The sequence below is a fragment of the Methylobacterium sp. 22177 genome, from assembly GCF_052045615.1.
GTDB classification, from domain to species: domain Bacteria; phylum Pseudomonadota; class Alphaproteobacteria; order Rhizobiales; family Beijerinckiaceae; genus Methylobacterium; species Methylobacterium radiotolerans.
In genome coordinates this window covers 154,598-211,627 of record NZ_JBQEPK010000002.1, presented here as the reverse complement: position 1 = coordinate 211,627, position 57,030 = coordinate 154,598, and the positions used below count along the sequence as shown (strand labels likewise).

45 protein-coding genes and 1 tRNA gene (1 of these 46 running past the window's edge) are annotated in these 57,030 nt (G+C 72.9%); 32 read left to right on the top strand and 14 right to left on the bottom strand.

Features of this window, described 5'->3' with window-relative positions; genetic code table 11:
- Window positions 1-525, top strand: partial view of a sugar O-acetyltransferase gene (locus tag ACTJK8_RS03320; RefSeq protein ID WP_041372302.1) — the 3' portion only. The gene continues 24 nt to the left of window position 1, outside the view; only the last 525 of its 549 coding nucleotides appear in the window; its start codon lies off the left edge, out of view; it ends in the stop codon at window positions 523-525.
- Between the two features lie 318 nt (window positions 526-843).
- Here ACTJK8_RS03320 and ACTJK8_RS03315 read toward each other — a convergent pair whose 3' ends face one another.
- The gene (locus tag ACTJK8_RS03315) at window positions 844-2,592 is read right to left on the bottom strand and encodes an outer membrane beta-barrel protein (RefSeq protein WP_245297874.1); all 1,749 of its coding nucleotides are present in this window, start codon (window positions 2,590-2,592) and stop codon (window positions 844-846) included.
- Window positions 2,593-3,142: 550 nt separating this feature from the next.
- Here ACTJK8_RS03315 and ACTJK8_RS03310 point away from each other — a divergent pair.
- A complete protein-coding gene (locus ACTJK8_RS03310; protein ID WP_012318753.1) occupies window positions 3,143-3,421 on the top strand; it encodes a hypothetical protein in 279 nt (92 codons plus the stop codon).
- 175 nt (window positions 3,422-3,596) lie between these two features.
- Complete coding sequence (locus ACTJK8_RS03305; RefSeq protein ID WP_012318754.1) at window positions 3,597-3,914, top strand: hypothetical protein; 318 nt, start codon at window positions 3,597-3,599, stop codon at window positions 3,912-3,914.
- A gap of 52 nt (window positions 3,915-3,966) precedes the next feature.
- On the opposite strand, the gene ACTJK8_RS03300 is transcribed toward ACTJK8_RS03305, so the two are convergent.
- Window positions 3,967-6,708: an MGH1-like glycoside hydrolase domain-containing protein gene (locus ACTJK8_RS03300; protein WP_440761515.1), complete on the bottom strand. Its 2,742-nt coding sequence runs from the start codon at window positions 6,706-6,708 to the stop codon at window positions 3,967-3,969.
- A 351-nt stretch (window positions 6,709-7,059) separates the two neighbouring features.
- Between ACTJK8_RS03300 and ACTJK8_RS03295 the strand changes: the two genes are divergently transcribed.
- From ACTJK8_RS03295 to ACTJK8_RS03270, 6 genes are all read left to right on the top strand, one after another.
- Window positions 7,060-8,193 carry a branched-chain amino acid ABC transporter substrate-binding protein gene (locus tag ACTJK8_RS03295; protein ID WP_440761514.1) on the top strand — a complete coding sequence of 378 codons (1,134 nt, stop codon included), beginning with the start codon at window positions 7,060-7,062 and terminating at the stop codon, window positions 8,191-8,193.
- A 121-nt stretch (window positions 8,194-8,314) separates the two neighbouring features.
- Window positions 8,315-9,205: a LysR family transcriptional regulator gene (locus ACTJK8_RS03290; RefSeq protein WP_012318757.1), complete on the top strand. Its 891-nt coding sequence runs from the start codon at window positions 8,315-8,317 to the stop codon at window positions 9,203-9,205.
- 136 nt (window positions 9,206-9,341) lie between these two features.
- The gene (locus ACTJK8_RS03285; RefSeq protein ID WP_440761513.1) at window positions 9,342-10,106 is read left to right on the top strand and encodes an HpcH/HpaI aldolase family protein; all 765 of its coding nucleotides are present in this window, start codon (window positions 9,342-9,344) and stop codon (window positions 10,104-10,106) included.
- Window positions 10,107-10,130: 24 nt separating this feature from the next.
- Window positions 10,131-11,018: a 2-hydroxy-3-oxopropionate reductase gene (locus ACTJK8_RS03280; protein ID WP_012318759.1), complete on the top strand. Its 888-nt coding sequence runs from the start codon at window positions 10,131-10,133 to the stop codon at window positions 11,016-11,018.
- A 44-nt stretch (window positions 11,019-11,062) separates the two neighbouring features.
- Window positions 11,063-12,667, top strand: a complete 1,605-nt coding sequence (gene garD / locus ACTJK8_RS03275; protein ID WP_440761512.1) for a galactarate dehydratase — start codon at window positions 11,063-11,065, stop codon at window positions 12,665-12,667.
- A 76-nt stretch (window positions 12,668-12,743) separates the two neighbouring features.
- The gene (locus ACTJK8_RS03270; RefSeq protein WP_440761511.1) at window positions 12,744-13,931 is read left to right on the top strand and encodes a PepSY-associated TM helix domain-containing protein; all 1,188 of its coding nucleotides are present in this window, start codon (window positions 12,744-12,746) and stop codon (window positions 13,929-13,931) included.
- Between the two features lie 107 nt (window positions 13,932-14,038).
- On the opposite strand, the gene ACTJK8_RS03265 is transcribed toward ACTJK8_RS03270, so the two are convergent.
- The 6 genes from ACTJK8_RS03265 to ACTJK8_RS03240 form a co-directional block, all read right to left on the bottom strand.
- Window positions 14,039-16,222: a TonB-dependent siderophore receptor gene (locus ACTJK8_RS03265; RefSeq protein ID WP_440761510.1), complete on the bottom strand. Its 2,184-nt coding sequence runs from the start codon at window positions 16,220-16,222 to the stop codon at window positions 14,039-14,041.
- Between the two features lie 426 nt (window positions 16,223-16,648).
- Window positions 16,649-16,915, bottom strand: a complete 267-nt coding sequence (locus tag ACTJK8_RS03260) for a hypothetical protein (RefSeq protein WP_440761509.1) — start codon at window positions 16,913-16,915, stop codon at window positions 16,649-16,651.
- Between the two features lie 130 nt (window positions 16,916-17,045).
- A complete protein-coding gene (locus ACTJK8_RS03255) occupies window positions 17,046-17,345 on the bottom strand; it encodes a hypothetical protein (RefSeq protein WP_440761508.1) in 300 nt (99 codons plus the stop codon).
- A gap of 393 nt (window positions 17,346-17,738) precedes the next feature.
- Window positions 17,739-19,589 (bottom strand): NADPH-dependent assimilatory sulfite reductase hemoprotein subunit, encoded by a 1,851-nt coding sequence (locus ACTJK8_RS03250; RefSeq protein WP_440761507.1) that lies wholly within the window; start codon window positions 19,587-19,589, stop codon window positions 17,739-17,741.
- A gap of 237 nt (window positions 19,590-19,826) precedes the next feature.
- Window positions 19,827-21,596, bottom strand: coding sequence for a diflavin oxidoreductase (locus ACTJK8_RS03245; RefSeq protein ID WP_024830361.1), 1,770 nt, complete (start codon window positions 21,594-21,596; stop codon window positions 19,827-19,829).
- A 111-nt stretch (window positions 21,597-21,707) separates the two neighbouring features.
- A complete protein-coding gene (locus ACTJK8_RS03240) occupies window positions 21,708-22,223 on the bottom strand; it encodes an Lrp/AsnC family transcriptional regulator (protein WP_010686224.1) in 516 nt (171 codons plus the stop codon).
- A 265-nt stretch (window positions 22,224-22,488) separates the two neighbouring features.
- Between ACTJK8_RS03240 and ACTJK8_RS03235 the strand changes: the two genes are divergently transcribed.
- From ACTJK8_RS03235 to cysN, 3 genes are read left to right on the top strand one after another with little or no spacing between them, the layout of a single operon-like run.
- Window positions 22,489-23,316: a phosphoadenylyl-sulfate reductase gene (locus tag ACTJK8_RS03235; protein WP_012318767.1), complete on the top strand. Its 828-nt coding sequence runs from the start codon at window positions 22,489-22,491 to the stop codon at window positions 23,314-23,316.
- Window positions 23,313-24,272 (top strand): sulfate adenylyltransferase subunit CysD, encoded by a 960-nt coding sequence (gene cysD, locus ACTJK8_RS03230; protein ID WP_012318768.1) that lies wholly within the window; start codon window positions 23,313-23,315, stop codon window positions 24,270-24,272. Before ACTJK8_RS03235 ends, cysD begins: the two co-directional genes overlap by 4 nt.
- Window positions 24,272-25,714, top strand: coding sequence for a sulfate adenylyltransferase subunit CysN (cysN, locus tag ACTJK8_RS03225; RefSeq protein WP_440761506.1), 1,443 nt, complete (start codon window positions 24,272-24,274; stop codon window positions 25,712-25,714). The genes cysD and cysN overlap by 1 nt, the downstream gene beginning before the upstream one ends.
- A gap of 113 nt (window positions 25,715-25,827) precedes the next feature.
- Here the strand turns inward: cysN and ACTJK8_RS03220 are convergent, their stop codons facing one another.
- Window positions 25,828-26,856 (bottom strand): fumarylacetoacetate hydrolase family protein, encoded by a 1,029-nt coding sequence (locus ACTJK8_RS03220; RefSeq protein WP_024830357.1) that lies wholly within the window; start codon window positions 26,854-26,856, stop codon window positions 25,828-25,830.
- 107 nt (window positions 26,857-26,963) lie between these two features.
- Window positions 26,964-27,989: an LLM class flavin-dependent oxidoreductase gene (locus ACTJK8_RS03215; RefSeq protein ID WP_024830356.1), complete on the bottom strand. Its 1,026-nt coding sequence runs from the start codon at window positions 27,987-27,989 to the stop codon at window positions 26,964-26,966.
- A 201-nt stretch (window positions 27,990-28,190) separates the two neighbouring features.
- On the opposite strand from ACTJK8_RS03215, the gene ACTJK8_RS03210 reads away from it, so the two are divergent.
- From ACTJK8_RS03210 to ACTJK8_RS03195, 4 genes are all read left to right on the top strand, one after another.
- Window positions 28,191-29,393, top strand: coding sequence for a pyridoxal phosphate-dependent aminotransferase (locus ACTJK8_RS03210; RefSeq protein WP_012318772.1), 1,203 nt, complete (start codon window positions 28,191-28,193; stop codon window positions 29,391-29,393).
- 25 nt (window positions 29,394-29,418) lie between these two features.
- Window positions 29,419-30,261, top strand: coding sequence for a DUF1932 domain-containing protein (locus ACTJK8_RS03205; protein ID WP_012318775.1), 843 nt, complete (start codon window positions 29,419-29,421; stop codon window positions 30,259-30,261).
- A 427-nt stretch (window positions 30,262-30,688) separates the two neighbouring features.
- The gene (locus ACTJK8_RS03200; RefSeq protein WP_012318776.1) at window positions 30,689-31,069 is read left to right on the top strand and encodes a hypothetical protein; all 381 of its coding nucleotides are present in this window, start codon (window positions 30,689-30,691) and stop codon (window positions 31,067-31,069) included.
- A gap of 114 nt (window positions 31,070-31,183) precedes the next feature.
- Entirely contained in the window at window positions 31,184-32,137 is a 954-nt protein-coding gene (locus ACTJK8_RS03195; RefSeq protein WP_012318777.1) for a DMT family transporter, read from the top strand.
- 30 nt (window positions 32,138-32,167) lie between these two features.
- Here the strand turns inward: ACTJK8_RS03195 and ACTJK8_RS03190 are convergent, their stop codons facing one another.
- On the bottom strand, window positions 32,168-32,437 hold the full coding sequence (locus ACTJK8_RS03190; protein ID WP_012318778.1) for a hypothetical protein: 270 nt from the start codon (window positions 32,435-32,437) through the stop codon (window positions 32,168-32,170).
- Between the two features lie 336 nt (window positions 32,438-32,773).
- Here ACTJK8_RS03190 and ileS point away from each other — a divergent pair, with 336 nt between their 5' ends.
- From ileS to ACTJK8_RS03155, 7 genes are all read left to right on the top strand, one after another.
- On the top strand, window positions 32,774-35,740 hold the full coding sequence (gene ileS, locus ACTJK8_RS03185; RefSeq protein WP_127991160.1) for an isoleucine--tRNA ligase: 2,967 nt from the start codon (window positions 32,774-32,776) through the stop codon (window positions 35,738-35,740).
- A gap of 85 nt (window positions 35,741-35,825) precedes the next feature.
- On the top strand, window positions 35,826-36,341 hold the full coding sequence (gene lspA, locus ACTJK8_RS03180; RefSeq protein WP_012318780.1) for a signal peptidase II: 516 nt from the start codon (window positions 35,826-35,828) through the stop codon (window positions 36,339-36,341).
- Window positions 36,342-36,501: 160 nt separating this feature from the next.
- The gene (locus ACTJK8_RS03175) at window positions 36,502-37,164 is read left to right on the top strand and encodes a hypothetical protein (RefSeq protein ID WP_029360955.1); all 663 of its coding nucleotides are present in this window, start codon (window positions 36,502-36,504) and stop codon (window positions 37,162-37,164) included.
- 159 nt (window positions 37,165-37,323) lie between these two features.
- Window positions 37,324-38,733: a M16 family metallopeptidase gene (locus ACTJK8_RS03170; RefSeq protein ID WP_012318782.1), complete on the top strand. Its 1,410-nt coding sequence runs from the start codon at window positions 37,324-37,326 to the stop codon at window positions 38,731-38,733.
- 106 nt (window positions 38,734-38,839) lie between these two features.
- Window positions 38,840-40,135, top strand: coding sequence for a M16 family metallopeptidase (locus ACTJK8_RS03165; protein WP_012318783.1), 1,296 nt, complete (start codon window positions 38,840-38,842; stop codon window positions 40,133-40,135).
- Window positions 40,136-40,381: 246 nt separating this feature from the next.
- Window positions 40,382-41,332, top strand: a complete 951-nt coding sequence (locus ACTJK8_RS03160) for a ring-cleaving dioxygenase (RefSeq protein ID WP_012318784.1) — start codon at window positions 40,382-40,384, stop codon at window positions 41,330-41,332.
- Between the two features lie 316 nt (window positions 41,333-41,648).
- A complete protein-coding gene (locus ACTJK8_RS03155) occupies window positions 41,649-42,422 on the top strand; it encodes a ferredoxin--NADP reductase (RefSeq protein WP_012318785.1) in 774 nt (257 codons plus the stop codon).
- Window positions 42,423-42,447: 25 nt separating this feature from the next.
- Here ACTJK8_RS03155 and ACTJK8_RS03150 read toward each other — a convergent pair whose 3' ends face one another.
- Entirely contained in the window at window positions 42,448-42,741 is a 294-nt protein-coding gene (locus ACTJK8_RS03150; RefSeq protein WP_012318786.1) for a helix-turn-helix domain-containing protein, read from the bottom strand.
- A gap of 603 nt (window positions 42,742-43,344) precedes the next feature.
- Between ACTJK8_RS03150 and ACTJK8_RS03145 the strand changes: the two genes are divergently transcribed.
- A tRNA-OTHER gene (locus ACTJK8_RS03145) sits at window positions 43,345-43,411 on the top strand.
- Between the two features lie 356 nt (window positions 43,412-43,767).
- The gene (locus tag ACTJK8_RS03140; RefSeq protein ID WP_440761505.1) at window positions 43,768-45,255 is read left to right on the top strand and encodes a TROVE domain-containing protein; all 1,488 of its coding nucleotides are present in this window, start codon (window positions 43,768-43,770) and stop codon (window positions 45,253-45,255) included.
- A 33-nt stretch (window positions 45,256-45,288) separates the two neighbouring features.
- Here the strand turns inward: ACTJK8_RS03140 and ACTJK8_RS03135 are convergent, their stop codons facing one another.
- Window positions 45,289-48,738 (bottom strand): YhdP family protein, encoded by a 3,450-nt coding sequence (locus ACTJK8_RS03135; RefSeq protein ID WP_043374392.1) that lies wholly within the window; start codon window positions 48,736-48,738, stop codon window positions 45,289-45,291.
- A 184-nt stretch (window positions 48,739-48,922) separates the two neighbouring features.
- Between ACTJK8_RS03135 and ACTJK8_RS03130 the strand changes: the two genes are divergently transcribed.
- The 6 genes from ACTJK8_RS03130 (at window position 48,923) to ACTJK8_RS03105 (ending at window position 54,907) form a co-directional block, all read left to right on the top strand.
- Entirely contained in the window at window positions 48,923-49,390 is a 468-nt protein-coding gene (locus ACTJK8_RS03130; RefSeq protein WP_012318789.1) for a peroxiredoxin, read from the top strand.
- Between the two features lie 101 nt (window positions 49,391-49,491).
- Window positions 49,492-50,736: a M23 family metallopeptidase gene (locus ACTJK8_RS03125; RefSeq protein WP_059409956.1), complete on the top strand. Its 1,245-nt coding sequence runs from the start codon at window positions 49,492-49,494 to the stop codon at window positions 50,734-50,736.
- A gap of 128 nt (window positions 50,737-50,864) precedes the next feature.
- Window positions 50,865-51,428: a Uma2 family endonuclease gene (locus tag ACTJK8_RS03120; protein ID WP_029360950.1), complete on the top strand. Its 564-nt coding sequence runs from the start codon at window positions 50,865-50,867 to the stop codon at window positions 51,426-51,428.
- Window positions 51,429-51,475: 47 nt separating this feature from the next.
- Window positions 51,476-51,817, top strand: a complete 342-nt coding sequence (locus tag ACTJK8_RS03115; RefSeq protein WP_012318792.1) for a hypothetical protein — start codon at window positions 51,476-51,478, stop codon at window positions 51,815-51,817.
- A 133-nt stretch (window positions 51,818-51,950) separates the two neighbouring features.
- Entirely contained in the window at window positions 51,951-52,802 is an 852-nt protein-coding gene (locus ACTJK8_RS03110; protein WP_012318793.1) for a DUF1206 domain-containing protein, read from the top strand.
- A 92-nt stretch (window positions 52,803-52,894) separates the two neighbouring features.
- The gene (locus ACTJK8_RS03105) at window positions 52,895-54,907 is read left to right on the top strand and encodes an SDR family NAD(P)-dependent oxidoreductase (RefSeq protein WP_053621725.1); all 2,013 of its coding nucleotides are present in this window, start codon (window positions 52,895-52,897) and stop codon (window positions 54,905-54,907) included.
- Between the two features lie 40 nt (window positions 54,908-54,947).
- Here ACTJK8_RS03105 and ACTJK8_RS03100 read toward each other — a convergent pair whose 3' ends face one another.
- A complete protein-coding gene (locus ACTJK8_RS03100; RefSeq protein ID WP_440761504.1) occupies window positions 54,948-55,973 on the bottom strand; it encodes a cyclase family protein in 1,026 nt (341 codons plus the stop codon).
- 325 nt (window positions 55,974-56,298) lie between these two features.
- Here ACTJK8_RS03100 and ACTJK8_RS03095 point away from each other — a divergent pair.
- On the top strand, window positions 56,299-57,030 hold a 732-nt coding region (locus ACTJK8_RS03095; RefSeq protein ID WP_440761503.1), incomplete at its 3' end, for an ABC transporter substrate-binding protein.

The following is a 57,030-nucleotide window of genomic DNA, read 5'->3' as shown; positions in this document are numbered from 1 at the left end:
CTGGCCGGCGAGCTGTACTGCGCCGACGACCCGGAGCTGGCCGCCGACAACCGGCGCATCTCGGAATGGATGGACCGGTATAACGCCACGCAGACGCGGAGCCAGCCCGAGCGGCAGGCACTCCTGGAGGAGGCCTTCGCGCGCGTCGGTCCGGGCTGCAACATCCGGCCGCCGTTCCACTGCGACTACGGCTACAACATCAGCCTGGGCCGCGGCGTGTTCCTGAACTTCGGGTGCGCGATCCTCGACGTGATGTCGGTCACGATCGGCGACCTGACGCAGATCGGCACGGCCGTGCAGATCCTGACACCCGATCATCCGCGCGACCCGGCGCAGCGGCGGCAGATGCTGGAATTCGCCCGCCCGGTGGTGATCGGCGCCAATGTCTGGATCGGCAGCGGCGCGATCATCCTCCCCGGGGTCACGATCGGCGACGACGCGATCGTCGGGGCGGGCAGCGTGGTCACGCGCGACGTCCCGGCCGGCGTCACCGTGGTGGGGAACCCGGCGCGGCCGCGGCCCTGAGGGGATGAGGGGGCGCGGGGCGCGCGCTGCGTGGGGGAGCGGTCCGGCCGCGTCGGCCCTCCGCCGAGCCTGCCGGAGCTCCCGTCCGGGCCGGAGCTCCCGTCCGGGCCGGACCTGCCGGGGACGCCGACGACCGGTCGCGGCCGGTTCACACGGCCGCGCGGCCAAGCTGAGCGGCCCCGCGGCGTCGCTGCCGCGGGCCGGGTCGGGCCGATGCCGGGATCGCGGCACCGGGATCGCGGCACCGGGATCGAACGGCCGGCGCGGCCCGTCCCCTGACCGGCCGCGCCGGCGTTCGGGCGCGGGGTGGCGGCTGGATCAGTCCTTGCGGATCGGGGCCGCCGGAGCGCCTGTCTCGCCGAAGCCGAAATCGGCCAGCCGGTAGGAGAGCTGCGCGAACCCGCCGTAGCGACCGGTCTCGAACTTCATCGGGCTGGGCGGCGAGAACGGGAAGGCCGTCGTGTGCGCCTTGTCGGCCTGAAGCTGCCAGTAGCGGCCGCCGACGCCGACGCTGACGGACGGCGTCAGGTCGTACGAGATGATCCCCTCCAGGAAGTAGCCGTCGCCGCGGCCGCCTTCCGGCCCCGGGTTGATGTCGGGCCGCAGCCAGTGCCGGTCGACGCCGCTCAGGCTCACGACCGGCAGGTAGGCGCCTTCCAGGCTCAGCCGGACCCGGTCGAACCGCGCTTCGCCGATCACGCCGACGCGCAGCGCGTTCCACTGCATGCTCTCGCCCAGCGTCTTCATGCTGGTCGGGTAGGGTCTGGCGCAGGGAGTCCCGCCCGCCACCTGACGGCAGCCGTAGCCGTTATACAGTTCGGACGCGAACTGGTAGCCGAGGAAGCCGCCGAGCTTGTACCCGTCCCGGCGCAGCACGTCGTAGCCGAGATCGATCACGCCGTAGCCGATGTCGCCGTCCTTGATCGGCGACAGCGTCTTCGAATAGCGGCGCAGGGCGGGCGGGAAGTCCTCGTCGGCGAGGCGGCCGCCGGTGACGCCGCCCGAGCCGAGGAAGCCCTTGGCGAACAGGCCGGTGGGGTTGTGCTCGAGCCGGGCGAAGCTCTCGCCGGCATGCGCCTGGGCGTTGGCGTAGGTCAGGCGGGAGTTGAGCTGGCCCGGCGCGTCGGGGTCGCCGAGCTTCTCGCGCGGGGTCCCGGCGCTGAAGAAGTAGCGCAGGCCGCCCTCGAAATCCCAGGTCGCCGGGCCGGCCAGCGCGACCGGCGGCAGGTCGGGCAGCCCGGCTCCGAACCGGTAATTGAGGCCGACGCGGGCCAGGAAGCCGTCCGTCGCGACCCGCGTGCCGGCGTGGTAGCCGGTCAGCACGGGGTACGACGGAGCCGGGAGGACCGCCCGGGAGCCGAGATCGTAGTAGAGACCCTCGACCTTGGCGGAGAGGTGCTCGCTGAAGGCGTGCTCGATGCCGGCACCGGCCACGTAGCCCAGGCGCACCGCGCCCTGGCGCCCGTCGAACAGCGGGAAACCGGCCAGCGACAGGTTGTTGTCGGTCCGGACCGTGCCCGCGGCGAGGCCGCCCGTGGCGTAGACGAGGGTGCGATCGACGGCGAAGCCGATCCTGCCGCGCAGGGTGGCGAGCTCGTCCAGCCTCTGGCCGGAATGGGCGACGCTGCGGCGATAGAAGCCGCCGCCCGCGGCCGGAAAGGCGCCTTCGCGGCGATCGTAGCCCCACAGCCGGGTGAATTGGTAATCCGCGGCGGCGCCGGCGACGAAGCCGGAATTCACCTGCCAATCGTAGCCGACCTCGGCGCCGCCGACGAAGCTCCCGTCCGAGGCCCGCTTCGATGGAATGACCGGGCAGTTCCGGGCTCCGGGCTGCCCGTCCGGACCTGTGCAGACGAACTGCGTGGCCCGATCGAGGGTCCCGTAACCGGCGAACAGGCCGGCATGCGCTCCGGTCCAGGAGAAGATCGGCACGGCCGTCACCGCCGGCGGAAGGGCCCTCCGCGGGAGGTCCGCCGCCATCGCGGTCTGCGACAGCAGGCACAGGAGAAGTCCGGAACTCGAGATGCGATACATGTAGTGTCCCCCGCCGCGCGTCGTCGAAGGCATGAGCGTCAAGGTCTCTTCGTCGGTCAGGATTCGGATGCCGAAGTGGAGCTTCTGCTGATCTCGCGCGGTTCGCATAATGCGTTCTTATGACTAGGTCATGATGTCTCGATTTTGAAGCGCGAAGTTTTGATCTGTCTCATCAAATTTCACTCGCTCCGCAATCGTCGATGCGAGAAGTGTATTTTATTGATGTCGTGTATCTTCGAGACTTAGTATGTTGAGGGTGTATTGGAGTCATTGTCAGCGGAGATTTTGCTCTGATCTTCGGTCGCGCCGCGGCTTGGTTCCGTTCGCTTTTGCGGCCGGGTGATGCGTTCGTGCATCACCTGCGCCCTGCCCGGTCCAATCCAGGGCGGCCACGGGGCCGGGCCGCCGGCCCGACGCGATGCCCGTCGCGACACCGCTCCGGCGCGTTCGTGGCGGGGCGGCCCGGTCCGGGGAACCATCCGGGCAGCCCGAGCCTTCCTGGGCGGGATTGCGGGCGGACCCGGCCGCGAGTCCCCTGGAAACGCCCGCCCGTCTTGCCGGGCGGCGAGAGAGGAAACCTCACGTGCGTTCAACGATCATTGCCGCCGCCCTGCTGGCGGCCCTCGGCTCCGCCGTCGCGATCCCGGCCTCCGCCGCGCCGATCGGACCCGGCACGGGCGTGTCGGCGCCCGCCGGCATGGTCTCGACGGTCCAGATGGATCCCGTCGAGCGCCACATGATGCGCCGTCGCATGGAGCGCCGGATGATGCGCCACCGGATGGAGCGCCACATGATGCATCGGGAGATGCGCCGCGAGATGCGCCACCGCGAGATGCGTCGCGAGATGATGCGTCGCATGTGACGCGCATCCGCGCCGGGGCGGCGTCCGACCCGGCGCGGGCCGGGGCAGCGCCGCGAGGCGGGCTTCCCGCATCGCGGGGGCTGGGCTCGATTTGGCCGGGGGTGCCACGTCCGAGGCGATCGAACCATCCGCGCCCCGACGCGTTTCTGGCCACCGACAAGGGAGGATTGGTACGATGAAGGCGATTCTGGCAGCGGCCGCGGTGAGCCTCGGCATTCTGGGCGTGGTCGGCCCGGTCTCCGCGCAGCCGCGCCCCGACTACGACGATTACGGCGGGCGCGGTTACCGCGACCGCGGCGATTACGATTACCGGGACCGCGGCTACCGCGACCGGGACGATTACCGCGGCCGCGCCAATTACGGGTTCGACGAGCGCGAGTACCTGCGCTGCAACCCGGATGTCCGGCGCGCCGTGGCCAACGGCCAGATGGAATCGGGGGCTGCCCATTACCGGGTGTTCGGGCGCCGCGAGGGCCGGCGGCTGAGCTGCTGACCGGCTTCTGACCGGCTGCTGGCCGGATCGGCCGGTTCCCGACCGGGCGCGCCTACCGGGCGCGCGCCCGGTCGCGCAGCAGGTTGATGATCAGGGCCGTCCAGCCGGTCTGGTGCGCGGCGCCGAGGCCCCGCCCCGTATCCCCGTCGAAGAACTCGTGGAACAGCAGCGGCTCCTCGGCGCCCGGTGCCGGGGCGATCGGCGGACGGGTGCCGAAGGCCGGCCGGCGGCCTGTTTCGTCCTTGGCGAACAGGGCGATCAGGCGATCCTCCAGGGCGTCCGCGATGGCGCTGAGCGTGAGCAGCGCGCCCGAGCCCGTCGGGTATTCCACCCGGAAGTCGTCGCCGTAATAGGTGTGGAACCGCCGCAGCGCCTCGACGATGAGGAAGTTCATCGGCATCCAGACCGGGCCGCGCCAGTTCGAGTTGCCGCCGAACATGTTCGAGGTGGAATCGGCCGGGTCGTACCGGACCGTGAAGGAGGCGCCGAGCTCGTTGAGCACGTAGGGCGCGTCGCGGTGCACCTTCGACAGGGAGCGCACGCCGTAGGGCGAGAGGAACTCGGCCTCGTCGAGCATCCGGCGCAGCAGCGCCTTCATCCGGTGGCCGCGCAGCAGCGACAGCAGCTTGCGGTCCTTCACGCCGCCCTCGGTCCAGCGGGAGACCAGCCGGGCGAGGTGGGGCCGGTTCTCCAGCACCCAGTTCAGGCGCCGGGCGAAGTCCGGCAGCCGGTGGAGCACCGAGGGCTCGATCACCTCGACGGCGAAGAGCGGGACCAGCCCGACCATGGAGCGGACCCGCAACGGCAGCATCCCGCCGCCGGGGATGTCGACCTCGTCGTAGTAGAACTCGTCGATCTCGTCCCACAGGCCGAACCCGCCGCCCTCCCCGCCCCCTGACCCGCCCCCTGACCCGCCCCCTGACCCGCCCATGTCGGTCATGGCCTCGGCGATGAGCAGGAAGTGCTCGAAGAACTTGGAGGCGGTGCTCTCGTAGACGTCGTTGTGGAGGGCGAGCTCCAGGGCGATGCGCATCATGTTGAGCGCGTACATCGCCATCCAGGCGGTGCCGTCGGCCTGGTGCACCACCCCGAAGCCCGGGGGCGGGCGCGAGCGGTCGAACACGCCGACATTGTCGAGTCCCAGGAAGCCGCCCTGGAAGACGTTGCGCCCCTGCGCGTCCTTGCGGTTCACCCACCAGGAGAAGTTGATCAGGAGCTTGTGGAACACGCCTTCCAGGAAGGCGAGGTCGCCCCGCCCGCCCCGCCGGTCCCGGTCGATCTCGAACACCCGGTAGGTGGCCCAGGCGTGGACCGGCGGGTTGGCGTCGCCGAACTCCCACTCGTAGGCCGGGAGCTGGCCGTTCGGGTGCATGTACCATTCGCGGGTCAGCAGCAGGAGCTGCTTCTTGGCGAAGTCCGGGTCCAGCAGGGCGAGCGGCAGGCAGTGGAAAGCGAGGTCCCAGGCGGCGAACCAGGGATATTCCCAGGTGTCGGGCATCGACAGCACGTCGGCCGCCGCGAAGTGGCGCCACTGGCCGTTGCGGCCGCCCGCGCGCGCCCGGAGCGGCGGCGGCTGGAGCGGGTCGCCCTCCAGCCAGCGCCGCACGTCGTAGCAGTAGAGCTGCTTCGACCAGATCAGGCCGGCGGCGGCCTGGCGGAAGATCGCGCGGGACTCCGGGCTCGCGATGCCGTCCTGCAATTCCTCGTAGAACGCGTCGGCCTCGGCGACCCGGCGGCGGACCAGGGAGCCGTCGTCGACGGCCCGGGCGCGCAGGCCCGCCGACAGCCGCAGGCGGACCCGGGCGGTCTCCCCGGGCGCCAGCCGCAGCGCGTAGTGCAGGCCGAGCTTGGTGCCCGCGTCCCGGCGCACCGCAGCGGGATCGCCGTCGACGATCGCCGCGTGGAGCCCGTCCTTGAACGGCCCGGGGGCGTCCGGCTGCCCGCCGTGCCGCCGCAGGTTGGTGTCGTTCTCGCAGAACAGGAGGTCCGGCGCCCCGTCGAAGGCGAGCCGGTACGGCCCGAGCCGGTCGTGGGTGCAGATCGCGCCCCCGTCGGGCGCGCGGGCGATCCGCGGGCGCGCCTGCCCGGCCGGCCCCGCCTGCCACGACCACGTGTTGCGGAACCAGAGCTGCGGGACGAGGTGGAGGTCGGCGGGCTCGGGCCCCCGGTTCAGCGCGGTGATCACCGCGTGGACGTCGTCGGCGTCGGCCTTGGCGTACTCCACGGTGACGTCGAAGAACCGGTCCCCGTCGAAGACGCCCGTCTCCTCGATCTCGTACTCGGGCTGCTCCCGCCCGCGCCGCCCGTTCTCGGCGACGAGGTCCGCGTAGGGAAAGGCCGCCTGCGGGTAGCGGTAGAGCATCTTCAGGTAGGCGTGGCTCGGGACCGCGTCGAGGTAGTGGTAGACCTCCTTCACGTCCTCGCCGTGGTTGCCCTCCTGGTTGGTCAGGCCGAACAGCCGCTCCTTGAGGATGCGGTCGCGCCCGTTCCAGAGGGCGAGAGAAAGGCAGAGGCCGCCGCGCTCGTCGCAGATCCCCGCCAGCCCGTCCTCGCCCCAGCGATAGGCGCGCGAGCGGGCGTCCTCGTGCGTCAGGGCGGCCCAGGCGTTGCCGCAGGGGCTGTAATCCTCCCGCACGGTCCCCCATTGCCGCTCGCTGAGGTAGGGACCCCAGAGCGACCACGCCCGCTCGCCCCGGCCCTGCTCGGCGATCCGGCGGCGCTCGGCCCAGTCTACCGACGCGTCCCGACCCTCGCCCCGATCCCCGTCCCGATCCTCGTCCGCGCGCGGCCCCATCAGCCGCGTCCCGGACGCGGGCTCGGTCGGCTGGGGCTGGGGGCGCGGCGGGGACAGGAGGCGGCCATCGGTCACGGCGGGTTGCTGCGGATGCGCCGGCCCGATGCATCATTGACGCCAGCCCGGCCCGGCCTGCCGCGCGGCCGCCACACAGCTCCGCGAGGGCGAGCCCTCCGGCCCCGCGGCCCGCCCGTCCCCGGGCCGTCCGGCCCGCCCCGAAACCTTGACCCCGGTGAAGGTGAGCGACAGGATCGCGCCGGCTGGTCTGCGACTCGACGCGCGGCGATCCGCGTTGATCTGTCCGAATTCAGCGTTCGTCGGCGATCTGTCCGGCCACATCTTGGGGGAAAGATGACGCGATTACTGATGGCCGGCCTGGCCGGGCTGCTGTTCATGACCGCGGCGCGAGGTCAGGAGGGCGGCGCGCCGGTGAAGATCGGCGTCGCCGCGCCCATGACCGGGCCGAACGCCGCCTTCGGCGCCCAGATCCGGAACGGCGTGAGCCAGGCGGTCGAGGACCTGAACAGGGCCGGGACGCTGAAGGGCACGACGCTGACCGTCACGGTCGGCGACGACGCCTCCGACCCGAAGCAGGGCGTCTCGGTCGCCAACAAGTTCGCCAGCGACGGCGTGAAGATGGTCGTCGGCGACTACAACTCGGGCGTCTCGATCCCGGCCTCCGACGTCTACCTCGACGCCGGCATCATCCAGGTCACGCCGGCCTCCACGAGCGTGAAGTTCACCGAGCGCGGCATGTGGAACACGTTCCGCACCTGCAGCCGCGACGACCAGCAGGGCGCGGTGGCGGGCAGCTACCTGGCCGCGCACTTCCCGGGCAAGAAGATCGCCTTCGTCCACGACAAGACCCCCTACGGCAAGGGTCTGGCCGACGAGACGCTGAAGACCTTTCGGGCCAAGGGCGGCAGGGAGGTGCTGTTCGAGGGCATCAACCCGGGCGAGAAGGATTATTCCGCCCTCGTCTCCAAGATGAAGTCGGCCAACGTCGACGTCGTCTATTTCGGCGGCGTGCACACCGAGGCCGGGCTGATCATCCGGCAGATGCGTGACCAGGGCCTGACCGCCCGCATGATGAGCGGCGACGCCATCCCCGACAAGGAATTCGTCCAGATTGCCGGCCCGGGCGCGGCCGGGACTCTGATGACCTTCGCGCCGGACGCCCGCAAGAACCCGAACGCCAGGGGCGTGGTGGCGGCGTTCAACGCCCGGGGCATCGATCCCGAGGCCTACACGCTCTACGCCTACGCGGCCGTGCAGGTCCTGGCGAAGGCGATGGCCGAGACGGGCTCCAGCGACGGCCGGGCGCTCGCGGACTGGCTGCACCAGGGCAAGCCGGTGGACACGGTGGTCGGGCCGATCGCCTACGACAGGAAGGGCGACCTGACCCGGCCCGACTACGTGATCTACGAGTGGACGAAGGGCCCGGACGGCCGGATCGACTACGCCGGGCACGAAGTGGCGCCGTAGGCCGGGCGGGCCGGGCCGGCCGCCGCCTCACCTAATTGGATGAGGGCGGCTGCCTGAACGTGGCGGCCGCGCAGGGCTTATGCTTCCCCCGACTGCGCCGCCATCCGCAGAGGGAGCCTTCATGTTCGACTTCAGCCAGCTCCGGTGCTTCGCCGCCGTGGCGGAGGAGCTGCATTTCGGGCGTGCGGCCGCCCGGCTGAACATGACGCAGCCGCCGCTGTCGCGGCAGATCCAGGTTCTGGAGCGCGTCCTCGACGTGCAGCTCCTGGAGCGCACCAGCCGCACCGTCCGGCTGACCGCCGCCGGCCGCAGCTTCCTGCCCGAGGCCCAGCGCATCCTGCGGCTCGCCGAGACCGCGACCCACGTCACCCGGCAGGTGGCGGCGGGGCGGGCGGGCGTCCTCAAGTTCGGCTTCACGGCCGCCTCGGCCTACGACTTCCTGCCGCGCCTCGTCACCGCGTTCCGGCGGGCGCTGCCGGACGTGACCCTCGCGCTGCGCGAGATGGTCAGCAAGGACCAGATCGAGGAGCTGCTCGCCGGCCGGATCGACGCCGCGCTGGTGCGCCCGCCGGTGACGCACCCGGACCTGATCGCCGTCCGGGCGCTGGCCGAGCCCCTGGTGGTGGCCCTGCCGGCCGGGAACCCCCTGGCCCTGCGCGACGGGCTCACCCCCGCCGATCTCGGGCGCGAGCCGCTCATCGGCTACGCGCCCAACGAGGCGCGCTACTTCCACGACCTCGTCCTGGGCCTGCTCGCCGAGGCCGAGATCCGGCCCCCTATGGTCCAGCAGCTGACGCAGATCCACTCGATCCTGGCCCTGGTCCGGGCGTCGCTCGGCATCGCCCTGGTGCCGGCCGCCGCCGAGCGCCTGCGCTTCGAGGGCGTGGTGTTCCGGCCCCTCGCCCTGCCGGCGCCGCGCCCGGTGGAGCTCCTCCTCGCGTGGCGGCGCGACGCGGACGACCCGCTCATCGCCCAGCTGGTCTCGATCGTGGCCGAGATGCCGCCCGCGTGAGCCGGCGCGGCCGATCGATGCTCGATCCGCATCGATCGATCCAGTGTTTGGCTTTGACCTCGCGGCGGAAGGCTGCGCGTGATGGGGCGGACGGCGCGCAGACGCCGCGACGCGCCCGCGCGCAGGGAGGATCGTGATGGACAGCCTCACCAACCGCTTCAAGGCGGCCCTCGCCGAGGGGCGCCAGCAGATCGGCCTGTGGTGCAGCCTCGCCAGTCCCATCTCCACCGAGGTGGTCGCCGGGGCCGGGTTCGACTGGCTGCTCCTCGACATGGAGCACTCGGCCAACGACCTCCGGGACATCTACGCCCAGCTCCAGGCGATGATGGAGGGCGACACGCACCCGATGGTGCGGGTGCCGAGCGACGACCCGATCACCATCAAGCGCGTCCTCGACGCCGGCGCGCAGTCGCTGATGATCCCCAACATCGACGATGCCGCGCAGGCCGCCCGGGTGGTCGCGGCGACGCGCTACGCGCCCCGCGGCATCCGCGGCTTCTCGCAGGCGCCCCGCGCCGCCCGGTTCGGCCGGATCAAGGACTACCACACCCGCTGCGAGGCCGAGATCTTCGTGGCGGTGCAGGTCGAGTCCCGCCGCGCCCTCGACAATCTGGACGCGATCGCCGCCGTGGAGGGCGTGGACGGCGTGTTCATCGGGCCCGGCGACCTGTCGACCAGCCTCGGCTATCTCGGCCAGCAGGGCCATCCGGAGGTGGTCTCCACTATCGAGGCGGCGATCGCCCGGATCGTCAAGGCCGGCAAGCAGGCCGGCATCCTCACGCCGAGCGAGGAGCTGGCCCGCCGCTACATCGCGGCCGGCACCCGCTTCACCGCGGTGGGCTCCGACATGGGGCTCCTCGCCCGCAACGCCGAGGCGCTCGCCGCCCGCTTCCGCGCCTGAGTTCCGCAACCGGGATCGCTACGCATGAACATCGGATTCATCGGCCTCGGCATCATGGGCGCGCCCATGGCCGGACACCTGATCGCGGCGGGCCACAGCCTGTTCCTCAAGTCCCGGCGCGGCGTGCCCGAGGCCCTGCTCGCGGCGGGCGGCACCGCCTGCGCCACCGCAGCCGAGGTGGCCGAGCGCGCCGACACGATCATCCTGATGCTGCCCGACACCCCGGACGTGGAGCAGGTCCTGTTCGGGGCGGACGGGGTCGCCGGGGGGCTCAGCCCGGGCAAGACCGTGATCGACATGAGCTCGATCGCGCCGCTGGCCACCAAGGATTTCGCCGCCCGGATCGCCGAGCGGGGCGGCGCCTATCTCGACGCGCCGGTCTCCGGCGGCGAGGTCGGGGCCAAGAACGCCGCGCTCTCGATCATGGTCGGCGGCGAGGCCGAGACCTTCGCGCGCGCCGAGCCCCTGTTCGCCGCCATGGGCAAGACGGTCACGCATGTCGGCCCGGTCGGGTCCGGGCAGGTCGCCAAGGTCGCCAACCAGATCATCGTCGCCCTGACCATCGAGGCGGTGGCCGAGGGGCTGCTCTTCGCCTCGAAGGCCGGCGCCGACCCGGCCAAGGTGCGGCAGGCGATCACCGGCGGGCTGGCCACCTCGCGGATCCTGGAGCTGCACGGCGCGCGGATGATCGAGCGGACCTTCGATCCCGGCTTCCGCATCGGCCTGCACCAGAAGGACCTGAACCTCGCCCTGGACAACGCCCGGACGCTCGGCCTCAGCCTGCCCGCCACGGCGCTGGCGCAGCAGCTGTTCTCGGCCTGCGTGGCGCAGGGCGGCGCGGCCTGGGACCACTCCGCCCTGGTGAAGGCGCTCGAGGCCCTGGCGAACCACGCGGTCGGCGACGCCGCCTGATCCCGACAGGAGCCCGGACGGGCGCGAGACGGAAGGAGCATCCGATGCGGGCCGAGATCGAAGCCCCGACCCGCCCGCACCCGGCCGGCGCGGGGGCCGGCGGAGGGGCCGCAGGGGCCGCCGGAGACGTGCCGCGCACGATCCGCCTGAGCGCGCGCGACAACGTCGCGATCGTGGTCAACGCCTTCGGGCTGCCGGCCGGCACGGTGTTCCCGGACGGGCTGGAACTCGTCGAGTTCGTGCCGCAGGGCCACAAGGTCGCCCTCACCGACATCCCGGAGGGCGGCGAGGTCCGCCGCTACGGCGAGGTGGTGGGCATCGCGACGCAACCGATCCCGCGGGGCGCCTGGGTGGAGGAATCCCGCGTCGCCACGCCGGTCGCCCCGGCCCTCGACGCCCTGGAGATGGCCACCCGCGTGCCGGCCCCCCTGCCCCCGCTCGCGGGCTACACCTTCGAGGGCTACCGCAACCCGGACGGGTCGGTGGGCACCAAGAACATCCTGGCGATCTCGATCAGCGTCCAGTGCGTCGCCGGCACCCTCGACGTGGCGATCCGGCGGATCAAGCAGGAGCTGCTGCCGCGCTTCCCCAACGTCGACGACGTGGTCGGCCTGACCCACGCCTACGGCTGCGGCGTCGCCATCAACGCCCCCGAGGCGGTGGTGCCGATCCGGACGCTCCAGAGCCTCGCGCGGAACCCGAATTTCGGCGGCGAGGTCATGGTCGTCGGACTCGGCTGCGAGAAGCTCGTCTCGGAGCGCCTGCTGCCGGATGCGGGCGCGGCCGGCGACGGGGTGGTGCGCCTGCAGGACGAGCGCCACCACGGCTTCTCGGCCATGATCGACAGCATCCTGACCATGGCCGAGGCGCGCCTCGCGGTGCTGAACCGCCGGACGCGCGAGACCTGCCCGGCCTCCGAGCTGGTGGTCGGCCTGCAATGCGGCGGCAGCGACGCCTTCTCGGGCGTCACCGCCAACCCGGCGCTGGGCTTCGCGGCCGACCTGCTGGTCCGCTGCGGTGCCACCGTGATGTTCTCCGAGGTGACCGAGGTGCGCGACGCGATCCACCTGCTCACCCCGCGCGCCAAGTCCCCGGAGGTCGCCGCGGCGCTGGTCCGCGAGATGGCGTGGTACGACGCCTACCTCGCCAAGGGCGAGGCCGACCGCCGGGCCAACCCGTCGCCGGGCAACAAGAAGGGCGGGCTCAACAACATCGTCGAGAAGGCGCTGGGCTCGGTCGCCAAATCGGGCACGAGCGCGATCTCCGGGGTCCTGGCGCCCGGCGAGCGCGTCCGCGAGAAGGGCCTGATCTTCGCCGCGACGCCGGCGAGCGACTTCGTCTGCGGCACGCTGCAGCTCGCCTCGGGCATCACCCTGCAGGTGTTCTCCACCGGCCGCGGCACGCCCTACGGGCTCAGTCAGGCGCCGGTGATCAAGGTCGCCACCCGCACGGAGCTCGCCGAGCGCTGGGCCGACCTGATCGACCTCGATGCCGGGCGCATCGCCACCGGCGCGGCGACGATCGAGGAGGTCGGCTGGGAGCTGTTCCACCTGATCCTCGACGTGGCGAGCGGGCGCAAGCGCCCCTGGTCGGACCGGTGGGGGCTGTTCAACGACCTGACCCTGTTCAACCCCGCGCCGATCACCTGAGACTCACCGGCGGGACGGCGTTGCGTCCCGCCGCGTCGTCAGCGTGGCCGGACTCTGCTAGGCAGCCGGCACTGCCATGACGCTGCCGATTCCCTCCCTCCGGACCCTGCTCTTCCGCCTGCACTGGGCGCTCGGCCTCACCGCCGGCCTCGTCCTCGCCCTGATGGGCCTGACCGGGGCGCTGATGAGCTACGAGGAGGCGGTCACCGCCTTCGCCAACCGCGACCGGCTCGAGGTCGCGCCCGGCGGCCGGACGGCGCTGGCCCCCGCGGCGCTGGCGGCGCGGATCGACGCGCAGGCGGGCGGCCGCGTCGCCAACGTGCTGACCCTGTCGGACGACCCGCGCGCGAGCGTCCACGTCCGCTTCGCCCGCGATCCCGAGACCCGCGCGCGGCCGCCCGCCGCCTACGCCGACCCCTACGACGGCGCGCTGCTCGGCCCGGTGCGGCTGGAGGGCGCCTTCACGACGGTGCGGGACCTGCACCGCTGGCTGCTGCTGCCCGGCGGGTCGAAGGGCTGGGGCCGCACGGTGACGGGCGCCTGCACCCTGGCGCTGCTGGCCTTCCTGGCGACCGGCCTCTACCTGCGCTGGCCCCGGATCCACCGCTGGCGGATCTGGCTGAAGCCGGCCCTGTCGCGGCCCGGCCGGCCGCGCTGGTGGTCGCTGCACGCCGTGGTCGGGACGTGGCTCCTGCCGGTCTACCTGGTCATCGCGCTGAGCGGCCTGACGTGGTCCTACCCGTGGTTCAAGGATGGCGCGACGCGGCTGCTCGTGGGCGCTCCGGACGCCGCGAAGCCGGCCGGCCGCAGGGCCGCCGGAAAGCCGGCCGATCCCGCCGTCAGCGGCCCGGCCGTCGACCGCGCCTGGGCGGATTTCCGCGCGCGGACCGGCGCGGAGGCCGGCACGGCGGTCCTGACCCTCCCGGGCGCCGACACGAAGGCGATCCGCATCCGCTGGCTGCCGAAGGGCGTCGACGCGCCGAGCGCCCGCAACGAGGACCGCTACGATCCCGCCACGGGCGCCCTGCTGGCCTCCGAGCGGGCCGCCGACGCGCCCCTGGGCCGGCGCCTCCTGGACAACGTCCTGGAGGTGCATCGCGGCCGCTTCTTCGGCGACCTCGTCGCGCTGCTGTTCTGCCTCGCGGCGCTGGCCATGCCGGGTTTCGCGGCGACCGGCCTGACGCTCTACGTCCTGCGCCGCCGCGCCGGGGCCCGCCGGAGGGCCGTCGAAGCCGGGGCGCCGGCGGGCGCCGTCCAGGCGTGACCGTCAGCCCGGCGAGCCCCTGAGCACCTGTCCAGGGCGGTCTCTCCGACCCCTGGTCTCGTCCCGACGGGCCTGCCTCGAGGGCCCCGCGATGCGGGCCGCCCGGCTCAGAGCCGGGCGGTGATCGTCGCCAGCACCGAGAGCGGCGCGCCGGGGAGGTTGTTGAACTGGTTGAACGGCTGCTCGATGTAGCGGCGGTCGGTCAGGTTCCGGGCATTGATCGAGAATCGGGCGTGCTCGCTGAAGTCGTAGAACACGGCCGCGTCGAGCCGGGCGTAGCCGCCCACCGAGTAGCTGTTGTTCAGGTCGCCGGCGCGGCGCCCGACATAGGTGATCCCGGCGCCGACGTTCCAGCCGAGCAGGAAGCCGTCCTGGAACTGGTAGGTGGACCAGATGCTGCCGCTGAAGGCCGGCGCCCCGACGAGACGGTTGCCCACCGCGAAGGTGGTGTCCTTGGTGATCCGGGCATCGAGGAAGCTGATGCCCCCGATGACCTTCCAGCCCGTCATAACCTGGCCGGCGAGGTCGGCCTCAACGCCCTCGGAGCGCTGCTGCCCGGTGATCACTGAGAAGCCCGTGTTGATCGGGTCGGCGGCCGAGACGTTGTTGCGGACGATGCGGAAGGCCGCCGTCGAGAGAGTCAGGTCCGGGGTGAGATCGAGCCGGCCGCCGATCTCGTAGAGTTCGCCGGTCTCTGGGCGCGGATTGACGGCGTTGTAGACGTTGTCCGTCTGCGGCTTGAAGGAGGTCGCGTAGCTCGCGTAGAGCGTCAGCGGCTCCACCGGCCGATAGACGAGACCCACCCGCGGCGACGTCCCCGACAATTGCTGGTCGGGCGGGATGGTGCGCGAGGTCGGGACGCGGCTGAAATAGTACTGGTTGCCCGTGTCGTAGCGGACGCCGACCAGCATCTGCAGGCCGAGGCCGAGATCGATCTGGTCCTGCACGTAGAGGCCGGTCAACTCGTTCTTCTGCTTGAGATCGGACTGGAACTGGAGGCCGACGATCGGCGATCCCGGGACCGGGTTGAGGAAGCTGATCGACGGGAAGTTCGTGCTCTGCGTCTGGTAAGCGCGCCGGTAGCCGTTCGTGTACTCGACCCCGGTGAGCACCGTGTGCCGGAAGCCGAGGAGGTCGAACTTCGCCACCATCTCGGTCTGGCTGTCGACGGCCGCGTAGGTCGAGTAGACCGCAGTTTCCCGCCGGGTCACCTGGGTGTTGCGGTTGGTGAGACCGATGGCTCGGGTGGCCAACAAATCGAAGCCGCCCCACTGCGCGTTGAGCACCTCGCGCAGGGTGATGTTGGCGTTGAGGTCGTGCTCGACTTTGAGCAGGCCGAAATTGGCGTAGCCGTTATAGCGGGAGAACGGCTCGCCGTAGTAGCGCGCGATGTTGTCGAGCGGCACGCGGCCGTTCCGCGCGATCAGGCCCTCGTCGTACTGGTTGTCGACCCGGGTGAACTCGCCGAGGAACGTGACGCGCGTGTCCGGCGTCGGAGTCCACGCGAAGGCCGGGGCCACGAAGGTCCGCGCATTGTCCCGGCCGTAGAAGTTACGGAACGTCGGATCCGACTGGGCGGCGAAGCTCAGCCGTCCGGCCAAGCCCTCCACGCCCTCGATCGCGCTCGACACCGAGCCCTGCACCCGTCGGAAGCCGAAGCTGCCGGCCTGCAGGTTGATGTCGCCGGACGGTGCCGGCGTCGGCTGGCGGGTGACGATGTTGATCAGGCCGCCCGGGTCGCCGCGCCCGTACAGCACCGAGGCCGGCCCCTTCAGCACCTCGATCCGTTCCACGTCGGCCAGATCGCGGGTCACCGAGGAGAAGTTGCCCGCCTGGTTCAGGAGGACGCCGTCGATGGCGTAAGTCTGCGTCCTGAACCCGCGGATGATGAAGGTGTCGCTCCGGCCCTGGATCGTACCCCCCGGCTGGACGCTGCTGACGTTCTGAAGCGCGTCGCTCAGACGGATGTCCTGCTGATCGACGAGGACGTCGCGCGGCACCACCTGCACCGATTGCGGCGTGTCGCGCAGCGGTGTGTCGGTCCGAGTCGCGGTGGCCGAGCGCGTGGCGCGGTAGCCGATCACAGGGCCGCCCGCCCGCTCGTCGGCGGGCCCCGTGCCGGTGACGCTGAGTTCGGAAAGGGCAATCTCGTCAGCCGCGGGCGCGGCTTGCGCGAGAACCTCCGTTGACGCGAGGAGTATAAGCGTTGTCGCAAGTCCGGCGCCGCAGAAATTCGAGCGCGGTGGACAATATTTTGCGCGATCGACACTGTCGATCCGATCAAAAATCATAGTTTAAAATCGTTCTCAGGAGTGGCGCGTCGAGTGGCTCCTGCGGTTCTAGAATCTAAAAGTCGTGTCTTCTCAACGCCCATCGGGAAAGCCGCGGGTGACGCGCGCATCCTCTGCCCGGATGTGGCGCGGAAGGCACGTTTTGAGCGGCAATGCTTTGAAATGATTCAAAGATGCCAACCTTTGCGTGTGCAATGCTGGGCTTTGCAACCGGTAACGGCCCGGGACGCGCCGGGCGCGGGCCGACTCACGGCGACGCGCCCCGCCGGGGGCCACGCGGCGTCGCCCGTGAGAACGGCCGGCCCGCGCGAGGGGGGGATCGCGGACCGGCCGGCGTACCGCGGGCCGGATCCGGCCCGCGATCGGTGATGGCGGCGGTGAGGGCGCGTCGCCGGTGGGGCCCGGGGGCGCGCAGCGGCGCCGGGATCAGCGGGCCGCGGGCCGATCCGGGAGCGCCGGGGTCGGCAGGCGGCCGTCGAGCCCGGCGTCGAGCCGCGCGCGGAGCGGGGCGATCGCCGCGGCGACGTCGGAATCGGGGAGCGCGGCCGGGTCGCAGTCCGGCGCGGTGGCGCGCGCCGGCAGGGTCGCGGCGAACCGGTCGCCGCTCCCGGCCCCGCTCCGCGCCGTCATGGCGGCGCTGTCCGGGTTGCGGGTCGATGCCGACCGGATCTCCGCACTCAGGGTCGCGGCCACGCGGCCGAGGTCCTGCAGGGCGGTGCGGTGAAAGCCGGCGCGCGCGCAACGGGCCCCGGCGGCGTCGAGGATGTGCGCGCGCCGGGCGGGCGGGTGGCCGCGGTCTCCGGCGCCCCGTCCGCCGCGCCGGTCACGACCCGGGCTGCGCCGCGGCGGCGACCGGCGCGACGCGGCTCTGATCCTTGCCCAGGCTGGCGACGGCGCAGGATTGCGGTCCCTGACTGAGGTCCGCGCAGATCCGGGCCTGCCAGCCATCCGGGCCGGCGCCGGTCCAGTTGATCAGCGCCAGCCAAGCGAGGGCCAGGACGGCGCCGAAGGTCAGGTTGGCGGGGGTGCAGACGGCGCGGACGAGGGCGAGCGCGCCCGGGCCGCGGGCGCCGAAGCGCTGGGCATCGAGATCGGACCAGCGGCCTTCGAGGGTGAGAGCCATCGCGCGCTCCTGTTTGCCCCACCCTTGTAATGAACGTTCATTCTCATGTCAATGAACGTTCATTCTCATCGCGGCCGCGCGACGGGCGAAGCTGCAGCGATCCGCGGCCGGGACAGGGTTCGTCGGGCGGGGGGGGCCGAGCGCGCGGCCGAGTCCCCGGCAGCGCTTCAGGGGCGCCCGGGCGGCCGTCCGGGACGGTGCGCGGGAGAGATGCCTCTCGGGGGGCGATCGCCGTCGCGCCTCCCGCCGCGCTCCGGCAGCCCGGGACCGGTCCGGGTTCGGTGCGCGCGATGGGTCAGGGCGAGGCGGGGCCGGAGCACGCGATCCGCGGCCCTGCCGCGGCGGCCTCGGCGCGCCCGGGAACCCCGTCCCGGACGCGCCCGGGGGCTGCCGTCAGCCGAGCGTGGCCGGCTTGAGGGCGCCGGTCCGGTCGTGGAAGTCCGGGCCGTTGGTGGTGCGGGCCACGTGGCCGGCGCGGATCAGGTAGTCGCCGAAATGCTCGCCCGGCTGCCGGCCCCTCGCGTAGTCGGCGAACAGCGGGTCGAGGGTGTCGCGGATCTCGGAGGCCGCCACGTCCTCCTTGTAGAGCTTGCTCAGCCGCGAGCCGTCGTGGGCCGCGCCGAGATAGAGGTGATAGCGCTCGGGGCCGCGGCCCACGAGGCCGATCTCGGAGATGAACGGCCGGGCGCATCCGTTCGGGCAGCCGGTGGAGCGGATCGTGATCTCCTCCTCGGCGAGCCCGTGGGACGCGAGGCTCTCCTCCAGCTCGGTCATCAGGTCCGGCAGGTAGCGCTCGCTCTCGGCCAGCGCGAGGCCGCAGGTCGGCAGGGCCACGCAGGCGAGCGAGCTGCGCCGGAGCGCGCTCGCGCCCCGGGTCAGGCCGTACTCATCGACGAGGGCGTCGATCTCGGCGCGCTTCTCGGCCGGGACGTTGGCGATGATCACGTTCTGGTTGCCGGTCAGGCGGAAATCGCCCTGGTGGACCTCGGCGATGCGGCGCAGACCCGAGAGGAATTGCGGGCCGCCGTCGATGTCCTTGATCCGGCCCGAGGGCACGTAGAGCGTCAGGTGGTGGCGGCCGTCGTCGCCCTCGACCCAGCCGTAGCGGTCGCCGTTGCCCGTGAAGGTGAAGGGCTTGGGCGCGCCGAGCTTCTTGCCGACCCGCTTCTCCACCTCGGCCCGGAAGGCGTCGAGGCCGTAGCGCTCGATCGTGTACTTGAGCCGGGCGTTCTTGCGGTTCTTGCGGTTGCCCCAGTCGCGCTGGACCGTCATCACGGCTTCCGCGACCTTCAGGGCGTCCTCGGGCTTCACGAAGCCCATCACGTCGGCGGTGCGCGGGAAGGTGTCGGGCTCGCCGTGGGTCATGCCCATGCCGCCGCCCACCGTGACGTTCCAGCCGGTGACCTGGTTCTTCTTGTCGAGGATCGCGATGAAGCCGAGGTCGTGGGCGAAGATGTCGACCTCGTTGGAGGGCGGCACCGCCACGACGGTCTTGAACTTCCGCGGCAGGTAGGTCCGGCCGTAGACCGGCTCGACCTCGGCCTCGTCCTCGCCGCCGACCACGCGCTCGCCGTCGAGCCAGATCTCGCGCCACGCGCTGGTCTTCGGCAGCAGCGAGTCGGAGATGTCCTTGGCGAGCTGGTAGGCGGCCTTGTGGGCGCCGGTCTGGGCCGGGTTCGTCGCCGCCATGACGTTGCGGTTGACGTCGCCGCAGGCCGCGATCGTGTCGAGCAGCGCGCCGTCGATGGCGGCCATCGTGCGCTTCAGGTTCGACTTGATCACGCCGTGGTACTGGAAGGTCTGGCGCGTGGTCGCGCGCAGCGCCCCGCCCGCGTAGGTCCGGGCGATGTCGTCGAGGATCAGCCACTGCTTCGGGGTGATGACGCCGCCGGCGATGCGCAGGCGGATCATGAAGCTGTAGGCCTTGTCGAGCTTCTTCTTGGTCCGCTCGGGGCGCAGGTCGCGGTCGTCCTGCAGGTACATCCCGTGGAACTTCACGAGCTGCCCGTCATCCTCCGAGATCGCCCCGGTGGCGTGCTTCAGGAGCCCGTCCGCCAGCGTGCCGCGGAGGTAGCCGCTGGCGATCTTGATGTGCTCGTTCGCGGCGAGTTTCTCCGCGCGCGCGGCCTCGGCATCCGTGATCGGCCGGGAGGTCGGCGGGGTCTCGTAGACGCGCTTGGCCGGTGTGGCGGCAGAGCCGGGGGCCGGGGTCTCGGCGGCGTCGCGGGGGCTGTGGTCGTCCATGGGGTGAATCCGTCTGTCTGAACGCGTCTTCCTCCCCGGTGGGGAGGGGGCGAGCGGAAGCGAAGCCGGTGCAGGACTGGAACCGGATCCGCGACCTCGGGGTGAGGGCTGCGCCCTCTCCGGAACGACCTGATCCCTCACCCTGCCCCTCTCCCGCCCGGGAGAGGGGACCTGCGTCACGCCTGTCTCTGCCGCATCTCGTCGAAGGCCCCCCGCGGTGCGGGGAGCGGTGTGTCCTCAGTAAACGTCCTGCTGGTAGCGGTGGCTGCGCTCCAGAGCCGCGACCTGCGCCTCGGCGTCGGCGGCGCTCAGGCTCTTGGCCGTCTCGTAGGCCTTCACGACCGCGGCGCGCACGTCCTTGGCCATGTTCTTCGCGTCGCCGCAGACGTAGAGATGCGCGCCCCCGTCCAGCCAGGAGACCAGCTCCTGCGCGTGCTGGGTGATCCGGTCCTGCACGTAGACCTTCTCCGGCTGGTCCCGCGAGAAGGCGACGTCGATCTTGGTGAGCGACCCGTCCTCCAGGGCGTCCTGCCACTCGAGCTGGTACAGGAAGTCGTGGGTGAAGTGCCGGTCGCCGAAGAACAGCCACGACCGCCCGGGGGCTTCCACGGCCCGGCGCTCCTGCACGAAGGCGCGGAACGGCGCGACGCCGGTGCCGGGGCCGACCATGATGATGTCGGTGGCCGGATCCTGCGGCAGGCGGAAGTGGCGGTTCGGCTTCAGCCGCACCCGCAGCTTGGCGCCGTCGCGGATCCGGTCGGCGACGTGGACCGAGGCGACGCCCGAGCGGGCCCGGCCGTGGGTCTCGTAGCGCACCGCCGCGATGGCGAGGTGGACCTCGTCGCCCACCTCCTTGCGGGAGGAGGCGATCGAGTAGGCCCGCGGCGGCAGCGGCCGGGTGATCGTGCCGATATGCTCGGCCGTGAGCTTCGCCGGGTAGGTCTCCAGCAGGTCGATCAGGTGCCGGCCCTCGATCCAGGCCTTGGCCTCGCCGCTGTCGATGAGCGTCTGCGCGTCCGCGTGGCCGGTGGCCTTCACGAACCGCTCGATCGTGGCGGCCGAGAGCGTGGTGATGTCCCGCTCGGCGAGCAGGGCCCGGCGCAGGGCCTCGTCGCCCGCGAGACCGGCGGCGTTCAGGATCTCGTCCACCAGCTGCGGGTCGTTCTCGGGGAAGATCTCCAGCGAGTCGCCCGGCTCGTAGGCCGGCGCGCCGTCCTCGAAGGCCAGCGCGAGGTGGATCGTCTCCTTGTCGGAGCGCGACGAGTTGAGGTTCACGTGCTCGACGACCTCGACCACCAGGGGCTCGCGGCTCGGCTCGGCCTCGTCGTCCTCGCCGGCGCCGGCGCGGGCGAAGTCCACCGCCACGACGTTGTCGGGCTGCTCCGCCGGGGCGAGCGCCTTCAGCGCGCCCTTGATCCAGTCGGCGGCGGGCTTCTCGAAGTCGAGGTCGAGGTCGGCGCGCTCGGCGGCGCGCTTAGCCCCCAGGGCCTCGAAGCGCGCGTCGAGCGCCTTACCGATGGCGCAGAACTCCGCGTAGGAGGTGTCGCCGAGCGACAGGACCGCGAACTCGACGCCGTCGAGGCGCGGGGCGCCCTCCCCCATCAGCTCGCCGTAGGCCCGCACGGCCCGGGCCGGCGGCTCGCCCTCGCCCCAGGTCGCCGCGATGGCGATCAGCTTGCCGGCCTTGGGCAGGGTTGCGACGTCGAGGTCGGAGAAGTCCACGACCTTCGGCTTGAAGCCCTGCTTGCGCGCGAGCTTCGCGACGTTGCCGGCGAGCGCCTCGGAGTTCCCCGATTCGCTGGCGTAGATCACGGTGAGCGGCGCGGCGGCCTTGGGCGGGGCGGCCGGCACCGCGGCCGGCTGGCCGCCCGCGGCGTCGAGCCCGGCCAGGAAGCCGGCGAGCCAGGCGCGCTGCGTGGGGCTCGCGGTGCCGAGCACCGCGTCGAGGCTGGCGCGCTCGCCGTCCCCGAACGGGGCGGTGCGCGGGAGGAGATTGGGGCGGGACATCACGGGACCATGTCGGGGCCGGTAGGGCCTGTGTCAATCGAGAAACGTTCGTTTTGCAGAACGGGCGGCGTATAGGACATCACATTCGCTGCGCTGCGAAAAAAGAGAATATCATTCTCCCACCACGGCCAGCACCGGGGCCGTCCCCGGCAGGTGCCGCCCGTTCTTGGGCGGCGCCGGCAGCGGCAGCGCCGTGGTGGACTTCACCTTCTCCATGGCGAAGCGGGAGGTGACGTTCTTGAGCGGCAGCACCGCGATGAGGTGCTTGTAGAAGCTGTCATAGGCCTGCATGTCGGCGACGACGACCCGCAGCATGTAGTCCACGTCGCCGGCCATCCGGTAGAACTCGAGCACCTCCGGCATGGCCGAGACGGTTGCGGCGAAGCGCTGCAGCCACTCCTGGGAATGGTCGGCCGTCTCGATGGACACGAACACGGTCAGCCCGAGGCCGAGCTTCACCGGGTCGAGCACCGCGACCCGGCGGTCGATGACCCCGTCGGCCTCCAGCTTCTGGATGCGCTTCCAGCACGGGGTCTGCGACAGGCCCACGCGCTCGCCGATCGCCGCGATGGACAGCGTGGCGTCCGTCTGCAGCAGGGCGAGAATCTTCAGATCGATCGCGTCCAAAGCCGTCTCCGTGGGCTTCCGCCGCGCGCGGGGCGCGGGCGCATATACGTGTCTACCGGCACCGGTGAGAAGAATCTTTTACCTCGGGCCCATGCTGCCCGCGCCGGAAGCTGTGCGCAACCGCACGCCGAACCGCCGGTCCGACCCGGTCGAGCGCGCCGGGGCGCCTTGACTTCGTTCGGTATAGCGAACATTTCGACCGCTCGACAACAGGCGCGGCGCGGGCCGTGGCCTTTCCATCACGCGAACCCCGGGACATGGCGCGATGACCCGTCCGGACCGACAGGCGGCCGACTCCCTCGCGGAGCGGCTGTCCGGGCTCGACCTTCCAGGCCGCCTCCACCTGATCGCCGCGGAGATCCCCGGCCGCCTCGTCTTCACGACGAGCCTCGGGGTCGAGGATCAGGCACTCACCCACGCCCTGGCCATGGCGGGCCTCGCGAAGGGGCGCGTCGAGATCGTCACCCTCGATACCGGCCGCCTCTTCGCCGAGACCTACGACACCTGGACCGAGACCGAATCGGCCTACGGCATCCGGATCACCGCCTACGCGCCCGAGCGCGCGGCCGCGGAGGAATTCGTGCGGGCCGAGGGCATCAACGGCTTCCGGCGCTCGGTCGCCGCCCGGCAGGCCTGCTGCGGCTTCCGCAAGGTCGAGCCGCTCGGCCGCGCGCTCGCCGGCGCGAGCGGCTGGCTCACCGGGCTGCGGGCCGGCCAGTCGGCCAACCGCGCCGCGACGCCGCTCGCCGCGCTCGACGCGGAGCGCGGCCTGATCAAGCTGAACCCGCTCGCCGACTGGTCGCGGGAGCAGGTCGACCGCTTCGTGCGCGACAATTTCGTGCCCTACAACGTCCTGCACGATCGCGGATTCCCGTCGATCGGCTGCGCCCCCTGCACCCGGGCCGTGAGGCTCGGCGAGCCGGAGCGGGCCGGCCGCTGGTGGTGGGAGCAGGAAGACAAGAAGGAGTGCGGCCTGCACGTCGGACGCCCCGGCGCGTCGGTGCAGCCGGGCCAGGAGCCCGCAATCCTCGAGCCCGCCGCCTTCGAGACCACCCCGAATCAGACACCCCGCCAGCCGGAGTTCGCCCGATGAGCGCCGCCCTCGCCGCCGCCGTGCAGCCGAGCGCCCCCGCGTCCGCACAGACCGCCGACCGCCTCAGCCACCTCAAGCGGCTGGAGGCCGAGGCCATCCACATCTTCCGGGAGACGGTCGCCGAGACCGAGAACCCGGTGATGCTCTACTCGATCGGCAAGGATTCCTCGGTCCTGCTGCACCTCGCCCTCAAGGCCTTCGCGCCCGGGCGGCTGCCGTTCCCGCTGCTCCACGTCGACACCACGTGGAAGTTCCGCGAGATGATCGCCTTCCGCGACGCCCGGGCGAAGGAGCTCGGCCTCGACCTTCTCGTCCACACCAACCCCGACGGGCTCGCCCGCGGCGTCGGCCCGGTGAGCCACGGCTCCGAGGTCCACACCGACGTGATGAAGACGCAGGCCCTGCGGCAGGCGCTCGACAAGCACAAGTTCGACGCCGCCTTCGGCGGCGCCCGCCGCGACGAGGAGGCGAGCCGCGCCAAGGAGCGGATCATCTCCTTGCGCACCGCGCAGCACCGCTGGGACCCGAAGCGCCAGCGCGCCGAGCCCTGGCACCTCTACAATCTCAAGAAGAAGCGCGGCGAGTCCCTGCGGGTCTTCCCGCTGTCGAACTGGACCGAGCTCGACATCTGGCTCTACATCGAGCAGGAAAACATTCCGATCGTGCCGCTCTACTTCGCCCAGGAGCGGCCGGTGGTGGAGCGCGAGGGCCAGCTGATCATGGTCGACGACGAGCGGCTGCCGCTCGAGCCCGGCGAGACCCCGCAGCAGCGCCTCGTCCGCTTCCGCACGCTCGGCTGCTACCCGCTCACCGGCGCGGTGGAGAGCGACGCCGCGACCCTCCCCGAGATCATCGGCGAGACGCTCGCCGCCCGGACCTCGGAGCGCCAGGGCCGGGTGATCGACAAGGACGGGGCCGGCGCCATGGAGCGCAAGAAGCAGGAGGGGTACTTCTGATGACGGTGCACCAGGCTCCCACGGCCTTCGCCGACCGCGCCGCCGGCTACGCGGCCTTCCTCACCGCCCACCGCAACAAGGCGGTGCTGCGCTTCATCGCCTGCGGCTCGGTGGATGACGGCAAGTCGACCCTGATCGGGCGGCTCCTGCACGACACCAAGCAGATCTTCGACGACCAGATCTCGGCGCTCCAGCGGGATTCCCGCAAGCACGGGACGCAGGGCGCGGAGGTGGACCTCGCGCTGCTGGTGGACGGCCTCCAGGCCGAGCGCGAGCAGGGCATCACCATCGACGTCGCCTACCGGTTCTTCTCCACCGACAGGCGCTCCTTCATCGTGGCCGACACGCCCGGCCACGAGCAGTACACCCGCAACATGGCCACCGGCGCCTCGACGGCCGACGTGGCGGTGATCCTGGTGGACGCCCGCCAGGGCCTGACCCGCCAGACGCGGCGCCACGCGCTGCTGGTCTCCAATCTCGGGATCCGCCGGGTCGTGCTGGCGGTGAACAAGATGGACCTCGCCGGCTGGGCGCAGGGCACCTTCGACGGCATCGTGTCGGGGTTCTCGGACTTCGCCCGCGGGCTGAACTTCGCCGAGGTCAAGGCGATCCCGCTCTCGGCCAAAAACGGCGACAACGTCGTGGACGCGGGCGTCGCGGCGCCCTGGTACACGGGCGGCACCCTGCTCCACTACCTCGAGACCGTGCCGGTCCACGCGGAGGCGCTCAACGCGCCGTTCCGGATGGCGGTGCAGTGGGTCAACCGGCCCAATTCCGAGTTCCGCGGCTACAGCGGCCGGATCGCCAGCGGCCGGGTGCGCCCGGGCGATAGTGTGACGGTGCAGCCCTCCGGCCGGACCTCCACGGTGGCGCGGATCTACACCGCCGACGGCGACCTGCCCGAGGCCGGCGAGGACGAGTCGGTGACCCTGGTGCTCGCCGATCAGATCGACGCCTCGCGCGGGCAGGTGATCGTGGCGACGGGCGCGCCGATGCGGGTCACCGAGACCCTCGACGCGCGCCTGTTCTGGGCGGCCGAGACCGATCTGGCGCCGGGCGCCAGCCTGTTCGCCAAGATCGGCACCGCCACGGTCACCGCGACCGTGGAGCGGATCGTCTCGCGCATCGACCCCGAGACCGGCAAGCCCGGCCCGGCCGAGCGCCTGTCGGCCAACGACATCGCCGACGTGGCCCTGCGCCTCGACCGGCCGGTGGCGGTGGACGCCTACGCGGAGAACCGCGAGACCGGCAGCCTGATCCTGATCGACCGCGAGACCACCGACACGGCGGCCCTCGGGCTGGTCCTGGCGCCGAAGGCGGAGGCCGCGCAGGCGGCGACGCCCGGTGCGGCGACCGGTGCGGCGACCGGTGCGGCGACCGGTGCGAAGCCCGCGGAAGGGGCCGGGATCCTCGCCCGTCTCGGTCGCCTGTTCGGGCGCTGAGGCCGGGCGCGCGACGCGGCTCGCGCGCGGGCCCCCGTCTCCCGCACAGGAGAGGGGGCCGGCCGCGCTTCGCGTCGGTGATACGGTGCGGGTCGCACCGCTCGGACGACGGATCAGACCAGCCTGAAGCGCAGCGCGCCGAGCCCTTCCAGCTCCGAGACCACCTCGTCGCCGGGCTTCAACCAGGCCCGGTCCTTGCGCGGGATCTTCTCGCCGAAGATCACGCCCTGCGGCGTGCCCGTGTAGAAGATGTCGCCCGGCCGGATCGTCATCACCTTCGACGCGAAGCTGATGAGCTGGCGGCAGTTGAAGATCATGTCGTTGGTGCTCCAGTCCTGGCGCACCTGGCCGTTGACCAGCGTCTTCAGCTTGAGATCGTTCGGGTCCTTCACCCGGTCGGCGGTCACCAGGTAGGGGCCGAGCGGGGCGAACCCGTCCGAGGTCTTGCCGATCATGAACTGCGAGGTCAGCGTCTGGAGGTCCCGGGCGCTGAAATCGTTGCCCGTGCAGTAGCCGGCGAGATAATCGAGGGCGTCCGCCTCGGACACGTTCCGGCATTCCCGGCCGAACACCATCACCAGCTCGGTCTCGTAGTCGAATTCCCGCGCCGCCTGGGTCGGCAGCGCGATCGTGCCCCCGTGGTGGTTCAGGGCGTTGTTGTACTTGTTGAACAGCGGCGGGTCCTTGGGGATCGGCGTGCCGGTCTCCTCCGCGTGGTGGCGGTAGTTGAAGCCCATCATGATGATCTTCTCGGGCCGCGTGACCACCGGCGCGTAGGCGATGCCGGATTCCGCCAGCACGAAGCGCCCGTCGGGGGCGGCCTCGACCGCGTCGATCAGCGCCCGCAGCGCCGGGCCGCGCCCGTTCTGGAGGAGGTCGTCCATGTCGGCGGGGACCGGCATCCCGAGCGCCCGGCCGGCGGCGGCGACGTCGAGGACGCCGTCCTTCGTCTTCACGCCCAGGGCGTAGCCGTCGCCGCGGCGCATGTTGAGGAGGACCATGTCGCGGGGCATGCCGAAGGGGGGTGCCCCCGCCGGCGTGGATCTCGGCGCCGCCGTCTGCTCCTCGGCGGCGCGGGCCGGCGCCGCGGCGGCGGCCAGGCCGGCGGCCGTGGCGGTCAGGAATTCGCGTCGGTTGCCCATGCTGCCTCTCCTCCGGTCGGCCCGTCTGGTCGCGGGCGTGAACCGGGCGGAGCCTGCACGGCCGGCGGCGGCGCCGCCAGGACCCGCGGCGGGGTCCGGGTGACGGCTCAGGCCGCCTGTGAGTCGGCGCCGAGCCCCCAGGCCCGCGCCAGCAGCGCGTAGGACTGGTGCCGCGCGGCCTGATCGGGGATCGCCGTGACGATCATCAGCTCGTCGGCCTGCGTGCGCGCGACCATGTCGGCGAGCCGGGCCCGCAGGGTCTCGGGGCCGCCCACGTGCAGGCGGTCGCGGCCGCGCTCGATCTGCATCCGCTCGCCGTCGGAATACGGGTAGGCCAGCGCCTCGGCGAGGCTCGGCAGCGGCCGGTACTCGCCCCGCTCCCGCCGCAGCGTCGCCAGCCGCGCGCTGGCCGCCAGCCGCTCGGCCTCCGCGTCCGTGGGGGCGCAGATCGCCGCCACCGCCAGGATCGCGTGGGGCTTCGCGCCGAGCCGCGTCGGCCGGAACCGGTTCCGGTAGTCCAGCATCGGCGGCTCCGCGGGCATCCCGGAGAAGTGCTGCGCGAAGCCGAAGCCGCAGCCGATCTCGCCGGCGAGGCGGGCGCTGTAATCGGAGGAGCCGAGCAGGAAGATCGGCGGCAGCGGCACGCCCGCGGGGCTCGCCTCGATCCGCGCGAACGGGTGACCTTCCGGGAAGCCGCCGTCCCAGAACAGCAATTCCTGCAGGCGGTCGAGGAAGTCGTCCCCGCCGCCCTCCCCCGGGGCCTCGCGGCGGCGCAGCGCCCGCGCGGTGAGGCCGTCCGTGCCCGGCGCCCGGCCGAGGCCGAGATCGATCCGGCCCGGGAACAGGGCCTCCAGCACCCGGAAGCGCTCGGCCACCATCAGCGGCGCGTGGTTCGGCAGCATGATCCCACCCGAGCCGACCCGGAGGTTGCGGGTCGCGGCGGCGATCTGGCCGATCATGATCTCGGGGGCCGGGCTCGCCACGTTGGGCAGCGCGTGGTGCTCGGCGAGCCAGTAGCGCCGGTAGCCGAGGCCGTCGACGTGGCGGGCGAGCGCCAGGGTGTCGTGCAGGGCCCGCGCCGGGGTGGACTCGGCGCTGACGAAGGAGAGGTCGAGGACGGAGAGCGGGGTCATGGGCAGGATCTGGTAACGATGATCCGGCAAAGCGAGGGCGGCCGCGCAGGAGAGCCCTGCGCCGCGCGCCGGGCGCGAGCGTCGGCTGCGTGCTGCGCACCGCCTTGCCGGCTCAGCGTCCCCGGCCTAGGGTCCGCCGCGCCGCAATATGGGCGGCGCCCGGGCATCCCTCGCCCACGACAATCCGGAGCACCGCACGCCATGGCTCTCCTCGCCGACGTCCTCTCGCGGGTGAAGCCGTCCGCGACCATCGTGATGACCCAGAAGGCCCGGGACCTGAAGGCGTCCGGCGTCGACGTCATCAGCCTGTCGGTCGGCGAGCCGGATTTCGACACGCCCGAGCACATCAAGCAGGCGGCGATCGACGCGATCCACCGCAACGAGACCCGCTACCCGCCGGTCTCCGGCATCGTGCCCCTGCGCGAGGCGATCGTGCGCAAGTTCAAGCGCGAGAACGGGCTCGACTACAAGGTCTCGCAGACCATCGTGGGCACCGGCGGCAAGCAGGTGCTGTACAACGCCTTCCTCGCCACGCTGAACCCCGGCGACGAGGTGGTGATCCCCCGCCCCTACTGGGTGTCCTATCCGGAGATGGTCGGCCTGTGCGGCGGCACCCCGGTCTTCGCCGACACCGACATGGCGCACGGCTTCAAGCTCCAGGCCGAGGAGCTCGACCGGGTGCTGACGCCGAAGACCAAGTGGATCGTCCTCAACTCGCCGTCGAACCCGTCGGGCGCCGCCTATTCCCGCGCCGAGATGAAGGCGCTCACCGACGTGCTGCTCCGCTACCCGGACGTGCACATCCTCACCGACGACATCTACGAGCACCTCACCTACGGCGACTTCGAGTTCGTCACGCCGGTCCAGGTCGAGCCGCAGCTGCTCGAGCGGACGCTGACCATGAACGGCGTCTCGAAGGGCTACGCCATGACCGGCTGGCGCATCGGCTACGCGGCCGGCCCGGAGAAGCTCATCAAGGCGATGGACTTCGTGCAGGGCCAGCAGACCTCCGGCGCCAGCACGATCGCGCAATGGGCCGCGGTCGCCGCCCTCGACGGGCCGCAGGATCACCTCGCCACGTTCCGGGCCGCCTTCCAGGGCCGGCGCGACCTCGTCGTGTCGATGCTCAACCAGACCAACGGGCTGACCTGCCCGACGCCGGAGGGCGCGTTCTACGTCTACCCGTCCTGCGCGGCGCTGATCGGCAAGAAGACCGAGGCCGGCAAGACCATCGAGACCGACGAGGACTTCGTCATGGAGCTGCTCCAGGCCGAGGGCGTGGCCGCGGTCCACGGCTCGGCCTTCGGGCTCGGCCCGAACCTGCGCATCTCCTACGCGACGTCGAACGCGGTGCTGGAGGAGGCCTGCCGGCGCATCCAGCGCTTCTGCGGCTCGCTGCGGTAGCGCCCCGAGTCCCCGGAGGCGTCCCGTGCCCACCGTCGCGGTGATCGCCCCGGGCGCCATGGGCAGCGCCGTCGGGGCCCGGCTCGCCGGGCACGGCGCCCGCGTGCTGACCTCCCTGGACGGGCGCGGGGCGGCGAGCCGCGCCCGGGCCGCGGCCGCCGGCATGGCGCATGCCGGGGACGGCGAGCTCGCCGCCGCCGACCTCCTGCTCGCGATCGTGCCGCCCGCCGACGCGGAGGCGCTCGCCCGCCGGCTCGCGCCCGCCCTGGCGGCGGCCCCGCGCAAGCCGGTCTACATCGACGCCAACGCCGTCAGCCCGGAGACGGTCGGGCGCATCGCCGGGATCGTCGCGGCCACCGGCACGCCGTTCCTCGACGGGGCGATCCTGGGCCTGCCGCCGCAGCCCGGCAGCCGGGGGCCGCGCGTCTACGTCTCGGGCGCGGATACGGCTCCCGCGCTGGTCCTGCGCGACCTCGGCCTCGACCTGCGCGTCTGCCCCGGCGCGGTCGGCGCCGCCTCCGGCCTCAAGATGAGCTATGCCGGCCTCAACAAGGGCCTGACGGCGCTCGCCGCGCTCGTGATCGGCGCCGCCGGTCGCGCCGGCGCCGGCGAGGCGCTGCTGGCCGAACTCGCCGAGAACGAGCCGGCGCTGCTGGCCCGGTTCGCCAGGGGCCTGCCCGACATGGCGCCGAAGGCCCACCGCTGGGCGCCCGAGATGGAGGAGATCGCCGGGTTCCTCGGTCCCGACGCGGTCGGGCGGCAGGTCTTCGCCGGCTACGCCGCGCTCTACCGCCGCCTCGCCGCGGAGGACGGCGCGGCCGAGATCGCCGCGCTGATGCGCTTCGCCGCGGCCGCGGCGGAGCGCTGATCGCCGCGGGGCCGCCGAAACGGCCCCGCCTCTGTTGCCGGCTCGGCTGTCACCCTCTACACGGGCTGTCCCCAGCGGCCGATGCGCCTGAAGGTTTCGCGAGCCCGCTCGGGCCTGCATGGCGGCGGGGTCGGCAGTGACGGGGCGGTCCGGACCAGTTCTCTGGACCGTTCCTGTGAGGCTCAGTGGGCCGAGTCGCTGCAGGAGTGTCGGGAGCGCGGGGAACAGGAACCGCGGGTCCGGCGCATGGCCCACATGATTTCCCGGCCGATCCCGCCCGCCGGACCTGTCGCGGGCGCGGGGCCCTGCCCCGTTCCGGGACAGGGGCGGCCGGGGCCGTTGCGGCTTCGTTCACGCTCCCGCGCGATGATGCGTCCGGGCCGGGGATCCGGTTCCGCGTAACCGCGTTCTCTCGGGCCTGACGACCATGCGAGCCCTGCTCACCAGCGGCATCAAGGCGATCCTCGGCATCGCCGCGCTCTCCACCGCCGCGCACTGGACCCTGCGGGTGCAGCGCGAGTCCGCCGCCCCCGCGGTCGCGACGGCGAGCCTCGCCGAGCCCACCGCGACCGGCTCCATCGAGCCGCGCCGGGTCGAGCGGGCCGCCGCGCTGGCGCCCGCGCCGGTCGCCGCGGCGGCGCCGGTTCCCGCTGCGCCCGCGCGCGCCGCCGCGGGGCTCGACCAGTCGCACCTCGCCGCCCTGATCGCCGGCGCGACGCCGCCCAAGCCGAAGCTCGCCAAGGCCGCGACCAAGACGGCCTCCGCCGAGAGGGCGCCCGTCGCCGAGAAGGTCGCGGCGAAGCGCTGAGCCCCCGCCGGCGCGGGCGACCGTGCCGGCTGCATGGTTCCCCTGCGCGCCGACGGATACCGGCGCGGCGCCGGGCGTGGCAGGGATTTCGGCCTCTACCGAGATTGGTCAGGCATGAGCACGCAGGTCGCGACCTCCGTCCCCGACGACAGCGCCGCGACGCGCGCCGATCCGGAGGCCGAGCTCGCCGGCCGCCGGCGGATCGTCGGCATCGCCCTGATGTGCGGGGCCGTCGCCTTCTTCGCGAGCCTCGACGCCTGCGGCAAGACCCTGGCGCGGGCCGGCGTCGACCCCCTGGTCACCACCTTCATGCGCTACGCGGCCAGCGTCGCCATGATCTCGCTGTTCATCAACCCGGTGCGCACGCCGGGCGTGGTCAAGAGCCGGCGCCTGCCGCTGCAGATCGCGCGCTCCCTGCTGCTCTTCGCCTCCACGGCCCTCAACTTCCTGGCCCTGCGCTACCTGCAGCTCGCCGAGACGATCTCGATCCAGTTCGCCGCGCCGCTCACCGTGGCGCTGCTCGCCGGGCCGCTGCTCGGCGAGTGGTCGTCGCGGGCGCGGCTCACGGCGATCGGCGTCGGCTTCCTGGGCGTGCTGGTGATCGTGCGGCCGGGCGTCGGCGGGATGCATCCGGCCGCGCTGCTCTGCGTCGCCAACGTCGTGGTCTACGCCTTCTACGCGATCATCACGCGCAAGCTCGCGGCCTACGACTCGACCGCCACGACCATGTTCTACACGGGGCTCGCGGGGCTCGCGCTGATGGCCCCGCTCCTGCCCTGGATCTGGACGAGCCCGGCGAGCCTGACCCACTGGGCGCTGCTGTTCGGGGTGGCGCTGTTCGGGACGCTGGGCCACTGGCTGCTGGTGATGGCCCATGCCCGGGCCCCGGCCAACGTGCTGGCGCCGTTCATCTACACGCAGCTGCTGTGGTCGGTGACGCTGGGCTTCCTGCTGTTCGGCGACGTCCCGAGCCGCTGGACCGTGGCGGGCGCCATGATCGTCGTCGGATCGGGCCTGTACCTCCTGGCGCAGGAGACGATTCGCCGGGAGGCGCGGCCGGCCGCCTGAGGCGACCGGCCGGAACCTGGCACCAGAACGTCAGCGGCCGAGGCGCTCCTGGCGCTCCATCCGCTCCTCGCGGCGGTTCTCGCGCGCCCGGCGGGCCGGGTCGGGATCGGTGCCGAGCACGCCGCCGACGGTGCCGGTCGCCGCGCCGACCGCGCCGCCGACGACGCCGCCCACCGGACCGGCCGCGGCCGTGCCGTCCTCGACGCCGCGCTGGGCGCCGCGCGCCGTGCCCTGGGCCTCCGCGGCGCCCGCGTAGGCCAGCGGCGCCAGGGCGAGGGTCGCGATCAGAAGCTTCTTCATGGGGCTACTCCCGGATATCGGTCTGGGTCGGCTCCGCGCCGCCGCGGCGGGCGGAGGGTGTGTCGGTCAACGGTTCAGACGCCGATTGGTCCCATCCGCGGTCACGGGCGCGTGATCCGCGCTGCCGCTGGCCTCGGGCCGGGGCGGCTGGTAGAGAACGCCCCATGCACGCTTCGCGCGCCCTGCGCGGCCCCGGCCGCCCGATCCGAATTACCGGCCCGGCCTCCGCCTGAGGGCCCGCTCCAGCGTGGCCGCGCGGAGGTCCGGGATCCTCCTGCCGCCCGACCCGATTCCGCCGGCCCGACGCTGCCGGCCCGACCGCCGATGCGAGATCCGATGACCGCCCCCGAGACCGCGCCCGCCCGCGACTATTCCAAGACCCTGTTCCTGCCGCAGACCGAGTTCCCGATGCGCGCCGGCCTGCCGGTGCGCGAGCCGCTCTTCATCGAGCGCTGGAAGCGGATGGACCTGTACGGGAAGCTGCGCGCCGCCGGCCGCGACCGGCCGAAATTCGTGCTCCACGACGGCCCGCCCTACGCCAACGGCAACATCCACATCGGCACGGCGCTCAACAAGATCCTCAAGGACGTGGTGGTCCGCTCGCAGACCGCCCTCGGCTTCGACGCCAACTACGTCCCCGGCTGGGACTGCCACGGCCTGCCGATCGAGTGGAAGATCGAGGAGCAGTACCGCGCCAAGGGCCGCAACAAGGACGACGTGCCGGTGATCGAGTTCCGGCAGGAATGCCGGACCTTCGCGGCCCAGTGGCTCGACGTGCAGCGCGAGGAGTTCAAGCGCCTCGGCGTCACCGGCGACTGGGACCATCCCTACGCCACCATGGCGTTCCCCGCCGAGGCCGTGATCGCCGACGAGCTGATGAAGTTCTCGATGAGCGGCCAGCTCTACCGCGGCTCCAAGCCCGTGATGTGGTCGGTGGTCGAGAAGACCGCGCTCGCCGAGGCGGAGGTCGAGTACGAGGAGCACGTCAGCGACACGGTGTTCGTGGCCTTCCCGATCCGGTCCGGCGCCGAGGGCGACCTCGCGGCGGCCCGGGTGGTGATCTGGACGACCACGCCCTGGACGATCCCCGGCAACCGCGCGGTCGCCTACTCCAAAAAAATCGCCTACGGCCTGTACCGGGTCACGGAGGCGCCGGCCGACAACTGGGCGACCCCCGGCCAGACCTACGTGCTCGCCGACAGCTTGGCCGCGACCGTGTTCAAGGCCGCCCGGGTCGAGGCGTTCGCGCGCGTGGCCGACGTGAGCCCGTCGACGCTCGCGGGCCTGACCCTGGACCACCCGCTGGCGAAGCTCGGCTACGGTTTCGCCGTGCCGATGCTCGACGGCGACCACGTCACCGACGAGTCCGGCACGGGCTTCGTCCACACGGCGCCGAGCCACGGCCGCGAGGATTTCGAGCTCTGGATGGCCAGCGGCCGGCTGCTGCGCGAGCGCGGCATCGACGCGACCATTCCGTACACGGTCGACGCCGACAGCGTCCTCACCGAGGCCGCCCCGGGCTTCACCGGCACACGCGTGCTCACCGCCAAGGGCGAGAAGGGCGACGCCAACAAGGCGGTCATCGCCGCGCTGACCGAGGCCGGGGCGCTGATCGCCCGCGGGGTGCTGCGCCACCAGTACCCGCATTCCTGGCGGTCCAAGAAGCCGGTGATCTTCCGCAACACGCCGCAATGGTTCATCGCCATGGACCGGCCGGTGGATTCGCTCGGCAACCGGACGCTCCGCGAGGTCGCGCTCCAGGGCATCGACGACACCCAGTGGGTGCCGACCCAGGGCAAGAACCGCATCACCGGCATGGTCGCCAACCGGCCGGACTGGGTGGTCTCGCGCCAGCGCGCCTGGGGCGTGCCGATCACCGTCTTCGTCCACCGCGAGACCGCCGAGATCCTGAGGGACGCGCGGGTCAACGCCCGCATCCGCGACGCCTTCGCGGCTGAGGGCGCCGACGCGTGGTTCCGCGACGACGCCGCGCAGCGCTTCCTGGCGCCCGACCACGACCCGGCCGCCTACGAGAAGGTCACCGACGTCCTCGACGTCTGGTTCGATTCCGGCTCGACCCACGCCTTCGTGCTCGACGATCCGGAGGCCTTCCCGGGTCTCTCTGGGGTGAAGCGCGTCCGCGACGGCGGCCGGGATCGGGTCATGTACCTGGAGGGCTCCGACCAGCACCGCGGCTGGTTCCAGTCCTCGCTGCTCGAATCCGCCGGCACCCGCGGCCGGGCGCCCTACGACATCGTCCTGACCCACGGCTTCGTGCTCGACGGCAAGGGCCTGAAGATGTCGAAGTCGAAGGGCAACGTCGTCGCGCCGCAGAGCGTCATCAAGGATTCCGGCGCCGACATCCTGCGCCTCTGGGTCGCGGCCTCCGACTACACCGACGACCTGCGCATCGGACCGGAGATCATCAAGACCTTCGCGGAGACCTACCGGAAGCTGCGCAACTCCCTGCGCTGGATGCTGGGCTCGCTGGCCCACCGGGTCCCGGGCGACGACGTGGCCTACGGCGACATGCCCGAGCTGGAGCGGCTGATCCTGCACCGGCTCGCCGAGCTCGACGGCGAGATCCGCGAGGCCTACGCGGCCTTCGACACCAAGCGGGTGGTGGCGCTGCTCAACGGCTTCATGACCGGCGACCTGTCGTCCTTCTACTTCGACGTGCGCAAGGACGCCCTGTACTGCGATCCGGTGTCCTCGGTCCGCCGCCGGGCGTCGCTGCAGGTGATCGACGAGGCCTTCCGGCGGGTGGCGATCTGGCTCGCCCCGGTGCTGGCCTTCACGGCCGAGGAGGCGTGGCTCGACCGCTACCCGTCCGAGGACGGCTCGGTGCATCTCCAGACCCTGCCGGAGACCCCGACGGACTGGCTCGACCCCGCCCTCGCGGAGCGCTGGCACAGGATCCGGCGGGTCCGGCGGGTCGTCACCGGCGCCCTGGAGATCGAGCGCGCGGCCAAGCGCATCGGCGCGAGCCTGGAGGCGGCGCCGACGGTCTACGTGGCGGACCCGGAGCTGCTCGCGGCGCTCGAGGGCTGCGACTTCGCCGATACCTGCATCACCTCCGCCATCACCGTGGTCGCGGGCGAGGGCCCGGCCGAGGCCTTCCGGCTCGACGAGGTGCGCGGCGTGGCGGTGGTGCCGAGCCCGGCCGAGGGGCGCAAATGCGCCCGGTCCTGGCGGGTCAGCCCGAGCGTGGGCAGCGATCCGGACTACCCGGAGGTGACGCCCCGCGACGCCCAGGCCCTGCGCGAGTGGGACGCGGCGCATCCGGAGGCGAGCGCGGCGTGAGGGCCTCCCACGTCGTCGGCGGCGCCGCCCCCGCTCCCCGCCCGCGGGGAGAGGGGGGCACCACCCCGGGCCGGGCGCGCCGCCCGTGACGCCCTTCCGCGCCGGCCTCCTGGCCCTCGTCCTCACCCTGATCCTCGACCAGGCCACCAAGCTCGGGCTCTATTTCGGCACCGACCTCGTGCTGACGCAGCCCTGGCGGCTGGCGCCCTTCGCCGACTTCGTCGTGGTCTGGAACCGGGGCGTCTCCTACGGGCTGTTCCAGCAGGAGGGCGGTATCGGCCGCTGGCTCCTCGTGGCCCTGTCGCTCGCCGCCGCGATCGGCCTCGGGCTCTGGATGCGCCGGGCCACGTCGCGGCTCCTCGGCATCGCCCTCGGGCTGATCGTCGGCGGCGCGCTCGGCAACGCCATCGACCGGGCCGCCTACGGCGCCGTCTTCGACTTCGTCCACCTGCATGCCGGCGGCTGGTCCTGGTACGTGTTCAACGTCGCCGACGCGGCGATCGTGGCGGGCGTGATCGGCCTGATCCTCGACAGCCTGTCCCCGGACGGCCGCAAGGACCGGGCGTCGCCGGCGCGGGGCGACCCGGCGCCGCGCCTGTGATCCCTGCAACACACAGGTACGGCTGCACCGCCCTCCTGGCGCGACGCGGTCAAGGCGCCATACGATCGCCGGAAACCGGCCTCAGGCCGGGACCCGTCGGATCAGGCCGCGCCGCGGTCGTCCCAGAGCCGGACCCCCCGTCCGGAACCCGTGAGGCAGCATGACCGGGCATCGCAGGCTTCGTCCCCTCCTCTCCGCCGCGGTGGCCCTGGCTCCGCTCTGCGTCGGCCCCGCGCACGCGCAGGAGCGCGGCGAGTTCATGCGCGACGCCCTGTCGGGCATCGGCCTCCTGGAGAAGCGCCAGGATCCGATCGACTATCACGAGCGGCCCCCGCTGGTGATGCCGCCCAAGATCGACGGCAAGGCCCTGCCCCAGCCGCGGGCGCGCTCCACCAGCACCGCCTGGCCGAAGGATCCCGAGATCGTCGAGCGCGAGCGCGCCGCCGTGGAGCGGCGCAACCCCAAGGGCTCCCAGGCCCAGGGCCGCTACGACGACAACAACGCGACGCTCTCCGTGGAGGAGATGCGCGGGGGCCGCCGCGCCGGGGCGGGCCTGACGACCACCGCCGAGCGCAAGCCCGGCGACAACAACCGCGACGACAGCCTGCTCAGCCCCTTCGAGCTGCTCAAGGGCAAGAGCGCCAACGCCGAGCCCTCCGACATCGAGCCGAGCCGCGACACGCTGACGGATCCGCCGACCGGATACCGGCAGTCGCCCAAGCAGCTGGCCCGGCCGCCGTCGAGCGACCCGATCAACAACGCCAGCCGCGAGCGCGAGGAGGCGGATCCCCGCGCGTATCTCCGTCAGCGCGCGCAGCAGTGACGGGGGCGCCGTGTCGCCGTTGCAACGGCGCGGCGGCGTGGCAACATGAGACGATCGTCCCGGTGCGGTTCTTGCGCCCCGGTGACCAGGACGGCCCCGATCCGCGCGCGCATCCCGACGCGGGACGCTTCGATCCGGGGCCGGCAGAAGGAAAGCGGAATGCACCTGTTCAGGAAGGCGACGCCCACCCTCTTCCCGCTGCGTCCGGGCTCGCCCTACGGCGGCAGCGCCGGCCGGGGCGAGGCCGCGCCGTTCGGGCGTTCCGAGGCGGGCGGACCGGAAGTGACGGCCTTCACCCTCGACAACGGCCTCGACGTGGTGGTCGTCCCCGATCACCGGGCCCCCGTCGCCACCCACATGATCTGGTACCGCAACGGTTCGGCCGATGATCCGCTCGGCCAGTCGGGCATCGCCCACTTCCTCGAGCACCTGATGTTCAAGGGCACCGAGAAGCACCCGGTCGGGGCCTTCTCGAAGGCGGTGTCGGGCCTGGGCGGCCAGGAGAACGCCTTCACCAGCTACGACTACACCGCCTATTTCCAGCGGGTCGCCCGCGACCACCTCGGCACCATGATGGCGTTCGAGGCGGACCGCATGAGCGGCCTCGTCCTCGACGACGCCGTGGTCGCCCCCGAGCGCGACGTGGTGCTGGAGGAGCGGCGCATGCGGGTCGAGACCGACCCCTCCGCCCAGCTCTCCGAGGCGATGGCCGCCGGCCTGTTCGTGCACCATCCCTACGGCATCCCGATCATCGGCTGGATGCACGAGATCGAGGGCCTGAACCGCGAGCACGCGCTGGCCTACTACAAGCGCTTCTACACCCCCGAGAACGCCATCCTGGTGGTGGCCGGCGACGTGACCCCCGACGAGGTCCGGCGCTTGGCCGAGACCACCTACGGCCGCGTCGCGCCCCAGGGCGCCCGGCCCGAGCGCCTGCGGGCGCGGGAGCCGGAGCCGAAGGCCCTGCGCCGCGTCGCCGTCGCCGACCCGAAGGTCGAGCAGCCGACCCTGCAGCGGCTCTACCTGACCCCCTCCTGCATCACCGCCCGCGACGGCGGCTGCCACGACCTCGAGCTGCTGGCCGAGGTGCTGGGCGGCGGCTCGACCTCGTACCTCTACCGCAAGCTGGTCATGGAGAGCGGCCTCGCGGTCAATGCCGGCGCTTGGTACATGGGCTCGGCGATCGACGACACCCGCTTCTCCGTCTACGCGGTGCCCGCCGAGGGCGTGCCGCTGGAGAAGCTGGAGGAGGCCGTCGACCGGGTGCTGCGCCGCGCCCCCGCGGAGGCCCTCGACGCCGAGGCGATCGAGCGCGCCAAGACCCGCCTCGTGGCCGAGACCGTCTACTCCTCCGACAGCCAGTCGTCGCTGGCCCGCATCTACGGCTCGGCGCTGGCGATCGGCGAGACCATCGAGGAGGTCCGCCGCTGGCCGACCGACATCGAGGCGGTGACGCAGGACCGCCTCAAGGGCGCCGCCGAGCGCTGGCTGACGCCGGCCCGCTCGGTCACCGGCTACCTGACCAAGGCGCAGGATCCGGACGCCCCGGTCGCGATGGCCGCCGAGTAACCCCGGGTGCGTCCCGCCGGGCCCGTGACGGGGCCGGACGGGGCGCGTGCCGAACGGGAGCCCTGGCCCGCTCCGCCGTCGCCCGAGAAAGAGACACGAGGTTCCCATGAGCTTGGCCGAGACTCTGGTCGAGACCACCGCCCAAACCGTCAGCTCGCCGACCACGGCGCTGCCGGTGACGACCGCCCCCGGCATCGAGGCGTGGCACGTCGAGTCGCCGGTGGTGCCGATGATCGCCCTGGCCTTCACCTTCGAGGGCGGCGCCGCCCAGGACCCGGCCGGCAAGGCCGGCTGCGCGCAGATGCTGGCGCGGCTTCTCGACGAGGGCGCCGGCGACCTCACCTCCGACCTGTTCCAGGAGCGGCTCGCCGCCCGGGCGATCGAGCTGTCGTTCCATGCGGGCGCCGACGCGGTCGGCGGCTCGCTGAAGATGCTGGTGAAGCACGCCGACGAGGGCATCGCGCTCCTCGCCCTGGCGCTGGCCAAGCCGCGCCTCGACCCCGACGCGATCGAGCGCGTCCGCGCCCAGATCATCGCCGGCCTGCGCTACCAGCAGAACGATCCGGGCGTGCTCGCCTCCCGCCGCTTCTTCAAGGAGGCCTTCGCCGGCCACCCCTACGCCCGCCCGTCCTCCGGCACCGTGGAGAGCGTGACGGCGATCACCCGGGACGACCTGCTGGCGATGCATGCCCGCATCATCGGCCGGGGCCGGGTGAAGGTGGCGGCGGTCGGCGCCATCGGCGCCGAGCAGCTCGCCGAGGGCCTGAACCGCGCCTTTGGGGCCCTGCCGGAGGCCGGCGAACTGAAGGCGGTGCCGCGCACCGAGGTGCACGATCTCGGCAAGCGCGTCATCGTCGACCTCGACGTGCCCCAGTCGGTGATCCGGTTCGGCATGGCCGGCGTGCCGTGGCGCGACCCGGACTTCATCCCGGCCTACGTGCTGAACCACATCCTCGGCGGCGGCGCCTTCACGTCCCGCCTGTTCCAGGAGGTGCGCGAGAAGCGCGGGCTGGCCTACTCGGTGGGGACCTCGCTGGTCAGCCACCGGTCGGCCGCGATGACCTGGGGCTACACCGCCACCAAGAACGAGCGCGTCGGCGAGGCCCTGTCGGTGATCGGCGACGAGATCGGCCGGCTGATCGCCGACGGGCCGGACGACGACGAGCTGCAGAAGGCCAAGGATTACCTGACCGGCTCCTACGCGCTCGGCTTCGACACCTCGACCAAGATCGCCCACCAGCTGGTGCAGATCGCCTTCGAGGAGCTGGGCATGGACTACATCGCCCGCCGCAACGCGATGGTGTCGGCCGTGACCCAGGCGGATATCCGCCGGGCCGCCGCCCGCACCTTCGCGGACGGCAAGATGCTGGTGGTCGCCGCCGGCCGGCCGGTCGGGCTCTGAGGGCCAGGGCTCGGGAACGCGGCTCCGCAAGATCCGCCGCGTCCGGGGGACGATCGGCGCGCCGCGACCCCTTCGCCCTTCCGGGGCGCGGCCCGGAGCGGCGTGGCGCCTCCCGGGCGGCGACCGGTGCAGGCCGACCGCGGCGCTGCGCCGGAGGAACGGGTGCCGGCCTCCCGATCCGCGGGCCGCTCGCAAAGCCGCCGCCGCTTCCCACCTGAGGCGGACGCGGCGAACCCCAGGACCGACATGCAGCTCACCGGCATTCACCACCTCACCGCGGTGACCGCGCGCGCGGCGGAGAACGTCGCCTTCTACACGGGCACGCTCGGGCTGCGGCTCGTGAAGAAGACGGTGAACCAGGACGACGTCTCGGCCTACCACCTGTTCTACGCCGACGGCTTGGCGAGCCCCGGCACCGACATCACCTTCTTCGACTGGCCGGCGCCCCGGGAGCGGCGGGGCTCCAGCAGCATCACCCGCACGCATCTGCGCGTCCCGGGCGAGGGCGCGGTGGCGTGGTGGCACGCGCGCCTGCGCGAGGCCGGCCTCGTCGAGGCCGAGCCGGTCGCGCGCGACGGGCGCCTCACCCTCGACTTCGAGGATCCAGAGGGCCAGCGCCTCGCCCTGGTGGACGATGGCGGGACCGGGCCGGAGCATCCCTGGGACGGATCGCCGGTGCCGGCCGCCTACCAGATCCGCGGCCTCGGCCCGATCCGGCTGTCGGTTCCGGACCCGGCCCGCACCGCCGCCGTGCTGACCGAGGTGCTCGGCATGCGCCGGGACCGCACCTTCGAGACGGGGGACGGCCCGGTGGAGGTCTACGCGATGGGACCCGGCGGCCCGGCCGCGGAGCTCCAGCTCCTGGCCGACCGGTCCGCGCCGGCCCGCCAGGGCGCGGGCGCGGTCCACCACGTCGCCTTCCGCATCCCGGACGGGGCGTACGAGGCCTGGGCCGACAGGCTCAGGGCGGCGCGGGTGCCGAGCAGCGGGCCGGTGGACCGCTACTACTTCCGCAGCCTCTATTTCCGCGAGCCCAACGGCATCCTGTTCGAGATCGCCACCGACGGGCCGGGCTTCACCGCGGACGAGCCCCTGGAGACCCTGGGCGAGCGCCTGGCCCTGCCGCCGTTCCTGGAGCCGCGCCGGGCCGAGATCGAGGCCGGGCTGACGCCGCTCCGGCCCGGCGCCCCCGCCTGAGGGCGCGGCGCGGGGCCCGCCCGGCGGCAACCCTCCCATGTCCCGGGCGACGCTGCGGGGCGTCCGCGAAGACGCTAAATATTCGAACGATTCCAGGCCGTTCACTTCTTTCGCGTGTGTGATCCCGGCGCGCCTTGACGGGCGTGCTGCAACTGCGAAAGAAGCAGCGCGCGTGTGTTCGCATCCGGATCCGGGCGGGTTCCCTGCCGAGGATCCACCCCCGCCCGAGCGGGGCGGCGGGGATCCCCCGCACCACGGGACCCGAATCGTCGGGACCGTGAGCCGAGCGTCAGAGGATTCGAGGACTGATCCGTCGATGAGCAAGTTCTACGAGGAGCGCGTTCTGTCGGTCCACCACTGGACCGACAACCTGTTCTCGTTCCGCACGACGCGGGATCCGGCGTTCCGGTTCCGCAACGGCGAGTTCACCATGATCGGCCTGGAGGTCGAGGGCCGGCCGCTGCTGCGCGCCTACTCGGTGGTCTCGGCCAACTACGAGGAGGAGCTGGAGTTCTTCTCGATCAAGGTCCAGGACGGCCCGCTGACCTCGAAGCTGCAGCACCTGAAGGTCGGCGACCCGATCATCGTCGGCAAGAAGCCCACCGGCACGCTGGTGCTCGACAACCTGCTGCCGGGCCGCAACCTGTACCTGCTGGGCACCGGCACCGGGCTGGCACCGTTCCTGTCGATCATCAAGGATCCCGAGGCCTACGACCGGTTCGAGAAGGTCGTGCTTGTCCACGGCTGCCGGCAGGTGCAGGAGCTGGCCTACGGCGAGACCATCACCGAGACGCTGCCGCGCCACGAGTTCCTGGGCGAGATGATTTCGAACCAGCTGATCTACTACCCGACCGTCACCCGCGAGCCGTTCCGCAACCGCGGCCGGATCACCGACCTGATGGTCTCGGGCAAGCTGTTCGAGGATATCGGCCTGCCGCCGATGTCGATCGAGAACGACCGCTTCATGCTCTGCGGCAGCCCCGACATGATCCGCGACACCCGCGAGCTCCTGTCCTCCCGCGGCTACGAGGAGGGCAACCACGGCGAGGCCGCCCACTACGTCATCGAGAAGGCCTTCGTCGAGAAGTAGCGCGTCCGCGCAGGCCGGTTCGGCTTCAGCCCGGTGCGGTCCGCCGCGCCGGGCTTTTCTGTGCCGGCGCGTCCCCGGATCCGGCCTCGGGGGCGGGGCGCAGGATCGCGCCGTAGCCCTCCTGCGGGTCGCCGACGAAGCGGATGCCGGCCCCCTCGAGGACCGCGCGGATCGCCGCGAGGGTCCGGGTGCGGGGCTGGACCTGCTCGCTCTCGATCATGTTCAGGGTGACGACGGAGACCGCGGCGCGGCTCGCGAGAACCCCCTGCGTCCACTTGAGAAGTCCGCGGCCGGCGCGGATCTGGGCGGCAGTGATCATGGATCCGGGATCGCCCGAACTGAAAGAATTATCAAGTTTCCGGTTGACGCAGGCCGAGCGCGACCGTATCCACCGCGCCATCGGCCTGCCGGGCCGGTGATCTGAAGTTTCCGCACCCTCCCTGTATCCGCGGCCCGCGCGCCGCGGCGGAAGAGTCCGGTTCCCTTCGCGTCGGTCGCCACCGGCAGCCAATCGCAGTTCACCGGCGCGGGCCGGAGACGCTCGGTTATCCCTGTCACGGATCCCCCCGAGCCTCATCGACACGCCCGCGTCACCCGAAGCCCCGTTCGGACGGAGCATGGCATGAAACAGCACGACGGCATCGACGTCGCGGCGTTCGCCCGTCCCGGGCTGATGCGACCGTTACGGTCGTATCGCGGGGCTCTCGGCCCGAGAGGCTGAGCGCGTCTCGAGGACCCTGCGGGCCGGCAGGGGACGGTTATCATCGGTAGAGCGCCGCGGGCTTGTCCCGCGGAGGTTGCGGGTTCGATCCCCGCCGGGGGCCGCGCGGTCGCCGGAGCTCATGCCCGTCCCCGACACCACGACCGCAGGACCCCGCGAGACGACCGGGGCGCCGACCGTGCGCGGATCCCGGCCGACGATGCGGGCTGGAGAGGAACGGTTATCTTCACCGAAGGGAGGTCGCGGGTTCGAATCCCGCCGGGCCGCGAGGCCCGTAGCTCAGCCCCGATAGAGCGCCCGGACACCGTTCCCCACCCCACGCCCGCATCGCCCGGACGCGGGCCGGAGGACGAAGGTTATCGGGATCCGAGGGGTGCGGGTGCGACTCCCGCCGGGCCGTCAGGCCCGTCGCTCAAGCAGAGCATCGGACAAGCCCTTCGTCGCCGCCACGCCCGCGCCAGGCCGGACGGAACCCCGCCCCCGACCACACGAGATACCGGCCGCGCGCGAGCGGCGGTGGACGACGCGCCGCGGCCGCGTCCCCGCCCGACCGCGCGCGCCGGGACGCGCCACCGGCCGGCGATCGGCCGCGATGGAGAGAGGAGAGACCGAGAGGAGCCCGCCATGACGAAGCTCGCACAGATGTTCCGGCTCCGCGCCACCCCGCAGACGGAGCCGATCCCCGGCACGGTGCCGAACGCCGCCGGAGGCCACGCCTTCGCGGTCGGCGACTGGGCGCGGCTCGACCGCTTCCTGGTCCTCGGCTCCGAGGGCGGCCGGGCTCCGAAGCAGGATCCGGCGATCTTCGCCCTGGCGCTGGCCGCCGCGTCGGCGGACCTCGCGACCCGGCGCGCGGCCCTCGCGGCCCTGCCGCGGGTCTGCCGCACCGGCACGCACCTGTTCCGGTTCGCCGCCTCGGTCGAGGCGATGCGCGGCTGGGGCCGGGGCCTGCGCCGGGCGGTCGGCGACTGGTACTGCACGAAGCCCGTGGAGGCCCTGGCCTTCCAGGCGGTGAAGTACCGGACCCGCCAGGGCTGGTCGCACCGCGACCTGCTGCGGCTGGCCCACCCGGAGACGGAGGAGCCCGCCCGGAAGGCGCTGTTCGACTGGATCTGCCGCGGCACCGTGACCGAGGCCGCACCCGGGATCATCCACGCCTTCGCGCGGGTGCAGGCACCGGGCGTCGACGGGGCGGTGGCCGCCGCCCTGGTGCGCTCCCACGGCCTGCCCTGGGAGGCGCTGCCGACCGGGCTGATGGGCAGCCGCGCGGTGAACGAGGCCCTGATCGAGCGGATGCCGGTCGGAGCCCTCGTGCGCCAGCTCGGCCGCCTGACGGCCGCGGGGGTGCTCGCGCCCTTCTCCGAGGGCACCGAGCACGTCCGGGCGGTCCTGTCGGACCGGGAGCGGATCCTGCGGGCGCGCCTGCACCCGATGGCGCTGCTGCTGGCCCTCGCGACCTACGCCTCCGGGCGCGGTCAGCGGGGCACGCTCACCTGGGAGCCGGTGGCGGCGATCGTCGAGGCGCTGAACGCCGCGTTCTACACGGCGTTCGGCGCGGTCGAGCCCACGGGCCAGCGCCTCGTGCTGGCACTGGACGTCTCGGGCTCGATGGGCGCCAGCACGGTCGCGGGCTCGACGCTCACGGCCCGGGAGGCCGCCGCCGCGATGGCGCTCGTCACCGCGGCGACCGAGGAGCGCTGGCAGGTGCTCGGCTTCACCGCCGAGGCCGGCCGGGCCTGGAGCCAGGGGGCCGCGCTGACGCCGCTGCCGATCGGGCCGTCGACGCGACTCGATCAGGCGGTGCGGGCGACCGCCGACCTGCCGTTCGGCGCCACCGACTGCGCCCTGCCGATGCGCTGGGCGCTGGAGCGGGGCGTGAAGGCCGACGCGTTCGTGGTCTACACGGACTCGGAGACCTGGGCGGGGCCGGTCCACCCGGTCCAGGCGCTGCGGGCGTACCGGGAGAAGACCGGGATCCCGGCGAAGCTGGTGGTCGTGGGGCTGGTCTCCAACGGCTTCAGCATCGCCGACCCGGAGGATCCCGGCATGCTCGACGTGGTCGGCTTCGACACCGCGGCTCCGGCCGTGATCGCGGACTTCATCCGCGCGTGAGACGGGGCGGGCGGCTCTTCCGGGCTGCCCGCCCTATTGCTGCGGGACGCCCGGCATCCCGTCCGCGAAGGGGCCGCCGCCGGCGCTGAACAGCTTGCGCAGGAAGCCCGGGGCGATCGCCGAGAGCGGGTTCACGCTCACGTCCGGCGAGGCGAGCTTGCCGGAGACGCGGAAATTGACCGCGAACAGGCCCTCGTTGTGGCCGCCGCCGAGCAGCGGCCCGAGCAGCGGCAGCTGCGAGGCCACGTTGTTCAGGCCGTAGAGCGGCACGAAGGTGCCGGTCATGTCGGTGCGCTCGCGGCCGGTATCGAGCCAGCCCGACAGGGTGAACCCCATGGCGGCGTTCGAGATCGCCGCGTCGGTGAAGTCGACGCGGGTACCGGTGCGCACGAAATTGGCGCGCATGCGGTCGAAGGTGACGTCGCCCGCCCCCCGGCCCGGGGCGACCCGGCGGCCGCGGGCCGTCTCCGCGTCGGTCGGCTCCGGGCCCTGCGCCATGATGCTCGACAGCGCGGGCTCGTTGCGCAGGATGAAGTCGCGGATCTGGACGACGCCGGATTGCGGGCCGTCGTTGAGGCCGATCCCGGCCGTCAGCCGGCCGCCATACATCCGCCGGTACACGTCGACGAACCGCAGCGTCGCGCCGGCATCGGCCGATTCCACCGCCAGGGTCGGCACGCCGCGCTCGCCGCGGGTCACCGTGGCGGCGAAGGGCGCGGCGCGGAAGCGCCCGGTGATGTTGGCGGCCCGCAGGGTCTTCCCGTGCAGGGCGAGCTTCAGGGTGGCGCCGGTCAGCGCCTCCTCGTTGAAGCCGGTGACGATGGGCACCTGGATGTCGGCGTCGATATCCTTCGGATTCGCGTCCTTCGCCTCCCGGCCGCCCTTGGAGTCGGGGCCGCCCAGGGATTTCAGGAACGGCCGGGCATCGGCCACCGCCCCCCGGACCACGACCTTGTAGCCGCCGCCGGTGCGGTCGAGGCTCACGCGCAGGTCGTCGCCGGGGGAGAGCTTGACGCTGCTCAGGTCCGCCCGCTCGAGGCCGCCCTCCTGGGTGATCGAGACGGTGCCGCGGGCGCTCGCCGGGGCCGCGTCGAGGGCGAAGTCGCGCAGGTCGAAGGTCTGGCCGCCGTCGACGAGGGTGAAGGTGAGCCGCCCCGGCTTGCCCGGGGGCTTGGTCAGCCCCGGGATCAGCCCGTCGATCCCGGCCTTCGCCAGATCCGCCTCGACCCGGATCGGCGGCTTGCCGGATCCCGGCCGGCCGATCTGCACCACCGCGCGGACCGGGATGGTGCCGGTGAGCTGCGGCGCGGTCGGCAGGCCCTTGCGGCCGCGGACCGCCTCGTCGAGCGACACGTTGACCACCGCCTCGCCGGGCTGCCCGACCTTCGGCTGGCGCAGGTCGACCGACATGGGCGCGCCCGCGACCCGTCCGTCGCCCTTCAGCGTGAAGGCGCCTCGGTCGTAGACGAGGTTGAACCGGCCCGACTCGAGCCGGTCCCGGCCCATCACCTTGTCGACCGAGAGGTCGGCCAGCGAGCCGGTCAGCGTCACCGGCAGGTCCGGCAGGTCGGGGATGTGCTTGAGGTCGAGGGGGAAGTCGACGCGCAGGTCGGCGCTGCCCTTGATCGTGGCGGGGTCGAGGTCGACGCTCATCACGCTCTTGAACAGCTTGGCCTGGAGCACGGAGGCCATGCCGTCGGCGCCGCCGGAGAGCCGCATCCCGATCTGCGCCACGACCCGGTCGGGGGTGATCTGCGGGATGACGAAGCTGCCGTCCGAGATGGCGAGCCCGCGCCCGTCCGGCCCGTGGACCTCGGCGGTCACGTTGCGCACCGTGGTCGAGCGCCCGGTGATCACGCCGACGACGTTGCCCTTGGTCACGGGCGGCGCGTCGGCGGTGACGTCGATGGCCGCGTCCGAGACGTGGAAGTCGATGTGGACGGCGTCGTCCGGGGCCGGGTCGCCCCGGGTCGCGGCGGCCAGGACCGAGCCGGACATCTTCACCTTGATGTCGACGGAATCGACGCGGCCGCGGCGGAGCTGGTCCACCAGGTAGGTCCGGGCCGGCGGGGCGATGTGCTCCGGCCAGAGCCGCAGCCCGGTGCGGACCTCGCCGTCGTGGCCGGCGAGGTGCAGGGTCAGGCCGCCGTCGTCGGCGCTGGTGCCGATCGTGCCGGTGATGGCGCCCTTCACGCCGGGCCCCGACAGGGTCAGCGCGTCGATGGCGATGCCGCCGTCGCGGCCCGAGAGCTGCGCGTCGAGGGCGTCGATCTTCACCGGCGCGTCCTGCGGGGTCGCCCCGCGTAAGGTGGCGTCGCGGCTCGCCAGCGTCGCGGTCCAGGCCGTGCTCGCGTCGGGCGGGCCGCCCTTCCACGTCCCCGTGAGGTGCACGGCGTTGCCGGCCCCGCGATAGTCCAGGCCGGTGAGCGACATCACGCGGTTGGCCTCGTCCCAGTCCAGCGAGGCGTCGAGGCTCTCGACCGTGACCGGGTTGAAGTCCTTCTCCTCGATCAGGAACGTGCCGTCGCCGGTGTGGAGCTTGGCGTTCATGGTCCGGATGCGGCCGGCCGTCAGGCTGACGTCGGCGCGGGCCGAGAGCTTCAGGTCGGTGGTCAGCGGCAGGCCGGACTGGCCCGAGAGCAGCAGGAGATCGGTGACCGGCAGGTCGTCGAGGGTGATGACGCCCGAGCGCTCCTGTCCGTCGGCGCCGTCGCGCAGCGTGCCGCCGAAGCGCCACTCGCCGTGCGGCCCGTCGAGCCGCAATTCGAAGTTCCGGGTCCCGTTGACCGGGTCGCGCCCGAACAGGCCGTTGACCCGCGCGAAGACCGCGCGCTCGTGCCCGTCCTCGTCGATCAGCCGCAGCCGCGCGTCGGTGACGCGGGCGCGGTCGAGGGCGCCGACCACGCCGCCCGTATCGAGGACGACCCCGAAGATCGACGCGATCGCGGCCGAGAGCGGCGACACGGTGCCGCGCACCCCGTCCACGCTCGGCGGCGTGTGCGGCGCGACGTCGACCGGGTGGTTGGCCTCCGAGGCCGCGAAGGCGATGGAGCCGTCCCGGTGCAGCAGCGCGGTGGTCTGCGTCTCGCGGAACTCGATCGAGCGCGGCTGCAGGTTGAGCCGCAGGAGACTCCAGAGGTCGAGGCTGACGAGCGCCAGGGGCGCGCGCACCACGAGGTCACCCTGCGGGTTGCGGATGTCGAGGCCGGAGAAGCGCAGGCTCAGCGCGTTCTCGCGGTCGAGCTCCAGGCTGCTGCCGCGCAGCCCGATGCTCCAGCCGGGTCCGATCCGCTCGGCCACGGCGGCGGCGACGCGGCGCGACAGGCCGTCGATCTGCAGCGGCCCGTTCGACAGGCGCAGGGCCACGAGGCCGACACCGGCGCCGACGAGCAGCACCAGCGCGAGGGCGCTCACGAGGCAGACGCCGCCGACGCGTCGCGCCTTCCCCCGAGGCCTGCATGCCGGCGTTGTCTCGTCCGCCATCGGGACCTTTGTTCCGGGGTCTCTGCGCGCGGCGCCCTCGGGCTCCGCGGCCGGTGGATCGAAGCGCGCCCGCGCTTTACAGCGGCCGCGACTCCGGGCTTGGCTCGGACGTGCGCGGGGCCCATCGCTCGAGCCGGCGCACGAGATCGGTTGCACATCATCAATCGGCCGAAAGGAAGGCACGATGCCGCTGTCAGAGGGGGATCCCGCCCCCGATTTCGACCTTCCCGCCTCGGGCGGAGGGCGCGTGGGACTGTCCGCGCTCCGCGGTCACAAAGTCGTGCTCTACTTCTACCCGAAGGACGACACGAGCGGATGCACGCTGGAGGCGCAGGACTTCAACGGTCTGCTGCCGGCCTTCGCGGAGGCGGACGCCAAGGTCGTCGGCCTGTCGCCGGACCCGGTGAAGAGCCACGACAAGTTCTGCGGCAAGTACGGCCTGACCTTCCCGCTCGCCGCCGACGAGGACAAGACCGTGCTCGAGGCCTACGGCGTCTGGGTCGAGAAGAGCATGTACGGGCGCAAGTACATGGGCGTGGAGCGCACCACCGTGCTGGTCGACCGGGAGGGGCGCGTCGCCAGGATCTGGCCGAAGGTGAAGGTGCCCGGCCACGCCGAGGCCGTCCTGGCGGCCGCCCGCGCGCTGCCCTGACGCCCCCTGACGCCCGCCGCCCGGATCGGCGGAACGCCCGGCGCGCGACGGATCCTTAACCCTACCGAGGTCTGAATGGCGGCTCCTCCGGTGCCGTCCCGATGCAGCCTCCGAAGTTCCTCGCGCGTCTCAGGCCGCACCGGCCGACCCCCTGGCTCGCCGCCGGCCTCGCCCTGGCGCTGGCCTGGGCGCTCGGGGCCTCCTACCTGATCGTGTTCCACGACGACGTGCTGGCCGGCTTCGTGGCCCGGCAGGCCGCCCTGCGCGACGCCTACGAGGCGCGCATCGGCGAGCTCCTGGACCGGCTCGACCGCGACCGGAGCGACCGGGCGGGGAGCGAGGCGGGGCTGGCCGACCGGGTCGCGGCCGCCCTGGAGCGCCAGGCCGAGCTGGAGCGGCGCACCGCCGCCCTCGCCGACCTCGCGCGGCAGGCCCTGCCCGAGCCGTCCGCCACCGGCGCCCTGCCCGGTCGGCCCGACGGAGCGCGCGGCGGGGGCTACGACGATCTCTTCCTGCGCCCGACCGAGGGTCCGGCTCCGGAGCCGCGCTCCGCCCGCGATCCCCTGCCGCGGCGCGGCGCGCGCGAGGCCGAGACCGGGCTGATCCGGCTGGAGGCCCGGCTCGACGGCGTTCAGGCGGCCCAGGGCGAGCGCCTCGCCGGGCTGGCCGCCCGGGCCGGGGACGCGGTGCGGCGGCTGCGCGGCCTGATCGGCCGCACCGGTCTCGACCCTGACCGCCTCGATCCCGACCGCACCGGCGCGGCCGCACCGGCCGCCGGGCTGGGCGGACCGCTCGTGCCTCTGGACGGCCGCGCCCTTGACGGCCGCGCCCTGGACGGCACCGGCTTCGCGGAGGGCCTCGCCCTGGCCCGGCGGACGCTCGACGACGGCCAGCGCCTGCGCCGGCTCGCCGCCACCCTGCCCCTGGCACGCCCGATCCGGGGAGGCGCGACCGTGTCGAGCCCGTTCGGCACGCGCCTCGACCCCTTCACCCGCGGCCTCGCCCTCCATACCGGGCTGGACCTGAAGGCGGAGTACGGCGAGCCCGCCCGCGCCACCGCGCCGGGCCGGGTGATCGCCGCCGAGGCCGCGGGCGGCTACGGCAACATGGTCGAGATCGACCACGGCCACGGCGTCACCACCCGGTTCGGCCACCTCGCCCGCATCGCGGTCCGCCCCGGGCAGCGCGTGGCCGCGGGCGACGCGGTCGGCGCCGTCGGCTCGACGGGGCGCTCCACCGGGGCGCATCTCCACTACGAGACCCGCATCGACGGCGAGCCGGTGGATCCGCAGCGCTTCCTGGAGGCCGGCGCCACCGTCGCGGCGGCCGGGCTCGGCGCCGACTGAGCCGTCGCGGTGGTCGCCGTGTGCGGGCCGCCGTGACGCGCGACGCCCGCGCGGGGATGGCCTTCCGGGCCGGACCTGTTGCGGGCGGCCGGCCCGGTGCTACGATCCGGCCGAGGTGGGGATCGGCGATGGCTCTGGCCGCGAAGCGCGACGCGCGGATGGATGTGTCCGAGTTCAGGCTCTGGGTGGAGGGCCGGCCCGCGCACGAGCGCTGGGAGCTGCTCGACGGCGAGCCGATGCTCATGGCGCCGCCGCGGGAGCGGCATCGGCGAATCGTCATGAACCTGGCGGGACGACTCGACGCCCTGTCGGAGCCGCGAGGCTGCCGCGCCATGCCGGGTCTGGCGATCCTCAGCGCCGCGATGGGCGATTTCGCCCCGATCCCCGACGTGGTGGTGCGGTGCGGGCCGCCGCTGCCGGAGGGCTACGCCGCCGACCCGCTCCTCGTCGCCGAGGTGCTCTCGCCCTCGACCATGAGTCTCGACCGCGGCCGGAAGATCGACTTCTACCGGACCGTGCCGAGCCTCGCGGTGCTGCTGATCGTCTATTCCGACGAGGCGCGGGTCGAGGTCTGGCGGCGCGCGGGCGACGACTGGAGCGTCGCGGCCCTCGGGCTCGACGGCACCGTGTCGCTGCCGGAGCTCGACGGCGCCGTGCCGGTGCGCGACCTCTACCGCGGTCTCGCCTTCTGAGCGGCCGCACCCCACCTGATCGAACGGCGAAGCATCAAGGCACCGACTTGCCCCATTTCGAAGATTTCTACGCGGCCAAGCTGCGCGGCTCCCTCGGCGTGACCGACGCCGAGTCGGTGCTCGACCTGCGCGGCACCAACCGGGCGACCGCCGAGGCCTCGCTCAAGGACATGCTGGAGCGCAGCCGCTTCGCCAAGGGCAAGACCGTGGCGATCCGGCTCGATCCGCCCCCGGAGGGCGGCGGCGAGACCCTGTTCCAGCCGGCCGGGCGCCTGCTCCTCGACGCGAAGCGCCGCGGCCTGATCGAGCGCCTCCAGACCCTGCCGGCCCAGGACGGCCTCGGCTTCTACGTGGCGCTCACCGGCCGGGCCGAGCGGACGCCGATGTAGGGCGGCCGCGGAGGTTGTGCCGGCAACGGATCGGGTGCGCGCCGCCGGGCGTTGAACGCTCCCGCCCGACAGGCCCGCCCGACAGGATGCCGCCCGTGCCCGACGCCCGATTCCCCGAAGCCCGGTCCCGCCGATGAGGACCCTTCCCGGCGGCCGCAACGCGATCGAGCGCATCGCCCGCTTCGGCTACGGCGCCCGCGGCGTGGTCTACATCGTGGTCGGCGCCCTCGCCCTGCTGGCGGCCCTGGGGCATGGCGGCCGGGCCGGCGACAGCAAGGACGCGCTCCGCGCCGTGATGGCCGGTCCGTTCGGCGCGGCCGTCGTCGGCCTGATCGCCCTCGGCCTCGCCGGCTTCGCCCTCTGGCGCCTCGTCGAGGGGATCACCGACGCCGACCGGCGGGGCACCTCCGCCAAGGGCCTCGCGGTGCGCGGCGCCCACCTGATCAGCGCCGGGCTCTATCTCGGCCTCGCCGCCAGCGCGGCCTCGCTCAGCCTCGGCCTGGGCATGAGCGGCGGCGACGGCGTGCATGACGGGACCGCGTGGCTCCTGAGCAAGCCCTTCGGCCGCTGGCTCGTGGCCCTGGTCGGCCTCGCGGTGGTGGCGGGCGGCTTCGGCTTCCTCGGCAAGGCCTGGCGCGGGGACGTCACCGACCGCCTCGCCCTCGACGCCCGGGCCCGGGACCGCTGGGCCGGCCCGATCGGCCGGTTCGGCTACGCGGCGCGGGGCCTCGCCTTCCTGATCATCGGCGGGTTCCTCGTGGCGGCGGCGTGGCACCAGCGCTCCTCGGATGCCAAGGGCCTGTCCGAGGCGTTCGCGCTGCTGCGCGCCCAGCCCTACGGCTGGATCCTCCTCGGGCTCGTGGCGGCCGGCCACGCCGCCTTCGGGGCTTTCGGGCTCATCCAGGCCCGCTACCGGCACATCGACGCCCCCGACATCGACCGGGTGGACGATGCGGCCGGTGCGGCGGCCCGGGCGCTCGGCTGAGGCCCGCGCCCGCGCGGCCGCCGGCCCCGGACGGGCCGCGTTGACAGGGCCGGTGCCGCGGCGGATACCCCCGGCATCCCATCCGGCCCACGATGCAGCAGCGCCTCTACAAGACCGCGGTGATGGTGACCCACGACCTCGCGGCGACCGCTGCCGCCGTGGTGCTCACCTTCCTGTTCCGCTTCCAGGGCGGCATGCTGGCCGAGCGCCTGCACGCCCTGCCTCTGCTGCTGCCGCCGTTCCTGGTCCTCGCCGGCCTCGTCTACGGCCGCTTCCGGCTCTACCGGACGAAGTGGCGCTTCGCCTCGCTGCAGGACCTCGCCGGCATCGTCCGGGCGGCCAGCGTCCTGGCCCTGGCGCTGCTGGTCATCGACTGGGTGCTGGTCTCGTCCGACCTCTACGGCTTCTACTTCTTCGGCAAGATCGCGATCCTGCTCTACTGGGTTCTGCAGATCTTCTTCCTGGGCGGCACGCGCCTGGCGTTCCGCTACCTCAAGGACACGCGCTCCCGGCAGTCGAGCGCGCGGGCCGCCACCGTCCCGACCCTGCTCCTGGGGCGCGGCGCCGACATGGACGTGCTGATCCGGGCGATCGAGTCGGGCTCGGTGCGGAAGCTCGCGCCGCGGGGCATCCTGTCGCCCCGGGCGGACGAGCGCGGCCAGTTCATGCGCGGCGTGCCGGTGCTCGGCGGCTTCCCGGATCTCGAGCGGGTGGTCGCCGACCTCGCCGCGCGGGGCGAGCCGGTGCGGCGGCTCGTGGCCGCCCCGAGCGCCCTCGTGCCGGAGGCGGCGCCGGACGACCTGATCGCCCGCGCCCGGCGCCTCGGCCTGCCCCTCGCCCGGGTCGTCGGCCTCGGCGAGGGCGTGCAGGGGCCGGAACTGGCGCCGCTGGAGATCGAGGACCTGCTGCTGCGGCCGACCGTCGCCATCGACCGGCCGCGCCTGGAGGCGTTCCTCGCCGGCCGCCGGGTCGTGGTGACCGGCGGCGGCGGCTCGATCGGCTCGGAGATCTGCCTGCGGGCCGTGGCCTTCGGGGCCGCGGCGGTGCTGGTGCTCGAATCCTCCGAGCCGGCGCTCCACGGCATCCTCAGCCACCCCGCGATCCTGGCCGCGGAGGCCGCCGTGACGGGGGTGCTGGCCGATATCCGCGACCGGGAGCGGACGCACGCGGTGATCGCGGCGTTCCGGCCCGACTACGTGCTCCACGCCGCCGCGCTGAAGCAGGTGCCCTACCTGGAGCGGGACTGGCAGGAGGGCATCAAGACCAACGTGTTCGGCTCGATCAACGTCGCCGAGGCGGCGGTGGCGTCCGGCGCCCGCGCCCTGGTGATGATCTCCACCGACAAGGCGATCGAGCCGGTCTCGCAGCTCGGCGTCACCAAGCGCTTCGCCGAGATGGTCGCCCAGGCCCTCGACGCCGCGCAGGCGGCGCGGCCGGACCACCCGACCCGGCTGATCGCCGTGCGCTTCGGCAACGTGCTGGGCTCCGTGGGCTCGGTGGTGCCGGTGTTCAAGGCGCAGATCGCCCGGGGCGGCCCGGTCACCGTCACCCACCCGGACATGGTCCGCTACTTCATGACCGTGCGCGAGGCCTGCGACCTCGTGCTGACGGCGGCCTCGCACGCCGACGGCGAGGCGCGGGCGGGCGCTGAGCGCGCCGCGGTCTACGTGCTCAAGATGGGGCAGCCGGTGCGGATCGCCGACCTGGCCGAGCGGATGATCCGGCTGGCCGGCTTCGAGCCCGGCACCGAGATCGAGATCGCCTATACCGGCGCCCGGCCGGGCGAGCGGCTCAACGAGATCCTGTTCGCCCGCGAGGAGCCCCGGATCGCCCTGCCGGGCATCGACGGGGTGATGGCGGCGCGGCCGGTCTTCGCCGACCGGGACCGGCTCGACGCCTGGGTGGCGCGGCTGCGCGACGCCGTGTCGGCCGGCGACCGGGCGGCCGCCGAGGCCGTGTTCGAGGCGGCCATCCCGCATTTCCGCGAGCGCGCCGTCCTCCGCCCCGGGCCGCCCCAGGAAGCCGCGGAGCGAGCCGCGGCGCCGGCCGGCGGCCCGCCGCGCGCCGACGCCGCGCCCGCCACTGCGCCCGCCGCCCTCGGCTGATCCGGGCGGCCCCGGGAGCGCGTCCCGGGGCCCCCGATCCCTACACCGTGGCGACCGGCGTCGTCGGCGAGCCGACGGCGCCGGGCAGGCGCAGCGGCGGGGCGGTGAGCAGGAAGCGGCTGCGGCCGCGGGCCCGCAGCCAGTCGGCGAGCGGCGTCAGGTGCCACAGCTCGCCGAGATTGACCCCGAGCTTGAACAGGCAGTGCTCGTGGAGCGGCAGCGTCGCGCAGCAGGCGGGGCCGGGGCCGGCCGGGTAGGCCTCCACCGCGTAGTTGTCGGCGATCAGCGCGCACAGGCCGGTGCGGGTGATCCAGTCGAGGAGGCGCGGGTCGCGCCCGTCGAGCCCCGCGCAGAGGGTGTGGACCTGCTTCGGATCGGGCTTCCCGCCCATGGCGATCAGCCGCTCGGCGAAGCCCGTGTGCAGGCAGACCATGTCGCCCGGCTCCACCACGACGCCGTCGGCCTCCAGGATCCGGGCGAGCTGGTCGTAGCCCACCCGGGTCCTGGCGTCGCCGAGATGGGCGCGCAGGTCGATCATCACGGCCCGGCCCTGCATGCCGGTCTCGGCGAGGCGCTCGATCCCGAGGCGCTTGGCCCGGGACGGCTCATCCGCCGCCTCCGGCGCGCTCGGCCCGACGATGTCGCGGCCGCCGCGGAAGCCGTTGTAGAAGGTCGGCGCGGCGCCCGCCCCGTCCGCGTCGAACAGCGCGCCGACATGGGCGAGCGCGTCCCACTGCGTCGAGTATTGCAGGTGGATCAGCGCGCGGTCGTCGCAGATCACGTCGGTGGCGCCGTCGACCTCCTCGCAGACCGGGAAGTTCATGTTCGGCCGGCCGTTGGCGCGGCGCGTCGGCGTGATCTGGGGCGGGTGGCGGCGCGGGTTCAGGACGTTGCCGCCCGGCAGGTCCAGCGGCAGACTGAGGCAGAAGGTGAGCCCTTCGCGCACCTCCGCGATCCCCTGCAGCACCTTCTCGGGGGTGAGCAGGTTCAGGCGGCCCAGCTCGTCGTCGGGTCCGAAATCCCCCCAGGTCGAGCCCTCGGGCCGCCGCGTCCAGCGCAGGGTCATGCCTGTGGTTCCCCTGCCCGCGCCGAGTGCCGAGCGGGCCGCTTCCCGAGGCTCCAGGGCCGCGGTCCGGGGCGAACCCCGGCCGCGGCCGAGCGTGCGTTCCTCACCAGACCGTGCCCTTCTTCGAGGCCGCCGGGCCCGCGCTTCGCAGGGCCGCGGCGAGCCTAGGCCGCGGCGGCGCGCGGCGATACCCCGGGCGGAAAACGACTCGGTGCAAACGTCACCGGCCGATCCCGATCGGCCCCTTGTGATCCGTCGGAGCGCGGGTACAGTCCGGGCCAAGCCCGCGAATATAAAATTCGGGCACTGGGATGAGGGAACGCCGATGTCCGAGACCGTGCGCGCCGCCGCCCGGGTTGCCCCGATTCGGCGCACGCTGCCCGCGCTGATCGCCGCGGGGCTGGTCGCCGCCGGGCCCGTCCGGGCCGCCGATCCGATCAAGATCGGGGTGATCGCCGAGGCCCAGTCGGTGGCCGGGGCCTCGATCCCGCAGGCCGTCCAGCTCGCCGCCGACGAGATCAACGCCCAGGGCGGCGTCGACGGCCGCCAGATCCAGGTCGTCACCTACGACGACAAGTCCTCCGCCTCCGACGCGGTCCGCGCCTTCCAGCGGGCGGTCTCCGAGGACAAGGTCAACCTCGTCATCGCCAGCTACATCTCGGAGGTCGTGCTGGCGCTGATGCCCTGGGCGGCCCGGCTCAAGACGCCGATGATCACGCCGGGCGCGGCCTCGAACGAGATCAGTCTCGCGGTCCACAAGGACTACGCCCGCAACAAGTACACCTTCCACGGCTACCTGACCTCGGCGGCCCTGGCCCAGTCGATCTGCGACTCGACCAAGGACTTGCTGATCGACCTGATGAAGGTGAAGACCGCCGCGATCATGAGCGAGGACGCCGCCTGGACCCGGCCGCTCGACGTCGGCTACGAGAAGTGCCTGCCGGAGATCGGCGTGAAGGTGGTCGATCACATCCGCTTCTCGCCGGACACGGGCGACTTCACGCCGATCTACAACAAGATCGAGGCGGCCAAGCCCGACCTGATCGTCACCGGCATC

Bases quoted from the DNA above. Each gene is read 5' to 3' on its own strand.
- ACTJK8_RS03315 (WP_245297874.1), bottom strand. From the start codon at position 2,592: ATGCCTTCGACGACGCGCGGCGGGGGACACTACATGTATCGCATCTCG.
- ACTJK8_RS03305 (WP_012318754.1), top strand. From the start codon at position 3,597: ATGAAGGCGATTCTGGCAGCGGCCGCGGTGAGCCTCGGCATTCTGGGC.
- ACTJK8_RS03300 (WP_440761515.1), bottom strand. From the start codon at position 6,708: ATGGGGCCGCGCGCGGACGAGGATCGGGACGGGGATCGGGGCGAGGGT.
- ACTJK8_RS03295 (WP_440761514.1), top strand. From the start codon at position 7,060: ATGACGCGATTACTGATGGCCGGCCTGGCCGGGCTGCTGTTCATGACC.
- ACTJK8_RS03290 (WP_012318757.1), top strand. From the start codon at position 8,315: ATGTTCGACTTCAGCCAGCTCCGGTGCTTCGCCGCCGTGGCGGAGGAG.
- ACTJK8_RS03285 (WP_440761513.1), top strand. From the start codon at position 9,342: ATGGACAGCCTCACCAACCGCTTCAAGGCGGCCCTCGCCGAGGGGCGC.
- ACTJK8_RS03280 (WP_012318759.1), top strand. From the start codon at position 10,131: ATGAACATCGGATTCATCGGCCTCGGCATCATGGGCGCGCCCATGGCC.
- garD (WP_440761512.1), top strand. From the start codon at position 11,063: ATGCGGGCCGAGATCGAAGCCCCGACCCGCCCGCACCCGGCCGGCGCG.
- ACTJK8_RS03270 (WP_440761511.1), top strand. From the start codon at position 12,744: ATGACGCTGCCGATTCCCTCCCTCCGGACCCTGCTCTTCCGCCTGCAC.
- ACTJK8_RS03265 (WP_440761510.1), bottom strand. From the start codon at position 16,222: ATGATTTTTGATCGGATCGACAGTGTCGATCGCGCAAAATATTGTCCA.
- ACTJK8_RS03255 (WP_440761508.1), bottom strand. From the start codon at position 17,345: ATGGCTCTCACCCTCGAAGGCCGCTGGTCCGATCTCGATGCCCAGCGC.
- ACTJK8_RS03250 (WP_440761507.1), bottom strand. From the start codon at position 19,589: ATGGACGACCACAGCCCCCGCGACGCCGCCGAGACCCCGGCCCCCGGC.
- ACTJK8_RS03245 (WP_024830361.1), bottom strand. From the start codon at position 21,596: ATGTCCCGCCCCAATCTCCTCCCGCGCACCGCCCCGTTCGGGGACGGC.
- ACTJK8_RS03235 (WP_012318767.1), top strand. From the start codon at position 22,489: ATGACCCGTCCGGACCGACAGGCGGCCGACTCCCTCGCGGAGCGGCTG.
- cysD (WP_012318768.1), top strand. From the start codon at position 23,313: ATGAGCGCCGCCCTCGCCGCCGCCGTGCAGCCGAGCGCCCCCGCGTCC.
- cysN (WP_440761506.1), top strand. From the start codon at position 24,272: ATGACGGTGCACCAGGCTCCCACGGCCTTCGCCGACCGCGCCGCCGGC.
- ACTJK8_RS03220 (WP_024830357.1), bottom strand. From the start codon at position 26,856: ATGGGCAACCGACGCGAATTCCTGACCGCCACGGCCGCCGGCCTGGCC.
- ACTJK8_RS03215 (WP_024830356.1), bottom strand. From the start codon at position 27,989: ATGACCCCGCTCTCCGTCCTCGACCTCTCCTTCGTCAGCGCCGAGTCC.
- ACTJK8_RS03210 (WP_012318772.1), top strand. From the start codon at position 28,191: ATGGCTCTCCTCGCCGACGTCCTCTCGCGGGTGAAGCCGTCCGCGACC.
- ACTJK8_RS03200 (WP_012318776.1), top strand. From the start codon at position 30,689: ATGCGAGCCCTGCTCACCAGCGGCATCAAGGCGATCCTCGGCATCGCC.
- ACTJK8_RS03195 (WP_012318777.1), top strand. From the start codon at position 31,184: ATGAGCACGCAGGTCGCGACCTCCGTCCCCGACGACAGCGCCGCGACG.
- ACTJK8_RS03190 (WP_012318778.1), bottom strand. From the start codon at position 32,437: ATGAAGAAGCTTCTGATCGCGACCCTCGCCCTGGCGCCGCTGGCCTAC.
- ileS (WP_127991160.1), top strand. From the start codon at position 32,774: ATGACCGCCCCCGAGACCGCGCCCGCCCGCGACTATTCCAAGACCCTG.
- ACTJK8_RS03175 (WP_029360955.1), top strand. From the start codon at position 36,502: ATGACCGGGCATCGCAGGCTTCGTCCCCTCCTCTCCGCCGCGGTGGCC.
- ACTJK8_RS03170 (WP_012318782.1), top strand. From the start codon at position 37,324: ATGCACCTGTTCAGGAAGGCGACGCCCACCCTCTTCCCGCTGCGTCCG.
- ACTJK8_RS03165 (WP_012318783.1), top strand. From the start codon at position 38,840: ATGAGCTTGGCCGAGACTCTGGTCGAGACCACCGCCCAAACCGTCAGC.
- ACTJK8_RS03160 (WP_012318784.1), top strand. From the start codon at position 40,382: ATGCAGCTCACCGGCATTCACCACCTCACCGCGGTGACCGCGCGCGCG.
- ACTJK8_RS03155 (WP_012318785.1), top strand. From the start codon at position 41,649: ATGAGCAAGTTCTACGAGGAGCGCGTTCTGTCGGTCCACCACTGGACC.
- ACTJK8_RS03150 (WP_012318786.1), bottom strand. From the start codon at position 42,741: ATGATCACTGCCGCCCAGATCCGCGCCGGCCGCGGACTTCTCAAGTGG.
- ACTJK8_RS03140 (WP_440761505.1), top strand. From the start codon at position 43,768: ATGACGAAGCTCGCACAGATGTTCCGGCTCCGCGCCACCCCGCAGACG.
- ACTJK8_RS03135 (WP_043374392.1), bottom strand. From the start codon at position 48,738: ATGGCGGACGAGACAACGCCGGCATGCAGGCCTCGGGGGAAGGCGCGA.
- ACTJK8_RS03130 (WP_012318789.1), top strand. From the start codon at position 48,923: ATGCCGCTGTCAGAGGGGGATCCCGCCCCCGATTTCGACCTTCCCGCC.
- ACTJK8_RS03125 (WP_059409956.1), top strand. From the start codon at position 49,492: ATGCAGCCTCCGAAGTTCCTCGCGCGTCTCAGGCCGCACCGGCCGACC.
- ACTJK8_RS03120 (WP_029360950.1), top strand. From the start codon at position 50,865: ATGGCTCTGGCCGCGAAGCGCGACGCGCGGATGGATGTGTCCGAGTTC.
- ACTJK8_RS03110 (WP_012318793.1), top strand. From the start codon at position 51,951: ATGAGGACCCTTCCCGGCGGCCGCAACGCGATCGAGCGCATCGCCCGC.
- ACTJK8_RS03105 (WP_053621725.1), top strand. From the start codon at position 52,895: ATGCAGCAGCGCCTCTACAAGACCGCGGTGATGGTGACCCACGACCTC.
- ACTJK8_RS03100 (WP_440761504.1), bottom strand. From the start codon at position 55,973: ATGACCCTGCGCTGGACGCGGCGGCCCGAGGGCTCGACCTGGGGGGAT.